Genomic DNA, 56,037 nt, shown 5'->3' with positions numbered 1-56,037 from the left:
ACAGACCCCTATCGCCCAGCAGTTGGCCCAGTCCCTCGGTACCGATTACAGCCCCGACGAGGTGTTGCTGCCGTACCAGAAGATTTGGATTGCCGACGAGAGCCCGCTCAAGATCGCCGAGAAGAGCCGCCGCACCGGTATCACCTGGGCGGAGGCGGCCGACGCTGCCCTGACGGCCTCCAAGGCCAAGACGGCCGGCGGCTGCCATCACTTCTATGTGGGCAGCAACAAAGAGATGGCCCGTGAATTTATCGACGCCGTGGCCATGTGGGCCAAGGCGTACAACAAGGCGGCCGGCGAGATCCAGGAGGAGGTGTTCACCGACGACGAGGACAAGGCGATCCTCACCTTCGTGGTCTATTTCGCCTCGGGCTTCAAGGTGCAGGCGCTCTCCAGCAACCCCTCCAACCTGCGGGGGATGCAGGGCAATGTCACCATCGACGAGGCGGCCTTCCACGACCGGCTGGCCGAGGTGCTCAAGGCTGCGATGGCGCTGACCATGTGGGGGGCCAAGGTGCGGCTTATCAGCACCCACAACGGCGTCGATAACCTGTTCAACCAGCTGATAAATGACAGCCGGGCGGGCCGTAAAGAGTATTCCATCCATACCATCAGCCTGGACGACGCCTGCCGCCAAGGGCTCTATCGCCGCATCTGCCAGGTTAAGGGCACGCCCTGGACGCCGGAGGCCGAGGAGAGCTGGAAGGCCGGGCTACTCAAGGCCACCGCCACCGAAGAGGATGCGCTGGAGGAGTATTTCTGCGTGCCCAAGCAGAGCAGCGGCGTCTATATCAAGCGCACCCTGATCGAGCGGGCCATGCAGCCGGATATCCCCATCCTGCGCTTCACTTCCCCTGCGGACTTCGAGCTGCAAAGCGAGGAGACCCGCAAGGCGGTGGCGGAGCTCTGGTGCGAGGAGAATCTCAAGCCCTGCCTGGAGGCGCTCGATCGCAATTGCCGCCACGTGCTCGGCGAGGACTTCGCCCGCAAAGGGGATCTCTCGGTGTTCGTCCCGCTCGCCATCGCGCCCAATCTGCGCAAACGGGCGCCCTTCGCGGTGGAACTGGTCAATGCCCCCTATGAGACCCAGCGCCAGATCCTGTTCACCCTGCTCTCGGGGCTGCATCGCTTCACGGCGGCCGCCTTCGATGCTACCGGCAACGGCGGCTATCTGGCGGAGGCGGCCCGGCTGCGCTGGGGCGCCGGGATGATCGAGTGCGTGATGCTCAATGACCCCTGGTATCGGGAGTGGATGCCCAAGCTCAAGGCCGAGTTTGAGGATGGCAACCTCATCATCCCGCGCCATGCGGACGTGCAGGACGATCTGGGCAAGATCCAGGTCATCAACGGGGTGCCCAAGATCGACAAGGGCAAGAACACCGGCCAAGGCGGCCAGCAGCGCCACGGCGATTTTGCCGTGGCCCTGGCCATGGCGGTGCGGGCCAGCTGGATGGAGGGGGGCGCCATCGAGTTCACCCCCTTACCTGGTAAACACGGGAGCGACCGCAACGACGACTATCACCCATCCCTCGGGACGAGGGATCTGATCAAAAGTGAAAGAGGGGATTGGTAATGGCCGGACTCATCGACATTCATGGCAACGCGCTGCGCCTGCAATCGGCGCCGCAGACCGAGAACGACGCCAAGCTGGCCCAGCTGCGCCGTCACTACAGCGAACACCCCACGGTGGGGCTCACCCCGGGCAAGGCAGCGGCAGCGCTGAAAGAGGCGGAGGAGGGAAGCCTCATTGCCCAGTGCGAGCTGGCCGAAGACATGGAGGAGAAGGACGCCCACCTGCAGAGCGAGCTCGGCAAACGGCGCCGGTCCCTGCTCGGGGTGAGCTGGACCATAGAGCCGCCCCGCAATGCGACCCCCGCCGAGCAGCGCGACTGCGAGATGATCCGCGAGCTGCTGGAGGACTTCACCTGGTTGGATGACGTCCTCTTTGACGCCACCGATGCGGTGCTCAAGGGGTTCAGTGCCCAGGAGTTCAGCGGCTGGGAGATGGTGGAGGGGTTGCAGCTCCCCAAGGGCATCGTCTGGCGCGATCCCGCCTGGTTCCAGACACACCCGGATGACTGGAACCAGTTGCGACTGCGGGACGGAAGCCGGGAGGGGGCGGCCCTCAACCCGTTCGGCTGGGTGGTCCACAAGGCCAAGTCAAAGTCCGGCTATCTCGCCCGCACCGGCCTTATCCGCACCCTGGTCTGGCCCTTCCTGTTCAAGAACTACAGCGTGCGCGACTTGGCCGAGTTTCTGGAGATCTACGGCCTGCCGGTGCGCCTGGGCAAATACCCGGAAGGGGCGACCGAGAAGGAGAAGGCGACCCTGCTGCAGGCGGTACTCTCCATCGGTCATAACGCCGGCGGCATCATCCCCCGGGGGATGGAGATCGAGTTCCAGAACGCGGCGAACGGCCAGGCCGACCCCTTTGTGATGATGATGGACTGGTGCGAACGCTCCATGAGCAAGGCCATCCTGGGGGGCACCTTGACCAGTCAGGCCGACGGCAAGAGCTCGACCAATGCGCTCGGCAACGTCCACAACGAGGTGCGCCAGGAGGTGCGGGATGCAGACCTGCGCCAGCTCGCAGCGACCCTGACCCGGGATCTGGTCTATCCGCTGTTTGCCCTGAACGGCAAGAGCTTCCAGGGGCCGCGCCGCTGCCCGCGGCTGGAGTTCGACGTGACCGAGCCGGAGGACATGCGCGATCTGGCTTATCCGCTGCGGGCCCTGGTGGGGATGGGGATGCAGATCCCGGCGCAGTGGGTGCGAGACAAGCTGCAGATCCCGGCACCCAAGGAAGGGGAAGAGGTACTGATCATCGTCGATAAGCAGGCCGGGGCCGGGGAGGCGGCCCTGACGGCGCAGGGATTGGCGGCGCTGGCGGCAAAGCACCCTGTCCATGGAGATAACAACGATGCCCAGCTGGCCCGCTTGCAGGCGGAGGTCGCCCCCTTGCTCGCCGGCATGACCGATGCCGTCCAGGCACTGGTGATGCAGGCCACCACCCTGGAGGAGATCCGGGATGGCTTGCTGGCGCTGGAACCCAACCTCAGTCATGACGAGCTGGGTGCCCTGCTGGCTCAGGCCATTGCCGCCAGCGAACTGCTCGGCATGCTGGAGATGGAGGAAGGCAACTGATGCCCGTTCGTTACGGCAGTCTGCCGTTCGAGGAGGCGATCGCCTTCTTTCGCCAGAAGCTGAATATGCCGAGCGAGCGCTGGGCCGATGTGTGGCGCGATGCCCATAACCGCGCCTTTATGGTGGCGGGGGCGACCAAGACGGACTTGCTGGCGGACCTGCGCGGGGCGGTGGACAAGGCGATCAGCGAGGGGCAATCCCTCGGTGCGTTCCAGAAGGCGTTCAAGGAAGTAGTGGCTAGCCACGGCTGGGAGCACACCGGCCCGGCGTCGTGGCGCTCTCGCGTCATTTTCGAGACCAACCTGCGCCAGAGCTACAACGCCGGGCGGGATGACCAGATTGAGCGCATCAAGCACAAGCGCCCCTATGCGCTCTACCGCCACGGCGGCTCCGAGCACCCCAGGGAGCTGCATCTCAAGTGGAACAACCTGGTGCTGCCGGTGGACCATCCCTGGTGGGAGACCCACAGCCCCAGCAACGGCTTTGGCTGCAAGTGCAAGAAGTTCCTGCTCTCCGAGGCGGATCTCAAGCGGCGGGGGTTGACGGTGGGCCAGGCACCGGATGACGGCGAGTATGAGTGGGTGGACAAGGCGACCGGGGAGATACACAGGATCCCCCGTGGCATAGACCCGGGTTTTGACTACCGGCCGCAGACGCCGGCCGCCCTGACTGAGGCGGTGGCCAAGCGGGAGGCGGCGAAACCTGCGCTGGCCGAGCGTCTGCCGGAACGCCTGGTAGATAGCGCCTTCTCGACGGCCAAGGGGGTGACGGCGCAGGGGGTCAGCGATTTGCTGGCCCAGCTACCCGCCCCCCAGCGCGAGCCCTTGGCGGCCTTCCTCAAGGCGCACCCAATCAAGACCCTGTTTATCAAGCAGACCGAGATGGGCAAGGGGGCTGCGGGGCTCAAGGTCGCGCCGGCCATTGCCGAGTACCTGGGCGCAGACCCTTACTTGGTGCGGGCCTTCTATCACTCGCGCCGTGCCAGCGCGACCAATGGCTTTACGGCTAAAAACTGGGGCCATCTGGTTATCAAGGTCAAGGCGGGTGATACACTCAAAGCGGTGAATATGCAGGCGGTGCAAGCGGCGGCGGCCGAGGTGGTGACCGATGCCCATGCCAACACCGGGCCCCGTCAGTGGCGGCCAAGGGGCACCAGCGGCGAGTCACTGCGCCGTCACTGGAGCATCTCCGCCAACGTCGGCGGCAAGCAGGGAGAATCAGCCCAGCGGCTCTCAACCTGGTTGCACGAACTCGGTCACCAGGTTCACTTCTGGGCCGGGGAGCCTGACCTGACGGGAGTGGGGCTGCTGACGGAGTATGCCAGCAAGACCAGGATGGAAGCCGCCGCCGAGGCGTTTGCCGCCTGGGTCTTGGCGAGGGATGCCATGGTGGCGCATTTCCCCGAACTGGCCAAACGGGTGGAGGCCATGCTGGCCCAGGCCACGACCGCCAGCCGCAAAGGAGAGAAAGGATGACCCTGTTGGAGCAAGCCAGCGCCCTGCTAGCAGAAAATGGCCCCTTTACCCTGGCACAGGCCAAGGCGCTGGATGCCTTGTGCGAACAAGCCCGGGGCGAAGAGGCGGATATGTTGGGGGATCTCTGGGAGGCCGCTATGTTGTCGGCCGATGAGGAGGCCCTGCACTTTATGACCACCTTCGAGGATGAGGCCTGATGGCGGGCAGCTTTATCGCCATCAGCCACCACGGGGTGGCCGATGCCCATGAGCTGCTGGTCCGACTCTATCAGCGCACCGGCGATTTGAGCGAACCCCTGGCGGATATCGGCGAGGGGCTGGCGCTCACCCACCGGGATCGCTGGGATGCGCAGGAGACCCCGGAAGGGGAGCCCTGGGCCCCCCTCTCGGACAAGTACCGCGCCCGCAAGCCGCGCCATGCCGACGAGGTGCTGCGCCTCAACGACGATCTGCGCGACACCCTCCACTATCAGGCTGACCCCCAGGCCCTCTACTTCGGCACTCCGCTTGAATACGGCGCCGCCCACCAGTTTGGCCGTCCCGAGATCAATCTGCCCGAGCGCCCCTATCTGGGGCTGTCAGAAGCAGACCAGCAGAGCGTGCTGGAGACGCTGGAAGGCTATCTGACGGCGGACGCGCCCTAAGTCTCTGGGCGCGTCTGTGAGAGCCAGACCGCCACACTGGTATGTCTGGCCCCGTCTCACCGCAGGGAAAAGGCGTTTAAACACCATTAAACAGCCGTCGTTCGCTTACCTTTGGCTTTGCGAATCACACCCTCAGGAAACCAAGCCCCTTTATTGAGCCGTTTCTGTACCTTTTGCCGATACTCGGTCGGGGTCATTATTTTGGAGCTCTTGTGACGAGTCTGGTTGCAATGTTTACAGGCGGCGACAATGTTATGGCTCTTGTCAGAACCGCCTTCACTTTTGGGGTGCAGGTGTTCGCCAGTGCATTGCAGCATACTAGCCTCCGCTTTTGTCAGCCCATGTTGGTTGATAAAGGCCGTTGGGGATGACTCCCACATGGGAAGTCCACAGTAGAAGCAGTGAAAGGATTGACGAACGGCTGCCTGGTGGCGATGTTTGGCGATGTTGCCCATGGTAGTGACCTCAATAAATCTGGTATTGAAGTCCGTAACGGTATCGATTGAGTTATGGCCGGACGGACTTCGGTTTAAGTTGAAGTCCCGTCCCTTACAAATCCGTAGTGGCGGGCACTGACCAGACGTTTCTAGGCAGCCTTACACCGCTCCCTTGAAGGTATAGCGGCACTCAATTTGTAGCCGTAATCGGGGTGTATGTAAAGTAGTCACCAGCTTGTCATGCAGGCTCCAATATCCCCGCAAGAACATTCGTGCTTTTGCCGTTTAATCTAGATCTGCACTAACCCACCATAAACCCCACCTCAAGCTCCTCTCCCTGACACTGGCGCAGTGATTTTTTGCTGTGACCAGCCGGAGTGAGAGTGATGCCCCCATCTGCGATTGCCGTGGCCATCTTGAATGCCAGACCCACCACCCTGGGGCTGGCCGTGCTCGATGCGCAGCTTACCCAGCAGGATGACGGTTGGTATCAACTGCTGCCGGTCGGTCCGTTCAAGGCCAGGGATGGCCGGCCCTTCGATGTGCCTGGTGGCCACTGGCAGCTCGACAAGACCATCGCCACTACCCTGATCAACCGGGCCAAGGCGCTCGGCCAAGACATCCTCATCGACTACGACCACCAGACCCTCAATGTCGAAAAGACGGGCAAGGAAGCCCCGGCGGCCGGTTGGTACAACGGCGACGAAATCGAGTGGCGCGAGGGGGAAGGACTCTTTATCAAACCCCGCTGGACCGAGCGGGCCGCCGCCCTGGTCGCGGCCAAAGAGTATCGCTTCCTCTCTGCCGTCTTCCCTTATGACGCCCAGGGCCGCCCCCTGGAGCTGCGCATGACCGCCATCACCAACGATCCCGGGGTGGTGGGTATGCAGGCGCTGGCGGCCTTGAGTGCACAACTGATTCAACCCGGCCAGCCGGCCACCCTCACCAAGGAGAACTCCATGAATGAACTGCTGAAAAAGCTGCTGGCCAAGCTCGGTATCGAGCTGACCGGTGACCCGACCGACGAGCAACTGCAGAAGGCGCTCACCGAGCTCGATAGCCTGCAGGCCAGCGCCAAGAAGGCGCCGGAGCTGGAGGCCGCGCTCTCGGCCGAGAAAACCGCTCTGGCCGCCCTCAAGGCACAGATGACGTCAGTACAACAAGGAGCCCAGGTTGACCTGGCGCAATTCGTGCCGGTGGCGACCTACAACGCCCTGGTCACCCAGGTGGCGGCCCTGACCGCCCAGGTGGACACCACCGATGCCGCGACCCTCATCAAGGAGGCCCGCACCGCAGGCAAGGTGGTGGCGGCCGAAGAGGAGTACCTGACCGCCTACGCCGCCCAGAAGGGGGTGGCCGCCCTCAAGGCCCTGCTGGACCCGCGCCCGGCCATAGCCGCGCTCACGGCTAGCCAGACCGCCGCCGTCACCCTGCCGGAGAAAAAGGGGGAGGCCGTGCTCTCGGCCGAAGACAAGTACGCCGCCGACCAGCTCGGCATCAGCCACGAGGACTTTGCGAAGGCCAAGGCCTGAGCAAGCCCTCGTTTCACGCGAAGGCAGTTCCGTATAACCAGAGAAGGAATAGACCATGGCCATGATTACCCCCGCGCTGCTGCAGTCCCTCTTCACCGGCTTCAAGAAGAACTTTGAAGACGCCAAGAGCGAGGCGCCGACCCAGTACACCAAGATCGCCACCGTGATCAAATCGACCACCAAGTCCAACACCTATGGCTGGCTCGGCAAGTTCCCGAGCTTGCGCAAGTGGGTCGGGGATCGGGTGATTGAGTCGATGAAGACCCACGGTTACCAGATCGTCAACGAAGACTTCGAAGCCACCGTGGCCGTCGATCGCAACGATATCGCGGACGACGAGCTGGGCATCTATGCCCCGCTGTTCGCCGAGATGGGGCGCTCGGCCGGGGTACATCCCGACGAGCTCTGTTTCGGTTTGCTGGGAGCCGGTTTCACCACACCCTGCTACGACGCCCAGTATTTCTTCGATACCGATCACCCGGTCTATCCCAAGGTCGATGGCACCGGCACCCCGGCGCTGGTTGCCAACCTGGTGGTGGATGGCGCCTATACCGGCGAGCCCTGGTTCCTGCTCGATACCAGCCGCGCCCTCAAGCCGATCATCTTCCAGGATCGCAAGTCCCCCGAGCTTATCGCCATGACCAAGGTTGACGACGAGGCGGTGTTCACCCGCAAGGAGTTCCGTTACGGGGTGGACTGTCGCGATGCCGCCGGTTTCGGCTTCTGGCAACTGGCGTTCGCCAACAAACGGGCCCTGACCCCCGACAACCTGTGGGATGCCTTCAGCCGGATGCGGGAGTTCCAGGCGGACGGTGGCCGCAAGCTCGGCATCAAGCCGACCTTGCTGGTGGTGCCGGCTTCCCTGGAAAAGCTGGCGACCCAGATGCTGGAGCGCGAGCTCTCCGAGAGCTCCAGCAACGAGCTCAAGGGCAAGCTGGAGCTGGTGGTGGCTGACTACCTGTAAGCGACACCGAGCTGTTTAACGGCGGGGTTAAGCGAGCGCAGTGTGGGCGTTTAACCCCCGTTTAAACCGGATCCTGGATTGAACGAGACAGAGGGAAACATGAGATGGAACACGAGATGGAACAGGCTATTCGAGTCGGCATTACATCGACGGTTCGCCAAGTCTATTTTCGCGCGGGCCTGGCGATTGCACCTGGCAAGTCTGAGCTGGTTGTGTCGCCTGTGCAGTGCGAGACCCTGGAGGCCGATCCGCGCCTGGTGGTCACTCGCCTGCTGCTTGAAGGCGTCACCCTTGCGCCGGCTGATGCACCGCAGACGGACCGGGATCTGGACGCAGCAGTGGGCGGCCTGACCGGCTCGGGTTACCTGGCGGGCGTCGCCACTTTGGATGGCAAAGTCACCCCGTTGGCCGAGATGAAGGTCGATGAGCTGCGCGCCCTGGCCGTGGAGATGGCGATCCCGGGCGCCGCCAGCATGAAGAAGGCCGAGCTGGCGGCTGCCATTGCGGCGATTGAGGTGCAATACCCGGTCAAGGACGAGGCTGGCGTCACCACTGAGTCGCCTGCCGACCCCGTGGCCGAGGGCGCCTGATATGTACGCCAGCGTCAACGACATGGTGACCCGCTTTGGCGAGGCGGAGCTGTTGCGCCTCGCCATGACCCCGGCCGGCGAGCTGGATAGCGCGGCCATCACCATCGCACTGCAGGACGCCGGAGCCTTGATCGACGGCTACCTGGCGGGGCGCTACCCGCTGCCGCTGGCTCATGTCCCGAGCGCCCTGGTGCCTATCTGCGCCGACATTGCCCGCCACCGCCTCTATGGCGAGCAGGCGCCGGAGCAGATTGCCAAGCGCAATGAGGCGGCCCTGGCCTTCCTCAAGTCGGTGGGCAAGGGGGAGCTGGCGCTGGGGCTGGCGGCCGATGGCGAGCAGGTGGAAAGCCAGAACCTGGCCCAGCTGCAGTCCGATGGTCGGGTGTTTGGCCGGGGCAGTGGGGGCTTCCTATGAACGGGCCCACGCCTGAACTCGACTACCTGGCGGCGGGGGAGCGGCTGCGTGAGCTGTTGCTGCCCTTGAAAGGGCAGGGGCTCAAGGAGGTGTTTGTGGCCACCGATCTGGAGGCGGTGGCCAACCTGGGGCAGCACACCCCGGCCATTCATGTGATTTACCAGGGGGAACGAGAGAACGATACCAGCCAAAGCGGGCGGCAAAGCGCGTTCGATCAGGTTTGGCTGCTGGTGTTGGTGCACCGTGCCACTCCCAAGGAGGCCAGCGCCGGGGTGTGGTTGGGGCGCATGTTGCAGGCCGTGGCCGGTCGGGCCTGCGGTGACAGTACCTTTCGGCGTGAAAGCGCACCGGTCAAGCCGAGTTACAAGGGTGGGGTGGTCTATCTGCCCCTTGCCTTCAAGACGACAGTGAAATTCAAGGGAGAACGGTCATGAGCGAAACACTGCACCTGGAAGGGGATCTCTATATCGAGACCTTCACCAACAACGTCTCGAACGGGGTTATTGGCCCGGTGGACGTCAACAGCCTGGAAGTCAAACCGGACAGCGATAAGATCAGCATCCCGAGCAAGCGCAAGGGCAAGCTGGGTCAGGCGCGAGATACCTATTTCGTGCCAAAGCCCGCCACGGTCACCATCAAGACCAGCGAGATCCCGCCGGTGCTGCTGGCAGCCGCCTTTATGGGGCTGGAGAGCCCCATCAACCAGGGGGCGGGGACGCTGACCGAGGTGCCGCTGACCCTGCCCGCCCATCCGAAATGGTTGTCGCTCGGCAAGACCAATCTCTCGGCCACCGGCCTGGTGGTGAAGGAGGGCGTCACCTCTTTGGTGCTCGGCACCGACTTCGAGATCAACTATGCCCTGGGGCTGCTGCGGGCCACTAAGGCGGGGGCGGTGGCAGATGGCGGCCCCGTGACCGTCAGCGCCAGCTACAACGCCATCACCGGTACCCGCATCGCCGGCAACGTGCAGCCAGAGGTGAAGGCGAAGCTGACCCTGGATGGGCGCAGTGTGATCGGTGGGGAGTCCATCATCCTGACGGTGCCCCGTGCCAGCCTGACCCCCAAGAAGGCGGTGGATTTCCTCAGCGACAAGCCCATCGAGATCGAGCTGGAAGGGGAACTGCTTGCCCTGGATGGTGAGACTGCGCCTTTCTATGTGGATCGGCCGGAGACGGTGTAAGGGGTGGACAGCAGAACGGCGGGGAGACCTGCCGTTTTGTGAAAAACCCTAGCCTCTTTCAAAACGCTGCTCAATTAAAGTCATTTGTGTCGCTATGGAAGCTGCTTTTGCTCGATGGGACTTTTTTTCTTCGTGAGCGAAGTGAACACACAAAAGACCAGTTATCCCACATACAGCAAATACAGCCCAAGCAACAATAATGTTTGTTTTATCTGCTTCTGGTATAGCCCCTGTTAAAATAGATATTACAGTTGCTAAGGCGGCACCTAGTAGTAAAGAGCCTACGGTTTGGATTAACCATGGCTCTGTGGTTAACTCTCCTATTTGGTTTTTGAGAACATCCCACTCATTACATGGGATCGGAAATGCTTTGTCGTTCTTAGGTCGAAGAACCTCAAAGCCTTGCGACATTTTGAATCCAGTTTCAGTGTCCATCATTTCTTCTCCTGAGTAGGGGAAGGTGATTCTGGCTTTACTACACCGGCGATTATTGCGTTAACAAGAACAGTGTTACCGCAGTTTCCACATGAGACCGGTATGACGGGGATAAGGGGGCCCCCCATCACAAGATTACCACTGTGAAACTCCATAAGTTGAAACGTATTGTCCGGAACATTCCATGGACCTTTGCCGCACATTGGGCAACCTTTGCCACCCCATTTTTCAGAAAGAAAGTCAATTACTTTTTGTGAGTGTAATTTAGACACTATGTTTCCTCAGAGAAGAGATATGAACATCTAGAATTTTGGAACTCTGATTTTACGTCGTTTAATTGCGTACATGCTAGTAATGCAGGTGTGATTAGCTCATCACAATCGAACGTTCACAAGATTCTTGCGATATATTTATCAGTAATACACCATAAATCCGCATATCTTCCCATTTCCTTACTATGGGGCATCTCCTACTTGTTCGGGAATGCCCATGTCCACCTCTTCCACCCTCAAACTCGCGCTGGAGCTGGCGGCCAAGGTCACCGGCCGCGAGGACCTGGCTGCGCTGGCGGGTGAGGTGCAGGAGCTGGGCCCTATCTCAGACGAGACGGCCGCCGAGACCGAGCGGCTGGCGCAGACGCTGGAAACCCTGAGCCAGCAGCAGGAACTGATCGCGCAGTTCAACCAATCCGCCGAGGCCCTGACTCAGCTTGAGCAGGCCAGCGTACTGTCCCGCGACAAGCTGGCACAATTACGGGCCGAGCAGCAGACCAGTGCTGGTCAGGCCCGTGTGCTCACCGACCAGGAACGGCTGCTGGCATCCGAGGTCAAGCAGCTGGAGCGCCAGCTGATTTCCCAATCCGCCGCCCATACCCGCCTGCACGTCGGGCTCACCCAAGCCGGGCTCGATACCCGCAACCTTGCCCAGGAACAGCAACGCCTGCAGCGGGAGCTGCGCGAGAGTGCGGCCCAGACCGAACGGCTGGGGCGTTCCCTGGTGCAGGGAGCGCAAGGCGCTGGCGGCTTCCAGGGGGCCATCGGTAGCCTGACCGGCCGCCTGGTGGCCATGGCCGGTACCTGGTTCGGGATCCAGACCCTTACCACCCAGCTGATGGCCATGTTCCAGACCGGCGATCAGGCCGAACGCCTCAGCGTTCAGCTCAAGGCGGTGATGGGCTCCATTGAAGGAGGCCAGCAGGCCAGCGCCTGGATCCAGGACTTTGCCAAGAACACCCCGCTGCAGCTTGACGAGGTGACCCAGGTCTTCGTGCGTCTGAAAGCCTTTGGCATCGACCCCATGAATGGTGCCATGCAGGGCATCGTCGATCAGGCGTTCAAACTGGGCGGCGGATTTGAGGAGGTGCAGGGTATCTCCCTGGCGCTGGGCCAGGCCTGGGCCAAGCAGAAACTGCAGGGGGAGGAGATCCTGCAGCTTATCGAGCGCGGTGTGCCGGTGTGGCAACTGCTGGAGCAGGTCACCGGCAAGAATACCGCCGAACTGCAGAAGCTCTCGGAAGCGGGAAAACTCGGCCGGGACACCATCCAGGCCCTGATGAACGAGATCGCCGCCCAGTCGAGCGGGGCAGCGGCCAACAACATGATCCTGCTCTCGGGGCTTATCTCCAACGCCCAGGACAACCTGGCCAAGTTCTACCGCATGGTGGCGGAGAACGGGGCGCTGACCTGGCTCAAGAACCAACTGGCCAGCCTCAACCGTGAGTTCGACCAGATGGCCCAGGATGGCCGCCTGCAGGCGTGGGCCCAGCGCCTCTCCGACGGCATCGTCGGGCTTGGGGAGTCCATCAAGGCCTTCATCCAGACCGTCTATGCCTGGCGCGATACTTTGCTGGTGATGGCTCAGGCCTGGTATGGCCTGAAAATCGCGGGCTGGATTGCCGATCTGCGCGGCCTCTACGGCCAGTTCATCGCCCTGCCTGCGGCGACGGCCACGGCAGCAGGGGGCATGACCACGGCAGGCACGGCAGCGGCCGGGGCGGCGATCGGCGTGCGGGCGCTGGGCATGGCCATCAGGGCTGTGCTGGCTGCCGTGACGGTGGAATCCATCATCCAGATCACCCAGTTCGCCAACGCACTGCGCCAGCTGGTGCTGGCGGAGTTGGCGCTGCGAGAGGCGCAGGCCCAGCGCTCGCAAACCCAGGCCCAGCTCAATGGCCAACTGGCAGCCCTCTCTGCCGAGCTGGGGTTGGCCATCACCAGCGTGGCAGACCTCGATCGCCTGGTCGCCGAAGGCAAGGTGCATTACGACGAGGCCACCGGCAGCTGGCGAGCAGGGGCCGCCGCCGTTAAGGCGTTGGGCGATGAAGCCAAGCAGACCCGCGACTATCTTGCCGAAATCAACACGGTGGCCAAGCAGACGGCGGCGGATGGTCCGGCAAAGCTGGCCAAGGCATTTGATGAGCTGGGGCTGGACTTCGAGCGGGCTAATGGTCGTATCGGCGCCAGTTTCCAGAATACGCTCGGCGCCCTGGATACCCTGGTGCAATACACCGGATCCAGTTCGGCAGCCTGTGAAGAAGCCCTGGCGGCGGCGTTCAACCAGGCGAAGAACAAGGCCGAGATCGATGCGGTGATCGAGCGTATGCAGGCAATGGCCAAGCAGGGCCAGCTCACCGGGGATGGCATCACCCGCTCGATGGCCATCGCTGCCGACGCCATGAGCAAGGTGAAGGGGGGCAGCGGCGATGCCAAACAGGCGGTGGCGGCGATCGGCGATGGTTTCGACACGGCGGCCGCCAAGGCCAAGAGTGCCACCGATGCCATGCGCTCCGGCCTTCGCGGCGTACAGAAAGAGGCAGAGCAGACCGGTAATGCTGTGGCCTCTGCAGGTGGTGGGGGCGGTGCCGGTGGGGGCCGAGGGGACGTGACCCGCACCGTGGGCGCCGGCTCGTTCTTCTACAAGACCGTGGACATCAACAACCTGCGCGGCAATGCCGATGCCCTGGCCAACACCCTCGCAGGCGTGGAAGAGGAGCTGGCCCGCTACAGCCAGAAGGTCAGGGACATCCCTGCCTATAGCGAGTGGAGCAAGTGGTACGCAGAGAAGTTCCAGAAGGAGATGGAGGCCATGCGCACCAAGCTCCAGCAGGAACTGAGCAAAGCCCAGGCCAAGGAATCTGAGAAGGCTCAGGCCAGTCAAGCCGGGCCATCCCCGTCCCAGTATTCGTCGCCCATCAACACCCCCAGCACCAACGTGCCGGCGGCCCAACCCCTCCAGCCCATCGTGATCCAGCTGGGTGAGCGTTCGGCCCGGATCGACGTGGCGCCGTCCCAGGTGGTGGGGCTGCTGGATATCTTGAAGCGCTACCAAGAGGGGCAGACATGAACAGCATCAACGGCGTTGCCCTGGATGACGAGTTGGTCTGGATCGATGAATGGGCCTGGACCCCCATGCTCCAGAGCGTGGATTACGCCGTGACCGGCGACTTGATTGCCCAGCACGGTTTGAAGGTAGGCGGCCGCCCCGTCACCTTGACCGGCCGGATCCGATACGCCGGGCTGGCGGCGGTGTATCAGCTGCTGAGCGACCCGACACCGATGACGCTCTCGCTGTTCGGGCGTGAGTCTCAGGTCATCTTCCGCCATGCAGATGGGCCCATCCAGGCCATTCCCGATTACGAGGTAGCCAATCCGGCCGAGTTTCCCGAGCTGGGATACACCCTCACCCTGCGTTTAACAGAGGTTTAAACATGCCCATCACAGCAAAAGATATCGTCATCTACGAGTCGGCCAGGCTGACGGATGAAGACAACGGCGGTGGGTTGCCGACCGGCCGCCTGGTGATCGATGGGCAGGTCAACAACCTGTTCCCAGACACCAGTCGCCTGGACCGCACCCAGGGCCGGGTCAATATCCGCAAGATCTTCGGCGGGGTGGCGGTGGATACCCAGGAGGTGTACCTGGGCTCCCATTTCATGGTGAGCAAGGATGCCGCCGACAGTCGCGTCAACATGATTGCCTTTGCTGGCACCCCGACCGACACCCGCGCAGAGGTTAAGAACGCCATCGAGAGTTACCTGGTGCCCGGCATCAGTGCCCGCATGTACCTGCTCGGCGACCAGTACAAGGGGCAGAGGATGATCCTCGCGTTTCAGGAGGTCTCCGCCCCCGAGCCCGAACTGGGCGGCACCCTGCTGCTGCGTGGGGTGGACCCTGACACCAAGGCCGCCTATGAGCAGTACGTCAAAATTGCCGAGTATGAGGCCCACGAGCAGACCTTCACCTACGAGCACGGTGGTGAGTTCAAGACCCTGGTACGGCGGGTTTGCACCCTCAATATCACGGCCCGGCTCGCCTTTACCTTCTATGGCGGCGCCCCGTATCCAACCGGCTCGACCACCTCCAACGGCAATCAGGTGGCCGACATCCTCACCACCACGGTGGCGGATGCGGCACGCTACTACGGGGTCGCTGCGTTGGCGCGGCCAGCCTTGCCGGGGGATCTGCAGGTGCGGGTCAACTCGGTTTACAAGCCGATCGTGCCGAGCGCCTATGGCGAGAACCTGCTGACCGACCGCTCTGCCGCCACCGATCTGGCGATCATGCAACCCTCGGGCAATGCCGTGACTCGCCCCCTCCAGTTCGCCTTGGTGGCGGGCAGCCAGTCTCGCAGCTATCTGGAGCGGGTGCCCAAGCGCGGCTCCCTGCAACTCACGATCGATGGGGGCGTGTTCAAGGACAATGGCAGCGGGGAGCTGAAGTTCCAAAGCGGCAACAACAACTTCAGCAAGCTGACCGTGAACTTCGAAACCGGCCAGATCGACGTCTGGCGCAATGCGGGCAGCTTTACCGCTTCGGCCACCGCCAGCTACACCCCGGCGGTGCGGATCCTGGGCAACCTCATCAGCGCGAGCCGGGAGGTGACCCCGGCCACCCGCACCTTTAACTGGACGTTCGACTTCTCCGCCGCCATCCCCATGCCGGGCACGGTGCGGGTCTTGTATCGGGCGCTGGGCAAGTGGCAGCAGCTCGAAGACAACGGCAGCGGCCAGCTGGTGGGGCAGGGCTCTGGCACTCAGAACTTTGTGACCGGCTCCCTGGCCGTCACCACTGCCGCCCTGCCGGATGCCGAGAGCGAGATCATCGTCCAGTACCAGCCCGCTCAAGGGATAGCGGTCGAGTTGCTGCTGGGCAGCAAGACAGTCGGCAAGCACCAGCGCCTGGAGTTGCCGGACGGCATCCTGCCGGGCTCGCTGCAGGTCAGCTGGGTCAATGGCAGTACCGGATACAGCCTCACCAGCAACGAGCAGGGGGAATTGTCCGGCAGTGGCAGCGGCACCGTGCTCGATGTGGATGGGCTGATTGAGTTCACGCCACTCGTGTTGCCCAGCGATGGACTTTATACCCTGACCTACACACCGGATATCCGTCTGCTTGGGGAGGTGGTGATCCCGGGAGCAGGAAACCAGAGTGCCAACGGGTCGGTGGGGCAGGCGTTCAAGCCGTACAGCTTCCTGCTGCGCTATGCGGTGCGCCGCTTCAATTACGCCGGGCGCTTCCATGCCCAGGGGGATGGCTACTACACCACCCAGGTGATCGATATCCGTGACGATGGGGCGGGAAACCTCATGCGTGGTAGCGAGAATGTGGGGGTGATCAACTATCAGACTGGGGGGTTTTCCTTCACCTGGTCACAGGGCTATAGCTACAAGTACGAATGCTATGTTGGCCAGAACTGGACGGTCAGCACCGTCAACCTGTTTGAGGAGATGGTGGGCCCAGGCAGCTGGCAAGCGCTGGGAACGGGAACTGGAACTACCCCCATCACCAAGCAGGTCAATGCGCCGGAGCTCGATTTCTTGCTGGGTAAGCCCAACATTCTGACCGGTTCGCTCTGGTTTACCGATGGCAGCACTCACTATATCGAGCGAGATGGCATCCTCTGGAAAAACCCGGATTCCCGTACCGGGGCCGGTAGTCGGGTTGGCCGGGTGGATCTGGGAATAGGACGGGTGGTGCTCTCCGATCTCAGCGGCTTCACCGGCAACCTCACGCTGCTCTCTTGTGCCCGCGTGGTGACGGCGGCATTTGCCAATGCGCTGACCTTCCGCACCCCCGGCAGCCCGCTCAAGCAAGCCAATTTCCAGCTAATCGCGGTGGCCTATGACGGCTCCCTGGTGAATGCCAGCGCCGATGCTCAGGGGGATCTGGTGGGAGATGGCGTGACAGGGACGGTGAACACCAACACCGGGGTGGTGAAAGCAACTTTTGCCAAGCCGATCTTGGCGAGCTCTGCCCGCTACAACACCGTGTTGCTGACCGCCTTGCCGCTGGATGCCGCCCGCATCGGGCTGGATCCGGTGCGCCTGCCCGCCGATGGCAAGGTACCCATCTACCAGGATGGCGACACCCTGGTGCTCTCCCACACTGTCTCCCAAGCGGTGGGGGTGCCAGCTGGTGGCGCCGTGCTCGACGCCGGGCGCGACTATGTGGCCGACCTCTACCTGGTGGGTGCCAATGGCAAGCGCCTTGCGCCCACCCAATACACCGAGGATCGGGACAGCGGTCTGCTGACCCTGAAAGCAGGCTACAGCCTGGTTGATGACACCGGTGCGGCGGTGACTGCGCCGCTCACCTTCGTCAACCGCATCGAGCACATGAGCCTGGTGCTGGACGTGCAGATCTCCGGCGACCTGACCCTGGCCGACCCGCTGGTACACGACTATCCGGCCGGGGAGACCATGGTCAGCTCCTGTCTGCAGTTTGGCGACCGCTTTGCCAGTTGGGCCAACAACTTCGTCCAGCAGAGCTGGAACAGCGCCAGCCCGAACTGGGGCAGTGCGCCCGTAGGCGGGGCCATCAGCGCCAACTACAACTGGGCGGATCACCCGGTGCAGGTAACCGACCGGGGGGCGGTGGATGAGCAGTGGGCGCTGGTTTTCACCAGTACCACCACCTACAACGTCATCGGCAAGACGCGGGGGCTGATCGCCTCCGGTAACTTGACCACGGATCTGGCGCCCCTCAACCCCAACACCGGCACGCCTTTCTTTGTGCTGGAGGCGGCGGGTTTCTCCAGCGGCTGGGCCAACAACAACGTGGTGCGCTTCGATACCAGTTCGGCGCTAGCCCCAATCTGGTTGCTGCGCTGCATCAGCGTCGGCCGCGCCACCCACCCGGACGACCGCTTCGAGGTCTTCCAGCGCGGTGATGCCGATTAAGCGGCCACCGACAATGAGCAACGACGAGGATCCGCGCCATGCAGCGACTATCAGGTAGTGTCAATGACCAGGGCGTGCTGCTCGCTGATGCCGTGGTGCTGGCCCTGCCGCGTTTTGCCGGGGTGATCCCCGGCTCATCCCCGCCCAGGGTGGGGCGCTGGGTGCTTGCCCATACCCACACCGACGGGGCGGGGGCATGGCAGCTAGATTGCGACTATTCAGGCCCGGTCATCGTGATGTGCTGGGATACCACAGGACGACAGTTGGCCCCCATGGTGCTGGGGCCGGTGGAGGCATAGATGGCAGTCAACGATTACTTGAAAGGGACGGGGACGGTCGGGGACCCTTATGTCATTCATAACCTGGCGGCCGCCATACAGTTTTTCAACGTGGATATTTACACTGTCGGCGTTTATGCAGAGTTGATTGTTGACCTGGACTTGAGTGCCAACACTTTTAACCTGAACACTACGACCCGAGCAACATTAAATGGGAATGGTTACACCCTGACTGGATTAAAGCACTTTACGCATAACTATCAGGGTGCAACCTTCAAAAAGGTGAATTTTGTCAATGTCTTTTGGCTGAATTCGGCGGGCCAGCAGAACTCCTCCTCAGCAACGATCATATTTGAAGATGTGATCTTCAATGGAGGTACCTTGGCGTGCTATAGCGGCAGGATGCAATTTAAACGCGCCATATTGATGGGAGTCGCTTGGAAGTATCTTCAGACCGGGGCGGCGTTTGTTGCTACAGATAGTTTCACCATGCCGCCGTCAAGTGTCCCGTCTCCTCAGGGTTTTATCGACCTGCGATCCGTAGCTGATCCCTTCAACTCCAATCGTTTCACCATGCTGCCAGCCGGTCTGTGGGTCGTTGATGGTGCCAGCGAGCCACGTCTGCTTAAGCAAGATGTTGTCGGCTTGACGCAAGGCTACCTTGTGAAAGGAGTGATCAAGGTGGGCGGGATTGCCAAGACACGTTTCGTGCGCGCTCTGAGTCTGGTCGACTTTGCGCGTATCAATGATGGAGTGGCCGCTGCTGATGGCAGTTTCAGCCTGAAGTGCGGTTTGTATAGCGATGTTGTGATGGTAGCCACCTACGAACCCTATGGCGCACTGCTGGTCGCCAGCAAGGCGTATGTGCTGGGTGACATTATCCATCCGGCGACCCCCAATGGTTTTCGCTACCTCTGCACCAAGGCGGGCAACAGCGGCACCAGCTTGCCACCAGAACCCTGGTCAACCACGGCTACCCTGACGGTCGGGGCTGCCATCTTCACGCCAGACCCCATTTATCAACCTCAAATCCACGGCCCCATCAAACCGGTGTTGTGCGACCTCATCACCGGCCTGCCGGTTTAAGGAGCGGTGATGGCGACCTCTTACCAGCTGACTGTACCTGGCCTGACCGTCAACTTTGATGCACTGGCCTCCTATGTCGTGCCTGCGTGGGATCAGCTTGCCTTCGATGTCCCCGACTGGTTGGAGCGTACCATTACCGGCCGGGTAGCCGGGGTGGTCACGGTGCGCAATATCGGCCGCGCCCGCGAAGTGCTGGTGCTGAGCGCAGAGCCGGTCGATGGCCAGTACCAGGTGCTGGCCGAGGTGACCAGCGGCGGTGATGGGGACTTTGCGGCCGAGTGGTTGAGCTACCAGGGCAAGGTGTTGGTGGTAGGTCTCTCGCAGTATGGTGAAATCTGGCAAGCCGAACGCATCTATCAGGTGGGGGAGGTGGTGAGCCCGAGCGTCTGGAACGGCTTTATGTACGTCTGCGAGCAACCCGGCACGGCGGGCAGCGGGGAGCCGGTCTGGCCACTCGCCGAAGAGGCTGCCGTGTTTGTCGGTAGCGCCGTGTTTCGGGCTCGGCAATATCTGCCCATCGTGGCCCATGGGCCGCTGCAACCCGAGATCGAGGTGAGCTGATGTATCTGCCACCCGCTGCCACTGCCATTACGCTCGCCATTGCCTCGCGCCGCCTAGTGAAGATCCCCGCCCCGGCGGCCATCGACTTTTATCTGGGGGGATCGCTGCGCCCACCCATGGCCCCGTCGCTCCGCACTGCGGTAGCCAGCGGTTGGCAGGGGATGGCCCAGGTGAGGGATAGCCAGCTGACCCTGACACGTGGCCTGCTGCACGCAACCGACCAAGGTGACGCGCTGCCCTTTGGCCAAGCGAGCCCGCTGGGGCAGCCACTGGCAGCCCCGCTGACCCAGGCGCGGGCGGTTGATCTGACCCAAGCAGGCCGCTGGGTACTGGCCACCCGGCAAGACAGCCGCCTCTGGCAGGGCTTGGCGATGAGCGCGGCCCGTGATCAGCTACCCATGCGCAGCGCCTGGCAGCAGGCCGCCCAGCGGCTGGATCTGGCCCGCACCGGCCCCTGGCAGCAACCGCCCGCCCGCGACCAGGCCACCGCCACCCGCTGGCATATCACCGATCTTCGCCATCGCCCCTGGGAGCTGCGTTGGGACGGGCTGCCGCCGTTGCTGACCCGGTTACCTGCCCGCGACCAGCTCGATTTTGCCCTGACCGCTGCCTCGGGCGAGTGGCAGGCGATGAGCCTGGTGTTTTCACTGGCCGAGCCCCAGCCCGATCGCGCCGTGGCTCCCCGCGACCAGGGACACGGCCTGCCCGCTGGCTATGCCCGCCTGGCCGACCAGGCCGACGCGCTGCCATGGGGAGCGGGCGCCAAACCGCTCGACCCGGGCTGGGGGCTTGAACATGGCGACGACTCTGGCGGCGAGATTGGCGATCGCGAGCCTCCCATTAATCCTCAACCGGCGCCCTACATCATCATGAACGAGATCAGTTGCGTTGCCGTCAATGGCAGTGAGCGCGTGCCGCTCGCCCTGTTCAACCCGAGCCTGAAACTCGATATCGACAGCTTTGTGTGGGAGCTCTCCGGCGAGCTGCGGGGCAAGACCAATCTGCCCTATGTGAAGCCGACCGCCACCGGGCCGCGCCATATCGAGCTGACCATCAATGGCTGGACCTGGCTGTTTGCGGTGCAGGGCTACCGGGTCAACCGTGCCCTGGGGAGTGAGGTCTATCCCTTCACGGCCCGCTCGCGCACCCAGTTCCTCGACGGCCCCTGGGCGTCCCTGGTCGATGTGACCCTGCCCAATGAGATGACCGCCTGGCAGCTCGCCGAGGAGCTGCTGACGCCGCTGGGCTTTGCCATCGAGCGCCCCGCCCATGGCGAGTGGGTTCAGACCCCTGACTGGTCGCTGGCGCCAGGCTCTATCAGCGAACGGATGGCCCCCAAGGAGCTGCTGGCCAGGCTGGCCAAGGCGGCGGGGGCCGTGCTGGTGCCTCACATGAGCGAAGACAAGGTGCTGGTGCAGCCCCGTTACCTGGTGAGTCCGTGGCAGTGGGCCACGGCGCCGGATTCGGCCTTTAGCCACCTCATCCCCGAGGCGATGATCCCGGAAGAATCGAGCGAGTCGGCATCGAGCCCTCGCCTGGAGCGGGTGCTGATCGCCGGCACCACCCACGGGGTGGTCACCGAGGTGGTGCGCCCCGGCACGGCGGGCAGCCAGAGCGGCGAGGATATCAGCGACGTGCTGGCACAGACCCACCCGGTCAATGCCGAGCGGGGTCGCAACCTGATTGCCGACTCGGGCGAACAGGAGATGGTGACCCTGCGCCTGCCGCTGATGCGGCCGGGGCAGGCCCCCGGGCTGGTGATACCCGGCCAGCTGGTGAAGGTGCTGCGGGCAGATGGCAGCCATACCAGGGCCCTGTGCATCAGCAATGCGCTGGCGCCTTCTGGCATCAGCTCGGTGTGGCAGAACGTCACCTTGGAAGTGCATTTGGACATGGAGGCATAGATGGCGAGCAACAACCCGTGGAAGAAGTTTGAGGCCATGCTGCCGAGCACGGTGCGGGTGAGGGGCAAGGTGCTATTGGTCGATACCCTGCGCGGTACCAGCCTCATCGAGCAGGTGGGCGGGGCCACCCTGCGGGTGTTTGGCACCGGTGCCGCCGTGGGTCGTTGGGTACTGGTTGAGAATGGTGCAATTGTGACCCAGCTCCCCGATCTACCCTTCGCGAGGGTGGAGATGTAGCTGGGGAGTCTGGCACCAGACTGCCGTTAAACGCCACCATTTAACCCGGGCAAGGGTTTATCAAACTGGGTGAATCAGATGCGTTGAGTTTGATAAATGTAGCGAGCTCACCGTTTATCGTTTTCCCCATAAATGTTTTTCATTTTTCGCGGCGGGCTACAGGTTTTTCATCTTTCACGGCGGGTTACACATGGCCCTGGATGTCGCCATGATGGGGGGTCATCAAGTCGTATGCGGTACCTGCATACAGCGTCAAGGGGATGACGCGGGGTCAATGGTATCTGATTGGCAACTTTATGGACTCGATCACGGACCGAAAAACCGGGGCCAGACGGGGATTGACAAGGGCGCTTGCCTCTTGTTCTGTGTAAAAACGTTTTTCAAGAAATTCATCAGGTTAGCAAACGTTTTGCCGGTTTTTTACCGCCTCGGATGCGTGGAAGTGTGAAGCGCGTCAAGGAATTGGAAAGCGCTTTCGACCATAGTTGGCGCCTTCCCCGATGGAGGGAAACAGGCTCGAAAATACCATAAAGAATCACCTTAACTGCGCTCGGCTGCGAGGCGGCGGGATGCAACCAGGAGTCCACTATGTCTGATGTATTTCACTTGGGTTTGAAGAAAGCGGATCTGCAAGGCGCCACCCTGGCGATCGTTCCCGGTGACCCCGAGCGCGTGAAGCGCATCGCAGAGCTGTTGGATAACCCTGTGCACCTGGCCAGCCATCGTGAGTTCACTACCTGGCGCGGCGAGATGGACGGCAAGGCCGTGATCATCTGCTCCACCGGCATCGGCGGCCCGTCCACCTCCATCGCGGTGGAAGAGCTGGCCCAACTGGGTATCCGCACCTTCCTGCGCATCGGCACCACAGGCGCCATCCAGCCGCACCTGAACGTGGGCGACGTCATCGTCACCACAGGCTCAGTGCGTCTCGACGGTGCCAGCCTGCACTTCGCGCCCATGGAATTCCCGGCCGTGGCCGACTTCGACTGCACTACCGCGCTGGTCAACACCGCCAAGGAGCTTGGCTCCACTCTGCACGTGGGTGTGACTGCCTCTTCCGACACCTTCTACCCGGGTCAGGAGCGTTACGATACCGTATCCGGCCGCGTCGTGAGCCGTTTCCAGGGTTCCATGAAAGAGTGGCAAGCCATGGGCGTGCTGAACTACGAGATGGAGTCTGCCACCCTGCTGACCATGTGCTCCAGCCAGGGCCTGCGCGCCGGCATGGTAGCCGGTGTCATCGTGAACCGTACCCAGCAGGAAATCCCGAACGCCGAAACCATGGCAAGAACCGAATCTGATGCCATCAAGATCGTGCTGGGCGCCGCCCGCAAGCTGATCTGATAGCACCACCACGAGTGGGGGGTGGGGGCCGTTGCGAAAGCGCGGCCCCTATCTTTATCCGCCGTTTACCGCTTTGCCCCTCTTCTGCTTGCCTGCCCCTTTATTCCCTGTTCCTCATTACCCCTGTTGCCCCGTCATGGCGGCCAGCACCTGTTCAAAGGGTGCCTCACAGCGGATCTGCATCGGCTCGCCGCTCACCGGATGCACGAAATCCAGCGCGCTGGCATGCAGCATCAGCCGTGGCGCCTGCTCACAACCCGGCAGCTCCAGACCGCCGTAGAGATCGCAGCCGAGTATGGGGTGACCCAGCAGCTGGCTGTGGATGCGCAGCTGATGGGTGCGGCCTGTCTCCGGCACCAGGCTGACCCGGGTCAATGGCAAGGGCTCGCCCCTCGCACCCTCGCGCATCAGTCGCTCCACCACCCGATAGCGGGAGCGGGCGGGCTTGCCGCTGGTGCAGATCTTCATCAGCGGGAAGATCGCCGGATCCTTGGCGATGGGCGCCTCGATCACCCCCTCATCGTCCGCCAGATGGCCGCACAGCAGGGCGTCATAGGCCTTGCTCACCGCCCGCTGGCTGAACTGCTGGCACAGCATCCCGTTGATGCCCTTGTCTCTGGCCACCACCATGAGGCCTGAGGTGCCAAAGTCGAGGCGGTGCACCAGGGTGCAGCCGGGGTAATCCTGCACCAGCCGATGGTGGACGGAGTCGAGGTTCTGCGGGTTCTTGCCAGAGAGGCTGAGCAGGCCGCTCGGCTTGTTGATGAGCAGCAGGTGTTCATCCTCGAACAGGACCTCTATTTGGGCATTGCAAGGGGGGGCGATAAAGGTATCGACGATAACAGACATGGGGCGCACGGGCTGGAAACGGGGGGCAATCATACTCCAAGCGGTGGTGCGGGGCGAATCGGCGTGAGCTGGCCAGGTCCTGCCTGGGGTGCCTGGTGGCAAGTGATTGATAATGCAGGACGATGCAGTTTTGTGACCCCTTCCCGAGTTCATTCGGCGCTGGCTTGCTAAGGTATGGCTCCCTGTCATGTCGTAAGGAGCCTCTCCATGGCGTTGCCCGTTATTCTCGATTGCGATCCCGGCCACGATGATGCCATCGCCCTCATCCTGGCGCTGGCGAGCCCGGAACTCAAGGTGCTGGCGGTGACCACCAGCGCGGGCAACCAGACCCCGGACAAGACCCTCAACAACGCCCTGCGCATCCTCACCCTGCTCGGTCGTCACGACATTCCGGTAGCGGCGGGGGCGCCCAAGCCGCTGATGCGCGAGCTGATCATCGCCGACAACGTCCACGGGGAGTCGGGTCTGGACGGCCCCACACTGCCGGATCCCGCCTTTGCGCCCCAGGCCATGACGGGCCTCGAATTGATGGCCAAGTGCCTGCGCGAGAGCCCGGAGCCGGTCACCCTGGTGCCGACCGGTCCCCTCACCAATATCGCCCTGCTGCTGGCGGCCCACCCCGAGTTGAAATCCAGGATTGGCCGCATCGTCTTGATGGGCGGCGCGGCGGGGGCGGGCAACTGGACCCCGGCGGCGGAATTCAATATTTATGTGGACCCGGAAGCGGCCGATATGGTGTTCAGCGCCGGCATTCCCATCACCCTGTGCGGGCTGGATGTGACCCACCAGGCTCAGGTGATGGACGAGGATATAGCGCGGGTGCGTGCCATCCCCAACCCGGTGGCCCAGTGCGTGGCGGACCTGCTCGATTTCTTCATGATCTACCATCGGGATCCCAAGTGGGGATTTGCTGGCGCGCCGCTCCATGACCCCTGTACCATCGCCTGGTTGCTGGCGCCGTCGCTCTTTCATGGGCAGGATTGCTGGGTCGGCATAGAGACCCAGGGCAGGCATACGGTTGGGATGACGGTGGTGGATCGCTACGGGCTCACCGGCAAACCGGCCAATGCGCGGGTGTTGCTGGGGCTGGACAGGGTCGGCTTCATCGATCTGCTGGTGGGGCGCCTAAGGGCATTTGACTAAGTTCTTCGACATCGGATAAGGGGTTGTGCATGTGGAAAGGGACGTTGGCACTGCTGACATGTATGCAATTGACGGCCTGTGCCACCCCCTTCGAGAGGATGTGGCAGGGGCTGGCGACCTGCGATCTGGACGATCTCTACCTGGACAGCGAGAGCGGTGAGCCGTCCCACCCGCTGCTCAAGACCTTCACCCCCGACAAGACGTCAGACGGCTTCGCCTGGTACAAGACCCACCAGGAGCTTCATGGCCTGCCCATCACGGGCTTTCTGATCCCGGCTTCGACCTTCGAGGTGCACGCCCTGTTTGTGGATACCCCCATCGCCAATGCGCGCAGGCTGACCCACAACGCCTACGGCAGCGAGTTTGCGGATGAACAGAAACACGACAGGGGGGAGGCTCCCCTGCTGCTGCGTGATCCTGGCAACCCCAAGCGCTCCATCATCGACTGCACCCGGGGGGAGTCGGCGGAGCCGCTGCCGGAAGAGCCCTTCCCGGAGTAGGAAAGGGCATCCTGATGACCATGAGAGAGGGGAGCCACGGGCTCCCCTCTCTTTTTATCTGTTGCCAGATCGTCCTCAGGGATAACCCAGGGTCTGCTTGATGGCGGGGAGCTGGGACGCTATCCAGGCGGGGTTGATGGGCCCCCAGTCGCTGATGCGGTAGTGACCCTGCAGGTGGCGGGCCCCCTCGGTCTGCTCGAAGGCGCAGCTGATGTCCAGCTCAGCCAGGGCCGTCAGGGTATCCTGGGCGGTGCGCCTGGGCATGCCGGTGGCGGCCATGATGGCGGGCACTGTGTCCGTGCCCTGGCTGATCAGGTGGGCCACGTAGAGCCGCCGGTAGAAGCTGGAGCGGGTCTTGCTCGGTTCGCTCATATCTCGTCCTCGAGACGGTCGAAGTAGCGCCAGGTCGCGATGGCGGCCTTGCCCATCACCAGCGCCCAGATACCGAACCAGAACCAGCGGAAGAAGCTCCAGGTGGAGGCATCGGGCTCTGTGCTCTCAATCTTGGTGACGTTGGGGAAGAGGGAGAACATGTTCACCCGCCAGCCGTAGGAGGTGATGATGGCCAGGCGCTTCTCGAACTCCATGGACTTGGCCTTGGCCTGGACGTCGGCGGCGTTGAACTTGAAGTAGAAGGGCCAGCCCCAGCCGGTGTCTTCGTTGCGGAACACCCGGATCTTCTCGCCGGGACGCTCTGTGTAGATGTAATAGACGTCGGTGATGGGGCCGTCGGCCGGGTTCTTCTGGCTGATGGGACCATCCTTGTCGGTGCGCTTCACCTCGACCCCGGTGATGGTGGCGATGGTGTGTTCCGGCAGATAGAAATCGAGCCAGAGCGCGGATAGCAGGGCGATGAGGCCGAGCGCGATAAAAGCGGGTTTCTTGAACTTCAGGCTCATGGTGTTCTCTGGGTGAGGGGGAATGACGTGCCTCTACCATACCCATATTTGCGGATACAGCCCAGCCCCCAATGGCGCCTTGTTGGCAAAAAGCCGTTTTAAACGGGAGGGGCAGACCCCGGGGCGGGGCCCGGAGTCTGTCAACGAGAGGGGAGTATTACAGCTGGAACTGGGCGAGCTGCCTGCGCTGCTGCTCGGCGAGCTGTGACAGTTCGTGACTGGCGGCGGCGCTCTGGCTGATGCCGGCCACGTTCTGGTTCACTATCTCGTGGATGTTGGTGATGTTGCGGCTGATGTCGGCGGTGACGCAGGATTGCTCCTCGGCGGCGGTGGCCACCTGGGCATTGGCACCATTGATCTGGTTGACCGCCTCGGTGATGCCCCCCAGCAAGTCTTGTACCTCGGCGGAGAGGCGCTGGTTGTGGCCGAGGATCTCCAGGGTCTCCTGCACGCCGCTGTTGGCGGAGAGGGACTGGCTCTGCAACTGCTCTATGATGACCTGGATCTCCTTGGTGGAGTCCTGGGTCCGCGCCGCCAGCAGGCGCACCTCGTCGGCCACCACCGCAAAGCCACGGCCGGTTTCGCCGGCGCGGGCGGCCTCGATGGCGGCGTTGAGCGCCAGCAGGTTGGTCTGCTCCGAGATGCTCTGAATCACCTCGATCACCTTGCCGATCTGCTCGGACTGGGACTTGAGCTGAGCCACCACGGTGGCGGCGTTTTCCAGGCTGCCGGTCATGCGGCCGTTGGCCTGGATGCTCTCGGCAAACAGCGCCAGCCCCTGCTCGACCCGACGGTTGGCGTCCCGCGCCAGCTCATCGGCCAGGGCGGCGTTGTGGTTGACATTGTCGGCGGTGCTGGCCAGCTCGGTGACGGCGGAAGCCACCTGCTCGGTCTCGCTGCGCTGCTGCTGGGCGTTGGCCTCGGACTGGGTCATGACGGCGGCCAGCTCGGTGGCGGCTGAGGCCACGTTGCCGCTGATGCCGGTCAGGGTCTGAATGGTGTTGCCAAGCTGGCTCAGGGTCTGGTTGATGTCTTTGGCGAGCTGGCCCAGCTCGTTATTGCCTTCTGCCCTGGCGCGCACGTTGAAGCGGCCGAGGGCGACGGCGTGCATCACCTCCTGCAACTGGCCGATGGGCTGGACGATGCGACCGGAGAGCCACCAGCCGCCGCAGAGTGCCGCGACCAGGGTGGCGGCCATCAGCAGCAGGGTCTGCAGCAGGGTGGCGTGGTAGTGGGCCTGCTCCTGGGCGATCTCCTGCTGGATCAGCTGATTGATGTGGGCAGAGAGGGTGTCGATCTGCTTGATCAACTGCTCCCCCAGCTCGCGAAAGCGCAGCCGGGATTGCTCATAGCCGGCGGGTTCTACCCCGTCCCCATGCTTTTGTGCCAGCAGTGGCAGCATGTTGCTGCGGGTGTGGCCGAGATAGGCCTGCAGGGCCGCCGCTACCTGGCCATTGTCCTGCTCGGCCCCGCTGATCACCAACCGGGACAAGAGGCCGTTGATCTCCTGCTCGGCGGCATTCAGCGTGACGGGCAGCTCGGCGAAGCGGGCCTTATCGTAGAGACCGTAGATGGCGTTGGTGCGCAGCCGGTAGGTGGCGTGGATCAGCGCGGCGATGTCGTCCTTGTGACGGGTGACGCTGGCGGTGGTGTTGTTCATGTCCCTGATGGCGCCGTCGATCTCCTGCTTGCTGACCACGGCCATGAGCAGCATCAGCAGGCTGGCTAGCAGTAGCGGAATGAGAACTTGCAGACGAATGGACAGATTATTCAAAGACATGAAAGATCCTGACTCGAAAGAGGAGTAAGGCCGCATCTTACACAGGTGCGACAATCCTTGTCACAGGGTTTTTAATGCTGAATTCTTGCTGAACGCAAAGGTTTTTCTTGTGTTAAAAGAGTGTGATAGGCAAGATCGTCTGCTTGTTACCTGGAGGTGTAGTGTGTCCCACTGGATTGATCCCGCCATCTTGGCACTCTTTGTTCCCACGTTCTTCTTTGTCTCCGTGACCCCCGGCATGTGCATGACCCTGGCGATGACCCTGGGCATGAGCCTGGGGGTGCGTCGCACCCTGCACATGATGTGGGGGGAGCTCATCGGCGTCGGCCTGGTCTCCGTGCTGTCGGTGGTCGGGGTGGCGGCCGTCATGCTCAACTATCCAGCCCTGTTCTCGGCCTTCAAGTACGTGGGCGGTGCCTATCTGGTCTGGCTCGGCATCCAGATGTGGCAGGCCAAGGGCAAGATGGCGATTCCGGCTGATCTCTCGGCCGGGCAGGAAACCAGGCCGCTCGGGCTGGCGCTGCAGGGTTTCGTCACCGCCATCGCCAATCCCAAGGGCTGGGCCTTCATGGTCTCCCTGCTGCCCCCCTTCATCAATGCGGCCAAACCGATGGCGCCACAGATCAGCGCCCTGGTGGTGCTCATCCTCCTCATCGAGTTCTCCTGCCTGCTGCTTTACGCGAGCGGTGGCCGCACCCTGCGCCACTTCCTCGCCAGGAGCGGCAACGTCACTCTGATGAACCGGATCGCGGGCTCGCTCATGCTGTTTGTCGGCGTCTGGCTGGCCTTCGGCTGAGTGCCATCGCTGACGTGCAGCAATAAGGTAAAAATGCCACCGGTCGGTGGCATTTTTCATGAGTGCAGGTTGGGGATCAGCGAGGCTTGAAGCGCTCGACCCAGGGATTGGCGGTCAGGCCGTGGAGGATGACGCTCAGGATGATGGTGCAGAGCACGGTGGCGATGATGGGGCGCTGGCCGATGAGCGCCGGCTGGTTTTGCAGTACCATCACCGCGAAGACGATGCTGGCAAGGCCCCGCGGCCCGAACCAGCCGATAAAGAGCTTGAGCTCCGGCTTGAGGCCGGTACCGATGAGGCTGAGCCAGACCGGTACCATCCGCAGCAGGGTCAGGCTGGCAACGGCATAGAGCCAGTATTGCCACTGCATCAGCTCGGGCAACGTGGGGAGCAGAGTGGCACCAAAGACCATCCAGATCACCACGGAGAGCAGATCCCCGTACCCCTCGCAGCTGTCCATGTAGGCGTGCTTGTGTTCCCCCAGCCTGCGACCGATCAAGAGGCCGCCCACGAAGGCGGCGATGAAGCCGCTGCCCCCCAAGGTCTGGGCCAGGGCAAAGCAGAGCAGGGCCAGTCCCGGCATGGTGAGCTGGCGCCAGAGTGGCAACTGCCAGCCGTTCAGGTAGGAGGCCTTGAGCAGCCGGATGGTGAGGCTGGTCAGCACGAAGGCGACCAGCAGACCTATGCCTATCTCCTCCAGCATCAGGGTGATGGCCAGCGTGGCTGTGCCCGCATGTTGTTCGGTGGGGGCGATGAGGGCGAGCAGCAGGAGCAGCACGGGCACACAGATGCCGTCGTTGAGGCCGCTCTCCTGATTGAGCCCTTCGCGCACCGGCGCAGGCACCACCGGGTTGCTCACCACGGCTTTGCCCAGCGCCGCATCGGTGGGGGCGAGAATGGTGGAGAGGATGGCCATCTCCAGTAGCGGCAAGTCGGGGAAGAGCCAGTGGCCGAACAGGGCCCCACAGACCAGGGTGAGGGGCAGACCGATGAGCAGCAGCCGGATAGGCAGTTGCCGGTTGGCCTGCAACACCTGCCAGTTGGTGTTGGCGGCGTCGTTGAACAGCACGATGACCAGCGAGAGCTCGGCCAGCAGCTTGATCCCTTCGCTGTTGATGGAGAGGGAGAGCAGCCCAACGCCGCCCTGCCCCAGCAGCCAGCCCACCAGCATGAACAGCAGCGGGCCGTTGACAAGACGGGATTCAAACCGCCCGGCAATCAGGCTGTAGATCAGCAAGAAGGCGGCGATCACCGCCAGATTCTGGTAAATCAGGGATGCATCCATACCCTCTCCTCAACACATAAGGGGGTCAGTCGGTCAGGCAGTCCGGATCGAACACGTATTCCCCCGCCAGCCAGCGCAGGATCTCGCCCACGCAGGCCTGATCCTGGAACGGCAGGTAACGGCTCTTGAGGTGGATGATCTGCTCCGGGGTGAGCTGGGCCAGGCCGATATCCTGGAACAGCGGCAGATCGGCCTGGATCATGGCGGAGATCTGCGGTCCGCAGGTGGCGTTGAGGGAGGCGTGCAGCGCCTTGTCCGGGTCGTACTGGCGGCCGAGTCGATAACTCATGGGCAGGGTGGCGAGCGGCAGCACCGAGAGCGCCGCCTGCTTCATGGGGTTGACCGCGTGACCGGCGGTCAGCTCCGCCAGTTCGGCGGGGCGGTTCTCGAAGGCACGCAGGTGCAGGAAGCTGCTCGCCTTGCTGCCGTCGTTGACCGGGTAGTTGTCCCACAGTAACGGCTTGCGGTGCAGCCAGTCGGCGGCCTGTTTGAGGTGTGCGGCCGGGTACTCGGTGGAGCAGACCCGGGGGCCGGTCCAGAAGATGTCAAAACGCTTGTCCAGCCCCTGGCCCAGATCGGTCAGATAGTGGGGCGGCATGGCGCCGAACACCTTCTCCAGCACCGGGTCCGTCGAGTAGTAGCTGGGGCAGAAGATGAGACGGCTGGCGCCGGTGTGAGCGGCGATGTCGTGGGCGATGGTGAGCTGCCAGTGGGCGAGATCCGGGGTATCCCCCTTCATGTCGTCAAACAGCACCGCCAATATGTCGGGCTTGAGCGCCTCCTCGATGAGGCGCACCTTCTCGAGCAGGGCCGGGCGCTTGTGGGCATAGTCGTGATGGGCGCCCATGGGGCTCAGGCCCACCCCGAAGGCGAGGCCGTTATCGCGGCACTGCTGGGCCAGCTGGCTCAGGTGGGCGAGCTGTTCCTTTGGCCAGGGCTCGGCCCAGTGCTTGCGCAGATAGCCGTCTTCCTTGGGGGCATAGAGGTAGAAGCCATAACCATGGCGGGGCAGCCACTGGGCGTAGCGGGCGCGTGCCTCCCAGCTCCAGCCCTTGCCGAAGAAGCCCTCGATCAGCCCCAGTCGGGGCGAGGGAGGATACAGACCAGACAGCAGGGTTTGATAAGGCATGGGTCACTCCCTTCTCGCCGGGCGCCGGTTCACCGTCTTGTCGTGAATTGGCGCCGAGTATGTGTATTGAACAGGGTCCGGTTGGCGTCCTAGACCGGATCTTCTTCCAGGAAGCGCACCCCTATCTTGCGAGGCTCGCCCTCTTCCATCTCCGCCACCGTCCAGAGCAGGCCCTGCCAGGCGACGTGGTCACCCACCACCAGATTATCGCCCAACTGATGGGCAATGAAATCGCCGAGAGTCTGATCCGCCACCTCGCTCACATCCAGTCCGTACAGCGGGGCGAGATCCACCAGCCTGGCGGTGGCCTCCAGCAGGAAGTCACCGAAGAAGCGTGGGCCGAGATCCTGTTCCGGCGCCTGGCTGAACAGTTGGCCGAGGGCGGGGAGATCGCGCTCGTGGCCGATGACGCAGAGGATGTCGTCCGACTGCAGGCAGGTACTGCCCGATGGGTGCAGCAGCTCCCGGCCGCGGAACAGGGCGCAGATGCGGGTGCCTTCCGGCATGCGCAGCTCCCGCAGCGGCGAGCCGATGCACCACTTCTCGGCGCTCAGGCGATAGACGAAGGTCTCCCACTGGCTGTCGAGATCGATCTCGAGCCCGGAGCGATTGATGGGTGACGGTGGTGCCGGGACCTCCACCCGTGCCAGCCGGGAGGCCAGCGGCAGCGAGCTGCCCTGCAGGATGAGGGAGACCAGCACCACGAAGAAGGCGACATTGAAGTAGAGCTGGGCGTTGGGCAGCCCCGCCATCATGGGGAAGACCGCCAGTATGATGGGCACGGCGCCGCGCAAGCCGACCCAGGAGATGAACCAGCGCTCCCGGGGGGCGAAGTTCTTGAACGGCAGCAGCCCGATCCACACCGACACCGGGCGGGCAAACAGGATCATCCACATGGCCAGCGCCAGCGCCGGCACGGCGATGGGTAGCAGCTTGTGGGGGGAGGCGAGCAGCCCCAGCACCAGGAACATGCCGATCTGGCTGAGCCAGGTCAGACCGTCCAGCACCGACAAGGTGGTGCTGCGGCTGCGCAGGGATAGGTTGCCAAGCAAGAGGCCGGTGAGGTAGATGGCGAGGATGCCGCTGCCCCCCACCGCCGTGGTGAGGGCGAAGATCAGCAGGCCGCCGCTGACGGTGAGCAGGGGGTAGAGCCCGGGGGCCAGGCGGGCCGTGTTGATGAGTTTCCACAGCAGCCAGCCCCCACAGAGGCCGATGCCGGCGCCGAGGCCAAACTGCTTGACGAGTTGCAGCAGCAGGAAGCTGGCGTCCAGCCCCTGCTGGGCGGTGGCCAGCACCTCGATCAGGGTGACGGTGAGAAACACCGCCATGGGATCGTTGCTGCCCGACTCTATCTCCAGGGTGGCGCTGACCCGCTCGTTGAGGCTGCGTCCGCCGAGCAGGGAGAACACCGCCGCCGCATCGGTGGAGCCGACGATGGCGCCGATCAGCATCCCCTGCATCAGGTTGAGATCAAACAGCCAGGCGGCGGCGAGCCCCGTGAGGCCGGTGGTGATGGCCACCCCGACGGTGGCGAGCGACAGGGCGGGCCAGAGCGCCACCCGAAACGAGGAGACCCGGGTGCGCATGCCGCCGTCCAGCAGGATGATGGCCAGCGCCAGGTTGCCCACCAGGTAGGCGACCGAGTAGTCGGCGAAGTGGATGCCGCCGGGGCCATCCTCACCGGCCAGCATGCCGACGGCGAGGAAGATGACCAGGATGGGGATGCCGACCCGGGACGAGAGCGTGCTCAACAGGACACTGGCTCCCACCAACAAGGCACCGATAAAAAAGAAACTGTTGATGGTGGTGGCATCCAATGGCGAACTCCTTATTGCGGTCGGCAAAACAGGCACATTATATGCAGATTGCCCCCCTTTGTGTGGCTTAATTGTGCATCGATTTGCAGTTTTTTACGGTTGTTGTGCCGTTTTTAAGCAGTTGTCGCAGGGCGGAAGGGGGGCAAAAAAGAGGGGGGAATGAGTGGCAATCGATGTCATTTTTCAGGGGACGGGCATCGCGTCGTCAGCAGGTGGAAACCGACCCCGGCAAGGGGCCAGAATAGGGTCGCGGGAGCGCCATAGTGCTCCTGCGGGGGAGGTCAGTCGTCCTCGTCGTCCTTGACTTCCCGGATCTTGTCCCTGTATTTCGGCAACTGCTTTTCGAGCTGTTTCATGTCCTTGATGGCATTGAGAAACAGCCCGAGCAAAAACAGCAGCGGCAGGCCTATCCATAACCACAGACTCATCAGATTCTCCTTTCGGTGTGACCGGCGGTGACATAGCGGGCCAGGATCTCGTCGAGATGGGCCAGTATGCACGCCTTGCCTTCAATATCCGCCTGTTGCAGGCAAAGCGCCAGCGCATCCGGATCCAGCCGCTGTTCGCCGGATTCCAGTGCGAAGCTGATGTGCCAGGGCTCGTAGGCGACTCCCTGAGCCGCGTCCAGCGGTTTGGCATAGGGCAGGAAGAAGCCGAAGTCGGCCATGTGATCCCCGAGCCACTCGCCAAGGTCGGCAAACCAGCCTCCCGCCTCATATTCCCAGGGCTCCAGCGCCAGCCGGGTGCCGACGGGCAGGCAGTCGGGATCATAGATGTCGAGATCCGTGCCCCAGTGGTGGCGGCTGGTGCCCGGCAGGGCGCTCCAGCGCAGGATGGCGTGCAGCCGCTCCATATCATCGAGCTGCAGCGCATCCAGCGGCTGGTTGTCCGCATCCAGCAGGGGGCGCTCCCCGCGCCACTTGCCATTCCAGATGGCAAGCTGGCGCTCGAAGCCGCGCCAGCTGGAGGCCGCCTGCAGGTTGAACCCTTCATGGGCCGCCGCCACCTGCATGTCGTTGAAGGCCGCCGCCGTGGCGGCGGTCAGGCGATGGGGCCCGCGCCCCACCAGGATGAGGTGGCTCTCGTCGAGCCCAAGCAGTTGATCCTGGGTCATGCCAGCAAGTGCTCCAGCACCCCTTGGTACATGTCCGCCAGCAGATCCAGGTCATCCGCCTTCACGCACTCGTTCACCTTGTGGATGGTGGCGTTGACCGGGCCCAGCTCGATGACTTCAGCGCCGGTGGGAGCGATAAAGCGTCCATCGGACGTTCCCCCCGTGGTGAGCAGGGCCGGTTGCTGACCGTTGACCGCGGCCACGGCGGCAACGGTGGCCTCCAGCAAGGCGCCGGTATCGGTCAGGAAGGGCTGACCGGAGAGGGTCCACTTCAGCTCAAAGTCCAGACCGTGACGGGTCAGCAGCGCCTCGACCCGCTCGCGGATATCGAGATCGGTGAGCTCGGTACTGAAACGGAAGTTGAACTGGACGTGCAGCTCGCCCGGGATGACGTTGGAGGCGCCGGTGCCAGCCTGGATGTTGGCGATCTGGAAGCTGGTAGGGGGGAAGTAGGCGTTGCCCTGATCCCAGACCGTCGCCGCCAGTTCGGTCAATGCAGGCGCCGCCTTGTGGATGGGGTTGTCCGCCAGATGAGGGTAAGCGACGTGGCCCTGCACCCCGCGCACCAGCAGATCGCCGGTGATGGAGCCACGACGTCCGTTCTTCACCACGTCCCCCACCAGGTTGGTGGAGGAGGGCTCGCCGACGATGCACCAGCGGATCTTCTCGTTGCGCGCCTCCAGGGTATCGATGACGCGCACAGTGCCGTTGATGAAGGGCCCCTCTTCATCGGAGGTGATGAGGAAGGCGATGGAGCCCTTATGGTCCGGATGCTCGGCCACGAAGCGCTCGGTGGCCACCACCATGGCGGCCAGCGATCCCTTCATGTCGGCGGCGCCGCGGCCATAGAGCATGCCATCCTGGATGGTCGGCTCGAACGGCGGGGTGTTCCACTTCTCCAGCGGGCCGGCGGGCACCACGTCGGTGTGGCCGGCGAAGCAGAACAGCGGCCCCTCGCTGCCACGGCGGGCCCAGAGGTTGGTGGTGTCTTCAAACACCATGGGTTCGATGACGAACCCGAGGCGCTTGAGGCGCTCCGCCATCAGGGTCTGGCACCCTTCGTCCAGCGGGGTAACTGAGGGGCGGCGGATCAGATCCTTGGCCAGTGCGATGACATCCGACATCGGCGTTCCTTAAAAAATTTAACGAGAGAAGAGGGATTGGTAGTGGTCTGCCTTGAAGCCCAGGGTCAGCTCACCATCGCGGTCCAGCAGCGGGCGTTTGATCATGGCGGGGTGCTCCAGCAGCAGGGCACGGGCCTTGGTGGTGTCGAGCCCCTGTTTGGCCTCCTCCGGCAGGGCACGGAAGGTGGTACCACGGGTGTTGAGCAGGGCTTCCCAGCCCAGCTGATCCAGCCAGCCGTCCAGCCGGGCAGGCTCGAGGCCGTCGACCCTGTGGTCATGGAAGCGATAGTCGATGCCAGCCTCATCCAGCCACTTGCGGGCCTTCTTGATGGTGTCGCAGTTCTTGATGCCATAGAGGGTGGTGGCCATGGGAGATCCTATATCTGCGGGCCTGGGGCCCTGAAATCCGAACGTGAAGTCATGCAAGGGCCCGATTTTGGCATTGTGGCCCAGCCATGGCAACGCTCATGGCCGGGCTGGCTGGTTTTACCAGCTGGGAGGGGGAAGAAAGCGCGAGGGCCAGATAGCCAAAACGCGCCGATGGGCGCGTTTTGGAGGAAGGGGGGCTATCAGTGCAGTGCGGTCCATGCGTGATCGAAGACCCGGGCCCGTTCCCAGGGCGCATCCGGCAGGCTGGAGGAGAGGCCGGTGTATTTGCCCACGTCATCCACCACGATGGCGGAGAGGATCGGCAGGTCGTTTTCGGTACAGTACATGCGGATGCGTTGCAGCAGGGTGCGCAGCTCATCCTGGCACTGTTCCAGCCCGGCCTGCCTGGCCAGTTTGGAATAACGAATGGTGGTGCGTTCCTTTGCAGACTCGACGAGGATGTCCCACAGCTGGTAGTCGCAGGGTGAAGTCCCTGCGGTGGCTTGGCTTGTCATAACTCTCTCCGGTGCGAAATGATCGCTTTGTGTCGACGGGCATCTTGGCCAGTTCACCCCTGACGGGCGTTGATCCAACGCAAAAAAAGTGGAGGTTCTTGCTCAGGATGCCATGCCCGGCATTCTAGTGCGTTGGAGCTGGATTGAAGAACTGTTTTAGATGGTTTATTTGGAGTTTAATACGGATAAAATTCGGAAAAACCACTTTTTTAGATGGAAAACAAGGAGAAAGGAGAGGTCAACCACCGGGTCACGTTTCTCGATAATCTTGCCGGGAGCCTACTCTGGTACTCTTGTTTGCCTTGCTCGTGCCGATGGTCGTGGCCTGCGGTATCGTCAAGGATACCGCCCGCAAGCGGTACCGGCGCTGGATGCCGTCTGCACCATGGGGCGAGTTCCACTCGGGCGCTGTATGCCTGCTGCTGAAGAGCATCGAGCCATGCATCGACCTGCTGCAGAGGGGGCTGATCAGGCTGTTGAAATAAGCTGGCGTCTTGCTTGCTTCGTGGGAAACGGGTCCAACCCGATCAAGACGGGAGGCATTGCCTCCCGTTTTTTATCTCGCTTTTCGTTTGCCCTTGAATGAGCTGGCCAGATGGCTTGGCGCCGTTACCCTTGCGGCTCGGCCAGATAGGCCAGATGATCCTGCCGTGCCACCTGCCAGCCATCGAGGTGCAGCGGGGCGGCAAAGCCCGGGCCGTCGGTCACCATGGTGTGGTACTCCCCCTGCTCGCCGCAGGCATCGAAGCCCTCGCGCTCGGCCAGTTGCTGCAACTCGGTCAGGGTGGCCGCATCCAGCACTCGCCCGGCCCATTCCGGCGCCAGCACCCGGGTATCGACGCAGGAGAGGTGGGCGATGATGCCGCGGGCCAGCATATCCGCCAGCAAGGCTTGGCGAGATTGCTGCCAGAGCGGGGTGTGGACGGTGAGCCCAAGCGGCTGGCAACGCTCACGGATCCAGTTTGGCGCGCCCCCCACGCTGTCGATATCGCCAGTCAACACACCATCGAGGGCCCACTCCTGCTGCAAGCGGCTCAGCGCAGTCTCATAGCTCTGCTCGAACGGCGCCTCTATGGTGACCAGCAGATGGGGCAGCCCGAGGGCCGCCGCCTGACGGCGCACCAGCGGCAAGGGGTGAGCGAGAAAACGGGGCGCAGGGGGAGCAAAGGTGGCCAGTGCCACCACCTGATGGCCTGCATTGCGGGCATGACAGAGCGCCAGCATGGCATCTTTGCCACCGCTCCAGAGCAGGATGACACGAGACATGGATAAGATTCCGATGGTGAAAGACTGTGCATGCTACCCAGCGGCGGGGGCGCAGGTAAAGTCATAGTGTCTGGAAATGGCGGCTGGAAATAGCCGCAGGAAATTGTTGGGGAACAGGGCGGGGGAGAAAAAAGCAGGCCCCCGAAGCGGGGGCCTGTCTGTCAATGGCGTGCTAAACGCGACTGCGATTACAACAGAATGGTGGTCAGCAGATACCCCAGGGCGCAGGAGCTGCTGACCCCGATCAGCCCCGGAATGATGAAGCTGTGGTTGATGATGAACTTGCCGATACGGGTGGTACCTGAGCGGTCGAAACCGATACAGGCCAGATCGCTCGGGTAGGTCGGCAGCACGAAGTAGCCGTAGCTCGCCGGCAGGAAGGCGATCAGCAATTTCGGCTCCACCCCCAGTGCCAGACCCATGGGGGCGATGGCGGTCAGGGCGGCGGCCTGGCTGTTGACCAGCTTGGAGATGAGGAACAGGACCAGGGCGTAGGTCCAGGGCTGGGCCTGTACCACGTGAGCCAGGGTCTCTTTGAGCAGCGGCATGTGGGCCTGGAAGAAGGTCTCACTCATCCATGCAACCCCGAACACGGAGAAGATGGCGACCATGCCGGCCTTGAAGACGGCACCGTTGGCGATCTCGCCTGGCTTGACCTTGCAGCGCATCAGGATGATGGCTCCGGCGATCAGCATCATCATCTGGATCACCAGGTTCATGGAGAGCGGGCCGGTCTTGTCCTTGATGGTGAATACCGGACGCAGACCTTCGTTGGCACCGAGCAATACCACGGCGGCGATGGCGGCGAAGAAGATCCAGGTAGACCAGTAGGCCTCTTTCGGGAACTTGGTGTTGAGCAGGGTTTCACCACCGCCATAGACGAAGGTGCGCTGCTGCGGATCCTTGATCTTGGCCTGGAACTCCTCGTCCTTGTCCAGGTCCTTGCCGCGGCGCAGGCTCCACAGGGCCGCCATCATCACACCGGTCAGGGAGGAGGGGATGGCGATCATCAGGATGTCGAGCAGGCCATAGGCCTGACCTATGCCGTGACCGGCCGCCAGGATGGAGACCATGGAGACCACGGCGACCGACACCGGCGAGGCGCAGATCGCCATCTGGGAGGCAACGGATGCCACGGCCATGGGGCGCTCGGGACGGATGTTCTTCTGCAACGCGATGTCAGCGATGATGGGGAACATGGTGTAGACCACGTGGCCGGTACCGCACAGGAAGGTGAGGGTCCAGGTGGTCAGGGGCGCCAGGATAGTGATGTATTGGGGGTGACGGCGCAGCAGGCGCTCGGCCACCTGCATCATCAGGTTGAGGCCGCCGGCGGTCTGCAGGGTGGCGGCGCAGCCGATCACCGCCAGTATGGTCAGCATCACCTGCACCGGTGGTTCGCCCGGCACCAGGCCGAACACGAAAGTCAGCAGGAACAGACCTATACCACTGATGAGACCCAGTCCCATGCCCCCAAAGCGGGTACCCAGCAGCAAACAGCCGAGCACCACCAAAAATTCCATCAAGATCATTCCATTACCTCGTGTGATTGAATCCATGTCCGCACTGGCCCAGGGGCCCGGGAGCATCTGTCATTATTTGCCCCTAAAGGGTTAGTGGATATTCTGTCACCCCTAAAGAGGTAAAAAATTGAGGTGGTTCAATAACCGACCCTTTTCCGATTTAAGTGCATAAAAACTACGGTTCAGCCCTTGAACAGGGGGCCGCTTCCTGGCGCACACCAGATAAATGACGGGAAAGATGGGGGAGAGCACAGGGTTGGGAATGCAAAATGCGGGAAGAACACGTGCGGGAAGAGCGAGGCGGGCATAAAAAAAGCCGACCCCGGGGGTCGGCTTTTGCACGGTGCGAGTGGGCGGGTCGCCTTAGAACTCGGCGGTGCGCGGGGTACGCGGGAAGGGGATGACGTCGCGCACGTTGCCCATGCCGGTCACATAGACCACCAGACGCTCGAAGCCCAGACCGAAGCCGGAGTGCGGCACTGTGCCGTAGCGACGCAGGTCGCGATACCACCAGTAATCTTCCTTGTTCAGGCCCATTTCGGCCAGACGGGCATCCAGCACCTCGAGACGCTCCTCACGCTGGGAGCCACCGATGATCTCGCCGATCCCCGGGGCCAGCACGTCCATGGCGGCGACGGTCTTGCCGTCGTCGTTGAGGCGCATGTAGAAGGCCTTGATGTCTTTCGGGTAGTTCTTCACCACCACAGGAGACTTGAAGTGCTCCTCGGCCAGATAGCGCTCGTGCTCGGAGGAGAGATCGATGCCCCAGGAGACCGGGAACTCGAACTTCTTGCCGCAGTTCTTCAGCACTTCGATGGCGTCGGTGTAGTCGATCTGGGCGAAGTCGGAGGCGACGAAGCGCTCCAGACGGTCGATGGCGTCCTTGTCGATGTGCTGGGTGAAGAACTCCAGATCGTCGCGGCGCTCGGTCAGCACGGCATTGAAGACGTACTTCAGCATGGCTTCGGCCAGGGCGGCGTTATCTTCCAGATCGGCGAAGGCGATTTCCGGCTCCACCATCCAGAACTCGGCCAGATGGCGACTGGTGTTGGAGTTTTCGGCGCGGAAGGTCGGGCCAAAGGTGTAGACCTTGGACAGGGCGCAGGCATAGGTCTCGACGTTGAGCTGACCGGAGACGGTCAGGAAGGTCTCCTTGCCGAAGAAGTCCTTGTCGTAATCCACCTTGCCTTCGGGCGTGCGCGGCAGGTTTTCCATGTCCAGGGTGGAGACGCGGAACATCTCGCCAGCGCCTTCGGTGTCGGAGGCGGTGATGAGGGGCGCGGCGATCCACAGATAGCCTTCTTCATGGAAGAAGCGGTGAATGGCCTGGGCCAGGCAGTTGCGCACCCGGGTCACGGCGCCGACCACGTTGGTACGGGCACGCAGGTGACCCTGCTCGCGCAGGTATTCGATGCTGTGGCGCTTGGCAGACATGGGGTAGGTGTCCGGATCTTCGACCCAGCCCACTACCTTGACGTCGGAGGCCTGCAGCTCGAAGGCCTGGCCGCTGCCCTGGGAAGCCACGACCACACCGGTCACTTCCACGGAGCAGGCGGTGGTCAGACGCAGCACTTCATTCTCGTAATTGGCCAGGGTATTGGGAACGACGGCCTGTACCGGATGGAAACAGGAGCCATCGGATATGGCCAAAAATGAGATCCCCGCCTTGGAATCACGGCGAGTCCGGATCCACCCTTTCACTGTCTGGGTGGTGCCAACCGCATACTTACCGGTCAGCACATCTACTACGGATGCGTGCGTCATCGAAATATTGTCTCCAGCTTGTTCTTGCAGCGCTATTTGCAACACTAGGGGTCTGGCCCGGGCATGAGTGGCCCACCATGGCAGACTAAGCCGTCAATCTTACCCGCGCGGGTTTGATAAACAAGCAAAAATGTCGGACCCTTGCGGGGTTTTTCCCATGAATCTTGCGTGGATCCGGTCGGTTGGGCAGGGGGTGAGAGTGAAGGAACGCAGACGGGGGCCGGATGGCTGGATACGGGTACTCCAGGGGCTGGTGATCCTCTGCTGGAGCGGCTTTATCGTCCTGCTCTCCCTTTACCACTTCGCCAGGCCGCAAACGGCCTACGGTTTTCTGGTCTATGGTGGGGTCAAGGTGCGCCAGGAGTGGGATCCCACCCTCACCCCCTGGCTGGTGCACGGGCTCTGGGGTTGCTGCCTGCTGACCCTGGTGGTGCTGATGCTGGAGCGCAGGTGCAGCCGACGGCAAGAGGATGCGCTGCACGTCAATCTGTTCATCCTGCTGCTGATCCTGGCCGCCAGCCTGCTGCTTTACTATCTGGCGTGATCCGCCGGTTTCTCGTCCTGTGACGAGAGCACTGAAGCGCAGACGCAGAGGATGCGCGACACATCAATCTGTTCAGCATGTTGCTGATCCTGGTCGCCAGCCTGCGGTGTTACTACCTGGCGTGATCCGTCGGCTTCTCGTCCTGTGACGAGGGGGCGGGGCGCTTGCCGAGCTGGCGCTCCACGCTGTCGAGCATCTGGTTGTAGGCGAGGGCCACCCGGCCTATCTCGTCCCCTTCATCGCCCTCCAGCCGGTGACCGAAGTCGTGCAGATCGGTGGCTTCTTCCATGGAGCGGGTCAGCTGGTTGAGGGGGCGGACTATCCAGGTACGGATGACCCAGAGGGTGAGCAGCAGCCCCAGCCCGAAGATGAGGGTGAGACTGAGCGCCGAGGTGAGAATGTTCTGCTCGACCCGGGTAAAGAGGGTGTCGAGGGAGTAGTCAAAGCGCACCGCCCCCAGCACGGTGTTCTCCGGTACCTGGTGACAGCTGGTGCAGTCGGTACCGCGAAAATCCTTACTGGCCAGCAGCGGGCGGGTCACCACCAGTTTGCTGTGGATGCCGTCGTGCACCACCTCCAGACTGCCCTTGCCCGTCAGAGCCAGGGCATCGAATCTGTCCTTGGGGGCCTCGCTGTCACGACCCGCTCCGTACTGCTTGTTGACCGCCGCCCCGCGCACTATGCGGGCATCTTCCACGTGGGCGTGATCGAGAAACTTGGCGCGCAGGGTGTCGCGGGCGTCCATCTTGCCGGTCAGCATCAGCATGTTGAGGCCGTCGAAATAGGCTTCGCTCTGCTCGCGGCTCTGCTCCTTGATGAGGGTCAGGATGAGGTCCCGCTCGCGCACCGCCTGATAGGCCGCAGAGAACACCAGTACCATGGAGAAGATGAAGAGCAGGAAGAAATTGATCTTGGCAGTGATGGAGAGGCGCATGGGAAAGGTACATCTGTTGGGTAAAACCCGCGCAGTCTACTCTCCTCGCCAGCCGGGTTTTGGTGTCTCGCTCACATTCTGATGAAAAAGAGTCAAAAGGCCCTGCATTCTCATGCAGAGCCTATTCATCGAGGCTCAGAATTCACCGCTGGCGATGGCCTCATGGATGGCATGGGTCAGCACCCGCAGCTCTTCGGGGGTGATGACGAAGGGGGGCATCAGGTAGATGAGCTTGCCAAACGGACGGATCCAGGCCCCAAGCGAGACGAACTTGCGCTGGATGCGCGCCACGTCCACCCGCTCCTTCATCTCGACCACCCCGATGGCGCCGAGTACCCGCACGTCCGCCACCGCCGGGTGCAGGGTCAGCTGTACCAGTTCGGTTTTGAGTTGATGCTCGATGGCCCGCACCCGTTCCTGCCACGGCGAGGCCAGCAGCAGATCGATGGAGGCGTTGGCTACCGCACATGCCAATGGGTTGCCCATAAAGGTGGGGCCGTGCATAAAGACCCCCGCTTCCCCGTCACAGATGGTACGGGCGACCTGCTCCGTGGTGAGGGTGGCCGAGAGCGTCAGGTAGCCGCCGGTGAGCGCCTTGCCCAGGCACATGATGTCGGGGCTGATCCCTGCCCAGTCGCAGGCAAACAGCTGACCGGTGCGGCCAAAGCCGGTGGCGATCTCGTCGGCGATGAGCAGCAGGCCGAACTCGTCGCACAGGGCGCGCACCCACTGCAGGTAGCGGGGATGATAGAAACGCATGCCGCCAGCCCCCTGCACGATGGGTTCGAGCACGATGGCGGCTATATCTTCGTGGCGATCGGCAACCAGCTCCGCTAGCTCCACGACGCAGCTCTCGTCCCACTGGGCGTGGAAGCGACAGCTGGGCGCTTCGACAAAATGGTGCTCGGGCAGGAAGCCCTTGTAGAGCTCGTGCATGCCGCCATCCGGATCGCAGACGCTCATGGCGCCGAAGGTGTCACCGTGATAGCCGCCCCGCAGGGAGACGAACTTGGCGCGGGGCGTTCCCCTGGCGTGCCAGTACTGCTGGGCCATCTTGAGTGCCACCTCCACCGCCACCGACCCCGAATCTGCCAGAAACACTCGATCCAGCCCGGCCGGGGTGATCTCCACCAGTTTGCGACAGAGCGCCACCGCCGGGGCATGGGTCAACCCGCCAAACATCACGTGGGACATCTTGCCGAGCTGGGCAGTCGCCGCTGCGTCCAGTTCCGGCACCTGATAACCGTGGACGCAGGCCCACCAGGAGCTCATGCCATCCACCAGTTCACGGCCGTCGCTGAGGGTGAGGGTCACCCCCTTGGCGCTGGCCACTTCATAGCAGGGCAGGGGATGGGTGAGGGAGGTGTAGGGGTGCCAGACGTGGTGCAGGTCGAATTCTTGATTGGTCATTTTGTGTTCTGTTGTCAATTGATTTGATCTGGTCGGTGTTGACAGTCTACGCGTGCTCTCTACACTAGCCAACAATTTCAGCCACTTGGCGCCACGCCTCGCAACGAGCGGGCAGGCCGATGGCGGGTTCTGCGGTTCTTCATCCCAAGGGGGTGGCGCAGGATCCCACTTATAACAACCGGAAGCCATGTATGAATGCTCTCACCCTGGGCGGCCACGCCCTTCGTCACGACTGGACCCTCGCCGAGGTCCAGGCCCTGTTTGCCCTGCCATTCAACGATCTGCTGTTCCAGGCCCAGACGGTGCACCGCGCCCATTTCGACCCGAACGAGGTGCAGGTGAGCACCCTGCTCTCCATCAAGACCGGCGCCTGCCCGGAGGATTGCAAGTATTGCCCCCAGAGCGCCCGCTATCACACCGGGCTCGAGACCGAGCGGCTGATGGAAGTGGAGAAAGTGCTGGAGCGTGCCCGTGAGGCCAAGGCCAACGGCTCGTCGCGCTTCTGCATGGGGGCCGCCTGGCGCAACCCCAAAGAGAGAGACATGCCCTATATCCTGCGCATGGTCGAGGAGGTGCGCGGGCTGGGGATGGAGACCTGCATGACCTTGGGGATGCTGACCGCGGATCAGGCGGCGCGTCTGGGCGCTGCCGGGCTTGATTACTACAACCACAACCTCGACACCTCGCCGGAGTTCTACGGCGACATCATCACCACCCGCACCTATCAGGACCGCCTGGACACCCTGGAGCACGTGCGCGGCGCCGGCATGAAGGTCTGCTCCGGCGGCATCGTCGGCATGGGGGAGCAGGCAAAGGATCGGGCGGGCCTCTTGATGGCGCTGGCCAACCTGCCCCGCCACCCGGAGAGCGTGCCCATCAACATGCTGGTCAAGGTGAAGGGGACGCCCATGGAAAACCAGGAGAATCTGGACCCGTTCGAGTTTATCCGAACCATAGCGGTGGCGCGCATCATGATGCCCGCCTCCCATGTGCGCCTCTCCGCCGGGCGGGAGAAGATGAACGAGCAGATGCAGGCCATGTGCTTTATGGCGGGGGCCAACTCCATCTTCTATGGCTGCAAGCTGCTGACCACCCCGAACCCGGACGAGAACAGCGACATGCAGCTGTTCAAGCGCCTCGGCATCCGCCCCGCCCAGCGGGCCCAGAAGCCGGATCAGGTTCAAGAAGAGGAGCTGCTGGCCGAGGTGAGTCGCCAGAGCGAGCCGACCGAGATCTTCTACGATGCCACCCGTCCCCGCGCAGGTGCCGTCCGTCCATGACTTCCCCTGTTGTCACCGGTCCCTTTGCACTGGGGGTGGCCCTGGCCGAACGTGATCAGGCCGCCCTGCTGCGCCGACGCACCCCTGTGGATGTGGCGAGCGGCGGGCGGATCCGGATCGGGGGGCGCGACTACCTCAACCTCTCTGCCAACGACTACCTGGGGCTCGCCGATCATCCCGCCATCAAGGCCGCCTTCAAGGAAGGGATCGACCGCTATGGCGCGGGCGCCGGCGCCTCGCCCCTGGTGACAGGCTACAGCCGTGCCCACCAAGAGCTGGAAGAGACGCTGGCCGACTGGTTGGGGGTGGAGGCGGTGCTGCTGTTCAACTGCGGCTTTTCCGCCAATCAGGCGGTGCTCAAGGCCCTGCTCGGCAAGGAGCATCTGCTGTGGCAGGACAAACTCAACCACGCCTCCCTGCAGGAGATGGGCAGCCAGCTGCCCTGCAAGATGAAGCGCTTTGGCCACAACGACATGGCTGCGCTCGCACGTCAGCTTGAGCCAAACAGGGGCCTGATCGTCTCGGAGGGGGTCTTCAGCATGGACGGGGATCAGGGCCCCTGGCGCGAGCTCGCAACGCTCGCTGCACAGAGCGACAACTGGCTGATGATCGACGATGCCCACGGCCTCGGCGTGCTGGGGCCGCAAGGGCGCGGCACCCTGACGGCGCAAGGGGTTGCTCCTGCCAGCGTACACATTCATATGGGCACCTTCGGCAAGGCGCTCGGGGTGGCCGGGGCCTTCGTGGGCGGCAGCCGCGAGCTGGTGGATTATCTGGTGAACTTCGCCCGCCACTATGTCTACAGCACCCATATGCCCGCCGCCCAGGCCTGCGCGGTGAGCAAGAGTATCGAGCTGGTGCGCGCCGCCGACGAAGCCCGCGCGCACCTCGCTCGCCTTATCGCCCGCTTTCGACAGGGGGCACAGGCGCAGGGCTGGACGCTGGGTGCAAGCAACACCCCCATCCAGCCGCTGCTGGTGGGGGGGAGCAGTGCCGCCTTGCAACTGGCCGAGCGGTTGCGGGAGCGCGGTGTCTGGGTCAGCGCCATTCGCCCGCCCACTGTGCCGGTCGGCACGGCGCGCCTTCGCATCACTCTCTGCGCCGCCCACGGCGAAGATGACGTGGATCGCCTGCTCGAGGCCCTGGGCCCCTGCCCATCCAGTGATCAGAGAGGAGGCGCCCATGCTGCATGAGCGTTTCCAGCAGGTCGACAAGGCCCAGCTCGCCCGCCGCTTCGGGGCCGCCGCCCGTCATTACGACGCCCATGCCCGCTTCCAGCAGGAGGTGGGGCAGGCGCTGCTGGCGCGCATGGGCGAAGGGAGTATGAAAGAGATGCGCCCGGGGGCCGGGCTGGATCTGGGTTGCGGCACCGGCTTCTTCCTGCCCGCGCTGGCGGGTCGTTGCCAGCAGTTGCACGGGCTGGATCTCGCCCCCGGCATGCTGGCTCAGGCCGCCCTGCGTGGCAGTGGCGCCCGGCTGGTATGCGGCGATGCGGAGGCGCTGCCCTTCGCGGATCAGAGCCTGGACTGGGTCTTCTCCAGCCTGGCGCTGCAGTGGTGCGAGCGCCCGGCCCAGGCGTTTGCCGAGATCCACCGGGTGCTCAAACCCGGCGGCCAGCTGTTGTTCTCGACTCTGCTGGCCGGGTCGCTTTGGCAGTTGCGTGAGGCCTGGGGCGACGTCGACGGGCATGCCCACGTCAACCGCTTCCTCGCCCTGCCCCAGTTGCAGCAGGCCATTGGTGCCGCGGGTTTTCAAGCGCCTGAGCTGACCTCTGTCACCTGGTCTCTTGCCTATCTGGAGCTCAACGACTTGCTGCGGGATCTCAAGGGCATAGGGGCCAGCCAGGTCAATGACGACAGGGCCGCGGGGCTGGGCAACCGCCAGCGTCTGAGGCGTCTCGGAGAAGCCTATGAGCGCCACCGCCAGCCCGACGGCCTGCTGGCCGCCAGCTACGAGGTCTGTCTCGGGCGCCTGGTTCGACGTTGATAGCCATTCAAAGGCAGTAACAATCCCTGCTATTCACCATTGATACCAGGGCGCAACCGGCGCCCTGAACTGCGCTGAGGAATCATCATGGCGACATCCTATTTCATCACGGGCACCGACACCGACGTGGGCAAGACCCTGGTCGCCCGTACCCTGCTGCAGGCGTTCGCCGCCCGGGGCATAGTCTGCGCCGGCTACAAGCCGATCTCCGCCGGCTGTGCCCGCACCCCCGAGGGGCTTCGCAACCTCGATGCTCAGCAACTGCAAGCGGCCGCCAGCCTCCCGCTGCCCATCGACTCGGTCAACCCCTACGCCTTCGAACCCCCCATAGCCCCCCACATAGCCGCGCAGGAGGTGGGGGCGAGCATTCCCCTGGCGGGCCTGTCTGCCGGGTTGCGGGAGATTGAGCGGGCGGGGGCTGAACTGGTGATCGTCGAGGGGGCGGGGGGCTGGTTTTTGCCGCTGGATCACCAGCATCTGCTGTCTGACTGGGTAGCCCAGGAACGGCTGCCGGTGATCCTGGTGGTGGGGGCCAAGCTGGGTTGCCTCAATCATGCCCTGCTCACCTGCGCCGCCATCCGCCATCAGGGGCTGACCCTGGCCGGCTGGGTGGTGAATCGGGTGGATCCGCACATGAGTCGCTACCAGGAGAACCTGGCCACCTTGAAAGCCATGTTGCCGGCCCCATTTCTGGGGGAGATCCCCTTCGTAGACCAGCCGCTCGAGGCGGATCTGCGCGAGTGTCTCGACATCTCGTCCCTGCTCTGAGGCCCAACATTCAGCAAACATTCATCGAGTCTGTCTATGATCGGGGGCAGGTGTGGTATCGGGTCGATTGTGAACTGGCCCGAACCATGCATCCATATCTCACAAGGAGTCAATATGAAGCGAATTATGCTATTCCTGGTGACCAACCTGGCCGTCATGCTGGTGCTGGGGGTGGTACTCAATATCCTGTTCTCGGTTCTGGGGATCAACAAGTCCAGCATTTCCGGTCTGTTGGTGTTCTGTGCCGTGTTCGGTTTTGGGGGTTCCTTTATCTCCTTGCTGATGTCCAAGTGGATGGCCAAGCGCAGCTATGGCGTCCAGGTCATCGAGCAGCCCCGCAACGAGACAGAGCACTGGCTGGTGAGCACAGTCGCTCGTCAGGCCCGTGAGGCTGGCATCAAGATGCCGGAAGTGGGGATCTACGACTCCCCCGAGATGAACGCCTTCGCCACCGGTGCCCGTCGTGACGACTCCCTCGTCGCCGTGTCGTCCGGCCTGCTCTACAGCATGAGCCGCGACGAGGCGGAAGCCGTGCTGGCCCACGAGGTGAGCCACGTGGCCAACGGTGACATGGTGACCCTGACCCTGATCCAGGGGGTGGTGAACACCTTCGTGATGTTCTTCGCCCGCATCGTGGCCGGTGTCATCAGCAACTTCTTCAGCTCCAACAACGACGAGGAGAGCAGCAGCTCTGGTGGCTTTGCCTACATGATCACCGTGTTCGTGCTGGAGATGCTGTTCGGGGTGCTGGCCTCCATGATCGTCATGTGGTTCAGCCGTCAGCGTGAGTTCCGCGCCGACGCCGGTGCCGCCAAGCTGGCCGGTCGCGACAAGATGATAGCCGCCCTGCAGCGCCTTGCCCGCGGTGCCGAGCCGCAGATGGAAGGCACCATGATGGCCTTCGGCATCAACGGCAAGCGCTCCATGAGCGAGCTGTTCATGAGCCACCCGCCCATCGAACAGCGCATCTCCGCCCTGCGTGGCTGATTGCCGGATGGGATAAGAAAACGGCTGCCTCAGGGCAGCCGTTTTGCTTTGTGGTGGTGATGGCGGCAATCTATGGCGGCGCCATCCTCTTATTTGATCACCAGATCGGAGAGGGGCACGGCGCAGCAGGTGAGGATCTTGCCCGCAGCCCGCTCGGCGGCTGTGATGGCCGGAGCGTCCGGGTGATCCACCTCGCCCGAGATCAGCGTCTGTTTGCAACTGCCGCAGATGCCGGCGCGGCAGCTCCAGGGCAGCTCCACCCCCTGCTTGTGGGCCTGATCCAGCACAGTGCCCTGATTGTTGCCAGCGAAGGTCTGCTCGCCGATGCGCAGTTGCACCGCCTTGTGGGGACGGGCCACCGAGAGGATGGCCCCGCCAAAGCTCTCCTGGCGGATGCGCTCGGCGACGACCCCCTGCTCCTGCAGCAACCTGACCGCCTCGCTCATGAAGCCGTGGGGGCCGCACAGGAAGATCTCCCGCGCCAGCAGATCCCTGACCTGCTCGAGGTGCCCCTTGCCAAGGCGACCGCTCATGCCCTGCCAGTGGTCGTCAGGCTGACTCAGGATCAGGGTCAGTTGCATGCCAGCCTGACTCATGGCGTGCAGCTCGGCGGCGGCCGCAATGTCGGCCTCGCTGCGGCACAGGTGCATAAAGTGAACATCTCCCAGCTCCCCGCGCAGCGCCAGGGTGCGGGCAATGGACAGCATGGGGGTGACGCCTGAGCCCGCCGAGAGCAGCAGCAGCTTGCGCTCAGACCCCAAGTGAAACTCGCCGGCCGGGGGGGCGGCCAGCAGGTGATCGCCCACGCGCAGATCATGGTGAAGCCAGGGGGAGATACGGCCATCGGCCAGCTTCTTGACGCTGATGCCGTAGCGCTCTGGTCTCTCCGGGGTGGAGCTCAGGGTGTAGCGGCGTTGTTGCCGTTCCCCCTTGATGTCGAGGCTGATGGGCAGGTGCTGGCCCGGCAGATAGTCGGGCAGCGGCTCGCCGTCGGCGGCCTCGAACCAGAAGGTCTCCAGATCCCGCGCCAGCGGCTCGCGGGCGACGCAGACCAGCTCCCGCTTCTTCGGCGCCGCATTGGGGTAGACGGGGGGGCGGACGGTTTCCAGCACCTCGATTTCGCTCCCTGCCTCAATCCAGCCCTCGTTCAGCGCCACCAGATTCTGGCCGAAATAGACCTCTCCATCCTCGCCACGGCGGTAGCGGGTGAGGGTGGCGAGCGGCTCTTTCAGCGCGTTGAAGCGATCCGTGCCCGCCTCCACCGTGGTCATGATGCAGCGGCTGCACGGCTTGGCCACCAGAAACTCCACCTCGCCGATGCGGATCCGCTTCCAGCCATCCTCCTCGAAGGGGAGGGTGCCGCTTGCCACCAGATTGGTGCGAAACTGGCTCATCTGGTGCAGGGCATCGGATCTCAGGTTGAGATCATCCAGCGAACTCTGGCTTATCAGCAGCAGGGGATAACCGTCGGCAAAGCTGACCCGGGTGCCGGTCTTCTCCCGAAAGCGGTCAGAGGTTTCGCCGAGCCAGAGCAGGCGAACCGGCTCCCCCGCCACCCGGCTGAGCCACTCATCGGCCTGGGACTGGGTGTGCAGGGCATGGAAGCTGTCGCCCCAGACGCCTGTGGCCTGGGGGGCGCGGCTGAAGTCCGCTTCCTGCAGCCTGAGCTGCGCCATTCCGGGGTAACGCAGTTGCAGGCCGCCCTCCACCGGGGTTGCCGTCACCAGTTGCAGCTGGGGATGGGTGCGAGCCGTGATGAAGCTGCCGTCCGGCTTGACCACCATGTAGCGGCGATCCCCCAGCAGCCCCTCCTGGGTCACCAGGGCACGGGTCAGCGGCATGCCCGCCGTCGATTTGATGGGGTAGAGATGTATGCTGGCGAGGCTGGGCATGTCAGGGTCCTTGTGCTGTGGCGATTCCGTGAAGAGGGCAAGATAACGATTCCTGCCCCGTGCGGCAATCCTCTCTTGCCCCCCATCATGGGGGGCAGGCGAGGAGGCGCCTGATCGGTGCAGGTCAACGGCGCCATGTGATCGGGGTCGTATCCCGGGGGAAACGCCTCATAAAGCGCAACATTTATTGATCCTGATCCACCATGTCGTACAAAAAACGGCCCATCATCGAGCCAGCTTCCAGTTTCTGACGCTTTCGCTTCTTCCCTCTCCGGCCACCGTCCGCTTCGGCTACACGGTATCAAGCGCCATCGGAGCGGGCCTGTTACCCAACAAGAAGAAAGCAATGTATGAGCAAACAACTGGATATGACCCCACAGCCGGATCTCTCCCAGAAAACGGGAACAGGCCCGGTCCGCACCCGGCTGCCCGTCTGGCAACCGGCCCTGCCACCCTGCAATCACGCCTGCCCGGCTGGCGAGAACATCCAGGCCTGGCTTGCCCTGGCCGAAGCGGGCCGCTTCGAGGCGGCCTGGCAAACCCTCATCGAAGATAACCCGCTGCCTGCGGTCCATGGCCGGGTCTGTTATCACCCCTGCGAGAGCGCCTGCAACCGGGCTCAGGTGGACGAGGCCGTCTCCATTCACGCCATCGAACGCTTCCTCGGCGACGAGGCGCTGGCTCGGGGCTGGCAGCCTGCGCCAGCGGCGCCCGCCAGTGGCAAGAAGGTACTGATCGTCGGCGCCGGCCCGTCCGGTCTCTCCTGCGCCTGGCACCTCAACCGGCTCGGCCATCGGGTGGAGATCCGCGAGGCGGGGCCGCTCGCCGGCGGCATGCTGCGTTTCGGCATTCCCGCTTACCGCCTGCCCCGCGAGATGCTGGACAGGGAGGTGGCCCGCATCGTCGCCGCCGGGGTGACGCTGACTCTCAACCACAAGGTGGAAGACGTGCTCAAGGCGCGCGACGAGGGGGGCTTTGACGCCGTCTTTATGGCCATCGGCGCTCATCTGGCCAAGCGGGTCGACATTCCGGCCCGCGAGGCGGGCAAGATCCTTGATGCAGTGAGCTTCCTCGAGCAGGCCAGCCTGGCGGAGGAGCAGGGCTTGCCGCCACCCAAGCTGGGACGGCGGGTGGCCATCTACGGTGGCGGCAATACCGCCATGGACGCGGCCCGCACCGCCCGCCGCCTCGGGGTCGAGGAGGCGATGATCATCTACCGCCGCGACCGGGATCATATGCCGGCCCACGCCTTCGAAGCCGACGAGGCCGAAGAGGAGGGGATCAAGATCAACTGGCTGCGCACCATCCGCCAGCTCGACAGCACCAGCATTGAAGTGGAGGTGATGGCGCTGGATGCCGAGGGCAAGCCGGTGCCCACCGGCAAGTTTGAAACCCTCGAAGCGGACTCCCTGATCCTGGCGCTCGGTCAGGAGGTAGACTTGAGCGTGCTGGAGAGCATTCCCGGCGCGCGGGTCAACAAGGGGGGAGTGGTGCAGGTGGCGGACAACCTGATGACGGATGTGCCTGGTCTCTTTGCAGGCGGCGACATGGTGCCCTCCGAGCGCACAGTCACCATCGCCACCGGCCACGGCAAGAAGGCGGCGCGCCATATGGATGCCTGGCTGCGCGGTCGCCACTACCACAAACCGCTTTCCTATCCATTAGTGGGGCCCGAGCAGTTGCAGCTCTGGTTCCAGACCCATGCCCCGGCCAGCAGTCAGCCGGTCAAACCGGCGTGGGCGCGGGATGACTTTGGCGAGATCATCGGCGGGCTGGATGAGGTGGCCGCCCGTTACGAGGCGGCGCGCTGCTACTCCTGCGGCAACTGCTTCGAGTGCGACGGCTGCTACGGCAGTTGCCCCGAGCAGGCCATCGCCAAGCTGGGGCCGGGCAAGGGCTATCAGGTGGATGCGGCACTCTGCACCGGCTGCGGCGCCTGCCATGACCAGTGTCCCTGCCACGCCATCGAGTTGCGCCAACCGGAGATATCCCAATAAAACATGAACTGATCATGGTCGATGGCAACGAAGCCGCGGCCCGGGTGGCGTATCAGCTGAGCGAGGTGTGTGCCATTTACCCCATCACCCCGAGCTCGACCATGGCTGAACTGGCCGACGCCTGGGCGGATGAGAAGCAGACCAACCTGTGGGGCAATATTCCCACAGTCGTGGAGATGCAGAGCGAAGGGGGTGCGGCCGGCACGGTGCACGGCGCCCTGCAGGCGGGGGCGCTCGCCACCACCTTCACCGCCAGTCAGGGGCTGATGCTGATGCTGCCCAACATGTACAAGATCGCCGGGGAATTGACCGCTGCCGTGTTCCATGTGGCGGCCCGCTCGTTGGCGGCGCAGGGGCTGTCGATTTTCGGCGACCATCAGGATGTGATGGCGGCGCGCAGCACAGGTTTTGCCATGCTCGCCTCCGGCTCGGTGCAGGAGGCGCAGGACTTGGCCTTGGTTGCCCACAGCGTCACCCTGCAGTGCCGGGTGCCCTTTATCCACTTCTTCGACGGGTTCCGTACCTCCCACGAGGTGAACAAGATCACCGCCCTGCATCGGGACGAGATCCGGGCCCTTATCGACAACGATTGGGTGCGTGCCCACCGTGCCCGGGCGCTGAACCCGGATCATCCGGTGATGCGCGGCACAGCACAGAACCCCGACACCTATTTCCAGTCCCGCGAGAGCGTCAACCCCTTCTATGAGGCGGTGCCGGCGCGGGTGCAGCAGTGCATGGAGAGCCTCGGCAAGCTGACCGGTCGCCACTACCATCTGGTGGAGTACCACGGCGCCAGCGACGCGACCGACGTGATCGTGCTGATGGGCTCGGGGGCCGCTACCGCCCGCACTACCGTGGATTGGCTCAACCGGCAGGATCGCAAGACCGGGGTGCTGGTCATTCGCCTCTATCGCCCCTTCCCGGTGCAGGCGCTGCTCAATGCGCTGCCCACCAGCGTGCGCCGGCTGGCGGTGCTGGATCGCACCAAGGAGCCGGGCGCCGGCGGCGAGCCGCTGCTGCTGGATGTGCAGAGCGCTCTTATCGATGGTTTGCAGCGCGGTCTTATCAAGCGCCTGCCGTGGCTCAGTGGCGGCCGCTACGGCTTGTCTTCCAAAGAGTTCACCCCCGCCATGTGCGCGGCGGTGTTCGAGGAGCTCTCCTCCGATGCGCCGCGCCCGCGCTTTACCGTGGGGATAGTGGATGATGTGTCGGGCCTCAGTCTGGCCTGGCATCCCATCGGTGATCTGGAGCCTGCCAGCCGGGTGCGGGCGCTCTTCTTCGGTCTTGGTGCCGATGGCACGGTCGGCGCCAACAAGAACAGCATCAAGATCATCGGCGAGCTGGAGGGGTTCCACGCCCAGGGCTACTTCGTCTACGACTCCAAGAAGTCGGGCTCGCGCACCGTCTCCCACCTGCGCTTTGGCCCCGAACCAATCGACGCCCCCTGGCTCATCGAGCAGGCGAGCTTTATCGGCTGCCACCAGTGGGGTTTTGTCGAATCGGTGGACTTGCTGGAGCACGCCGCCGAAGGGGCGACCCTGCTGCTCAATGCCCCCTATGAGGCTGACAAGGTGTGGGGCCAGCTGCCCGAGCGGCTGCGCGCCCGTATTCGCGCCCTCAATATCCAGCTCTACTGCATCGATGGCGATCGAGTAGCAGAGCAAAACGGCATGGGCAATCGCATCAACACCATCATGCAGACCTGCTTCTTTGCACTGGCCGGGGTGTTGCCGCGGGACGAGGCCATTGCGCTGATCAAGGAGAGCATCGAGAAGAGCTATGCCCGCAAGGGGCCCGAGGTGGTGGCGCGCAACTTCGCGGCGGTGGACGATACCCTGGCTCACCTCTGCAAGGTGGTGATCCCGGCCGGTGACGAGCCGATCAGCGACTATCCGCTGCCACTGGCACCCGGCGGCAGCGAGTTTGTCCAGCGGGTCACCGGCGAGATGTTGGCGGGGCGCGGCGATCTGATCCCTGTCTCCATGCTGCCGGTGGATGGCACTTACCCCACAGCTACCAGCCGCTTCGAGAAGCGGGATATCGCCCGCGAGATCCCGATTTGGCATTCGGATATCTGCATCCAGTGCGGCAACTGCGTCTTTGTCTGCCCCCACGCGGCGCTGCGAGCCAAGTTCTACCATCAGGACTGGCTGGCAACCGCGCCCGAGGCGGCTCAGTCGGTGCCCGTCACCGCCAGGGGTTTCCCCGACAGCCGCTACACCCTGCAGCTCTATCCGGAGGATTGCACCGGCTGCGGCCAGTGTGTGCAGGCCTGTCCGGTGCGGGTTGAGGCGGATGAGGAACACGAGGGCGAGCGGGCCATCACCATGATGGACAAGGCGCCGCACCTGGCTGGTCAGAAGCAGGCGCTGCGCTGGTTCGAGAGCCTGCCCTGGCCTGCCCGCGAGCGGGTGGATTTCTCCACCGTGCGCGGTGCCCAGTTCCTGGAACCCCTGTTCGAGTTCTCCGGTGCCTGCGCCGGCTGTGGCGAGACTCCTTACCTCAAGCTGCTGACCCAGCTGTTTGGCGATCGCATGCTGGTGGCTAACGCCACCGGTTGCTCCTCCATCTACGGCGGCAACCTGCCGACCACGCCGTGGGCCAAGAACGGCGAAGGGAAGGGGCCGGCCTGGTCGAACTCACTGTTCGAGGACAACGCCGAGTTTGGCTTTGGTTTTCGTCTCACCGCCGATCAGCATCACGGTCAGGCGGTGGCGGCCCTCGAAGCGATGAAAGGGGAGCTGGGGGAAGCGTTGGTCGAGTCGCTTATTAGCGCCCCGCAGCGGCTGGAGTCGGAGATCCGCGCCCAGCGCACCCGGGTCGCACAAGTGCGCGAGCGGCTGGAAGAGGTGAAATCCGGCAAGGCCCGCGAGCTGCTATCGCTTATCGATCAGTTGGTGCGCCGCTCGGTCTGGATAGTGGGCGGCGATGGCTGGGCCTATGACATCGGCTCGGCGGGGCTCG

Annotated in this window: 52 protein-coding genes (2 of these 52 only partly in view); 32 read left to right on the top strand and 20 right to left on the bottom strand. The window is 63.3% G+C overall.

Annotated elements, in window-relative coordinates; genetic code table 11:
• The 5 genes in view from KW824_RS04285 to KW824_RS04265 are tightly spaced (each overlapping or abutting the next) and all read left to right on the top strand, a layout consistent with a single transcriptional unit that may run on beyond the window.
• Positions 1-1,573 carry the 3' portion of a terminase large subunit domain-containing protein gene (locus KW824_RS04285; RefSeq protein WP_218409004.1) on the top strand. Its footprint begins 14 nt before the window's first position, so the window shows 1,573 of its 1,587 coding nt (coding positions 15-1,587); the start codon falls outside the window, past its left edge; the stop codon is at positions 1,571-1,573.
• Complete coding sequence (locus tag KW824_RS04280; RefSeq protein ID WP_218409003.1) at positions 1,573-3,144, top strand: DUF935 domain-containing protein; 1,572 nt, start codon at positions 1,573-1,575, stop codon at positions 3,142-3,144. Before KW824_RS04285 ends, KW824_RS04280 begins: the two co-directional genes overlap by 1 nt.
• Positions 3,144-4,619, top strand: a complete 1,476-nt coding sequence (locus tag KW824_RS04275) for a phage minor head protein (protein ID WP_218409002.1) — start codon at positions 3,144-3,146, stop codon at positions 4,617-4,619. The genes KW824_RS04280 and KW824_RS04275 overlap by 1 nt, the downstream gene beginning before the upstream one ends.
• Positions 4,616-4,816, top strand: coding sequence for a hypothetical protein (locus KW824_RS04270; RefSeq protein WP_218409001.1), 201 nt, complete (start codon positions 4,616-4,618; stop codon positions 4,814-4,816). Before KW824_RS04275 ends, KW824_RS04270 begins: the two co-directional genes overlap by 4 nt.
• Positions 4,816-5,262: a phage virion morphogenesis protein gene (locus KW824_RS04265; RefSeq protein WP_218409000.1), complete on the top strand. Its 447-nt coding sequence runs from the start codon at positions 4,816-4,818 to the stop codon at positions 5,260-5,262. The genes KW824_RS04270 and KW824_RS04265 overlap by 1 nt, the downstream gene beginning before the upstream one ends.
• Before the next feature lie 86 nt (positions 5,263-5,348).
• Here the strand turns inward: KW824_RS04265 and KW824_RS20950 are convergent, their stop codons facing one another.
• On the bottom strand, positions 5,349-5,579 hold the full coding sequence (locus KW824_RS20950; RefSeq protein WP_256351277.1) for an HNH endonuclease: 231 nt from the start codon (positions 5,577-5,579) through the stop codon (positions 5,349-5,351).
• 506 nt (positions 5,580-6,085) lie between these two features.
• On the opposite strand from KW824_RS20950, the gene KW824_RS04255 reads away from it, so the two are divergent.
• The 6 genes from KW824_RS04255 to KW824_RS04230 all read left to right on the top strand — a co-directional run bounded on the left by KW824_RS04255 (position 6,086) and on the right by KW824_RS04230 (position 10,380).
• On the top strand, positions 6,086-7,231 hold the full coding sequence (locus KW824_RS04255; RefSeq protein ID WP_218408998.1) for a phage protease: 1,146 nt from the start codon (positions 6,086-6,088) through the stop codon (positions 7,229-7,231).
• A gap of 55 nt (positions 7,232-7,286) precedes the next feature.
• Complete coding sequence (locus KW824_RS04250) at positions 7,287-8,195, top strand: Mu-like prophage major head subunit gpT family protein (RefSeq protein ID WP_216987525.1); 909 nt, start codon at positions 7,287-7,289, stop codon at positions 8,193-8,195.
• A 104-nt stretch (positions 8,196-8,299) separates the two neighbouring features.
• Positions 8,300-8,785 carry a Rho termination factor N-terminal domain-containing protein gene (locus KW824_RS04245; protein WP_218408997.1) on the top strand — a complete coding sequence of 162 codons (486 nt, stop codon included), beginning with the start codon at positions 8,300-8,302 and terminating at the stop codon, positions 8,783-8,785.
• A gap of 1 nt (position 8,786) precedes the next feature.
• A complete protein-coding gene (locus KW824_RS04240; RefSeq protein ID WP_180907219.1) occupies positions 8,787-9,200 on the top strand; it encodes a gp436 family protein in 414 nt (137 codons plus the stop codon).
• Entirely contained in the window at positions 9,197-9,634 is a 438-nt protein-coding gene (locus tag KW824_RS04235; RefSeq protein WP_218408996.1) for a hypothetical protein, read from the top strand. The genes KW824_RS04240 and KW824_RS04235 overlap by 4 nt, the downstream gene beginning before the upstream one ends.
• The gene (locus KW824_RS04230; protein ID WP_218408995.1) at positions 9,631-10,380 is read left to right on the top strand and encodes a hypothetical protein; all 750 of its coding nucleotides are present in this window, start codon (positions 9,631-9,633) and stop codon (positions 10,378-10,380) included. The genes KW824_RS04235 and KW824_RS04230 overlap by 4 nt, the downstream gene beginning before the upstream one ends.
• Before the next feature lie 48 nt (positions 10,381-10,428).
• Here KW824_RS04230 and KW824_RS04225 read toward each other — a convergent pair whose 3' ends face one another.
• A complete protein-coding gene (locus KW824_RS04225) occupies positions 10,429-10,818 on the bottom strand; it encodes a hypothetical protein (protein ID WP_218408994.1) in 390 nt (129 codons plus the stop codon).
• A 486-nt stretch (positions 10,819-11,304) separates the two neighbouring features.
• On the opposite strand from KW824_RS04225, the gene KW824_RS04220 reads away from it, so the two are divergent.
• The 9 genes from KW824_RS04220 (at position 11,305) to udp (ending at position 23,402) form a co-directional block, all read left to right on the top strand.
• A complete protein-coding gene (locus KW824_RS04220) occupies positions 11,305-14,157 on the top strand; it encodes a tape measure protein (RefSeq protein ID WP_218408993.1) in 2,853 nt (950 codons plus the stop codon).
• Positions 14,154-14,519 (top strand): hypothetical protein, encoded by a 366-nt coding sequence (locus tag KW824_RS04215; RefSeq protein WP_180898552.1) that lies wholly within the window; start codon positions 14,154-14,156, stop codon positions 14,517-14,519. The genes KW824_RS04220 and KW824_RS04215 overlap by 4 nt, the downstream gene beginning before the upstream one ends.
• Before the next feature lie 2 nt (positions 14,520-14,521).
• A complete protein-coding gene (locus KW824_RS04210; RefSeq protein ID WP_218408992.1) occupies positions 14,522-17,992 on the top strand; it encodes a hypothetical protein in 3,471 nt (1,156 codons plus the stop codon).
• Between the two features lie 38 nt (positions 17,993-18,030).
• Complete coding sequence (locus KW824_RS04205) at positions 18,031-18,291, top strand: hypothetical protein (RefSeq protein ID WP_218408991.1); 261 nt, start codon at positions 18,031-18,033, stop codon at positions 18,289-18,291.
• Complete coding sequence (locus KW824_RS04200; protein ID WP_218408990.1) at positions 18,292-19,356, top strand: hypothetical protein; 1,065 nt, start codon at positions 18,292-18,294, stop codon at positions 19,354-19,356.
• Between the two features lie 9 nt (positions 19,357-19,365).
• Positions 19,366-19,917 carry a hypothetical protein gene (locus KW824_RS04195; RefSeq protein WP_218408989.1) on the top strand — a complete coding sequence of 184 codons (552 nt, stop codon included), beginning with the start codon at positions 19,366-19,368 and terminating at the stop codon, positions 19,915-19,917.
• A complete protein-coding gene (locus KW824_RS04190) occupies positions 19,917-21,821 on the top strand; it encodes a hypothetical protein (RefSeq protein ID WP_218408988.1) in 1,905 nt (634 codons plus the stop codon). Before KW824_RS04195 ends, KW824_RS04190 begins: the two co-directional genes overlap by 1 nt.
• Complete coding sequence (locus KW824_RS04185; protein ID WP_218408987.1) at positions 21,822-22,058, top strand: hypothetical protein; 237 nt, start codon at positions 21,822-21,824, stop codon at positions 22,056-22,058. It begins immediately after the preceding gene.
• 588 nt (positions 22,059-22,646) lie between these two features.
• Entirely contained in the window at positions 22,647-23,402 is a 756-nt protein-coding gene (gene udp, locus KW824_RS04180; protein WP_025326293.1) for a uridine phosphorylase, read from the top strand.
• Positions 23,403-23,519: 117 nt separating this feature from the next.
• Here udp and KW824_RS04175 read toward each other — a convergent pair whose 3' ends face one another.
• Positions 23,520-24,284 (bottom strand): RluA family pseudouridine synthase, encoded by a 765-nt coding sequence (locus KW824_RS04175; protein WP_218408986.1) that lies wholly within the window; start codon positions 24,282-24,284, stop codon positions 23,520-23,522.
• Positions 24,285-24,458: 174 nt separating this feature from the next.
• Here KW824_RS04175 and rihA point away from each other — a divergent pair, with 174 nt between their 5' ends.
• Together rihA and KW824_RS04165 are read left to right on the top strand one after the other, a co-directional pair.
• Positions 24,459-25,394, top strand: coding sequence for a pyrimidine-specific ribonucleoside hydrolase RihA (rihA, locus tag KW824_RS04170; protein ID WP_218408985.1), 936 nt, complete (start codon positions 24,459-24,461; stop codon positions 25,392-25,394).
• A 29-nt stretch (positions 25,395-25,423) separates the two neighbouring features.
• On the top strand, positions 25,424-25,894 hold the full coding sequence (locus KW824_RS04165) for a hypothetical protein (RefSeq protein WP_041206165.1): 471 nt from the start codon (positions 25,424-25,426) through the stop codon (positions 25,892-25,894).
• A gap of 75 nt (positions 25,895-25,969) precedes the next feature.
• Here KW824_RS04165 and KW824_RS04160 read toward each other — a convergent pair whose 3' ends face one another.
• The 3 genes from KW824_RS04160 to KW824_RS04150 all read right to left on the bottom strand — a co-directional run bounded on the left by KW824_RS04160 (position 25,970) and on the right by KW824_RS04150 (position 28,573).
• Entirely contained in the window at positions 25,970-26,266 is a 297-nt protein-coding gene (locus KW824_RS04160) for a helix-turn-helix domain-containing protein (RefSeq protein WP_043131652.1), read from the bottom strand.
• Positions 26,263-26,793 carry a DUF1523 family protein gene (locus KW824_RS04155; protein WP_043131650.1) on the bottom strand — a complete coding sequence of 177 codons (531 nt, stop codon included), beginning with the start codon at positions 26,791-26,793 and terminating at the stop codon, positions 26,263-26,265. Before KW824_RS04155 ends, KW824_RS04160 begins: the two co-directional genes overlap by 4 nt.
• A 157-nt stretch (positions 26,794-26,950) precedes the next feature.
• Positions 26,951-28,573 carry a methyl-accepting chemotaxis protein gene (locus tag KW824_RS04150; RefSeq protein WP_218408984.1) on the bottom strand — a complete coding sequence of 541 codons (1,623 nt, stop codon included), beginning with the start codon at positions 28,571-28,573 and terminating at the stop codon, positions 26,951-26,953.
• 163 nt (positions 28,574-28,736) lie between these two features.
• On the opposite strand from KW824_RS04150, the gene KW824_RS04145 reads away from it, so the two are divergent.
• Complete coding sequence (locus KW824_RS04145) at positions 28,737-29,369, top strand: LysE family translocator (RefSeq protein WP_005325766.1); 633 nt, start codon at positions 28,737-28,739, stop codon at positions 29,367-29,369.
• A gap of 76 nt (positions 29,370-29,445) precedes the next feature.
• On the opposite strand, the gene KW824_RS04140 is transcribed toward KW824_RS04145, so the two are convergent.
• The 8 genes from KW824_RS04140 to KW824_RS04105 form a co-directional block, all read right to left on the bottom strand.
• Positions 29,446-30,654, bottom strand: coding sequence for a sodium:proton antiporter (locus KW824_RS04140; protein ID WP_043131647.1), 1,209 nt, complete (start codon positions 30,652-30,654; stop codon positions 29,446-29,448).
• Between the two features lie 25 nt (positions 30,655-30,679).
• Positions 30,680-31,783 carry a beta-N-acetylglucosaminidase domain-containing protein gene (locus KW824_RS04135; protein WP_218408983.1) on the bottom strand — a complete coding sequence of 368 codons (1,104 nt, stop codon included), beginning with the start codon at positions 31,781-31,783 and terminating at the stop codon, positions 30,680-30,682.
• Positions 31,784-31,872: 89 nt separating this feature from the next.
• Positions 31,873-33,600 carry a potassium/proton antiporter gene (locus KW824_RS04130; RefSeq protein ID WP_218408982.1) on the bottom strand — a complete coding sequence of 576 codons (1,728 nt, stop codon included), beginning with the start codon at positions 33,598-33,600 and terminating at the stop codon, positions 31,873-31,875.
• A gap of 281 nt (positions 33,601-33,881) precedes the next feature.
• Entirely contained in the window at positions 33,882-34,028 is a 147-nt protein-coding gene (locus tag KW824_RS04125; RefSeq protein WP_005325762.1) for a hypothetical protein, read from the bottom strand.
• A complete protein-coding gene (locus tag KW824_RS04120) occupies positions 34,028-34,714 on the bottom strand; it encodes a M15 family metallopeptidase (protein ID WP_218408981.1) in 687 nt (228 codons plus the stop codon). The genes KW824_RS04125 and KW824_RS04120 overlap by 1 nt, the downstream gene beginning before the upstream one ends.
• On the bottom strand, positions 34,711-35,838 hold the full coding sequence (gene dapE, locus KW824_RS04115) for a succinyl-diaminopimelate desuccinylase (RefSeq protein WP_218408980.1): 1,128 nt from the start codon (positions 35,836-35,838) through the stop codon (positions 34,711-34,713). Before dapE ends, KW824_RS04120 begins: the two co-directional genes overlap by 4 nt.
• 18 nt (positions 35,839-35,856) lie before the next feature.
• The gene (locus tag KW824_RS04110; RefSeq protein WP_005325758.1) at positions 35,857-36,207 is read right to left on the bottom strand and encodes an ArsC family reductase; all 351 of its coding nucleotides are present in this window, start codon (positions 36,205-36,207) and stop codon (positions 35,857-35,859) included.
• 200 nt (positions 36,208-36,407) lie between these two features.
• On the bottom strand, positions 36,408-36,722 hold the full coding sequence (locus KW824_RS04105) for a hypothetical protein (protein WP_042648987.1): 315 nt from the start codon (positions 36,720-36,722) through the stop codon (positions 36,408-36,410).
• Between the two features lie 293 nt (positions 36,723-37,015).
• Here KW824_RS04105 and KW824_RS04100 point away from each other — a divergent pair, with 293 nt between their 5' ends.
• Positions 37,016-37,207 (top strand): hypothetical protein, encoded by a 192-nt coding sequence (locus tag KW824_RS04100; protein ID WP_218408979.1) that lies wholly within the window; start codon positions 37,016-37,018, stop codon positions 37,205-37,207.
• 124 nt (positions 37,208-37,331) lie between these two features.
• Here the strand turns inward: KW824_RS04100 and KW824_RS04095 are convergent, their stop codons facing one another.
• The 3 genes from KW824_RS04095 to asnS all read right to left on the bottom strand — a co-directional run bounded on the left by KW824_RS04095 (position 37,332) and on the right by asnS (position 41,275).
• Complete coding sequence (locus KW824_RS04095) at positions 37,332-37,988, bottom strand: hypothetical protein (protein ID WP_043131635.1); 657 nt, start codon at positions 37,986-37,988, stop codon at positions 37,332-37,334.
• A 188-nt stretch (positions 37,989-38,176) separates the two neighbouring features.
• Positions 38,177-39,520, bottom strand: coding sequence for an anaerobic C4-dicarboxylate transporter (locus tag KW824_RS04090; RefSeq protein ID WP_139751520.1), 1,344 nt, complete (start codon positions 39,518-39,520; stop codon positions 38,177-38,179).
• A 354-nt stretch (positions 39,521-39,874) separates the two neighbouring features.
• Positions 39,875-41,275 (bottom strand): asparagine--tRNA ligase, encoded by a 1,401-nt coding sequence (gene asnS / locus KW824_RS04085; RefSeq protein WP_041206162.1) that lies wholly within the window; start codon positions 41,273-41,275, stop codon positions 39,875-39,877.
• A 199-nt stretch (positions 41,276-41,474) separates the two neighbouring features.
• Here asnS and KW824_RS04080 point away from each other — a divergent pair, with 199 nt between their 5' ends.
• Positions 41,475-41,819, top strand: coding sequence for a hypothetical protein (locus tag KW824_RS04080; RefSeq protein ID WP_218408978.1), 345 nt, complete (start codon positions 41,475-41,477; stop codon positions 41,817-41,819).
• A gap of 112 nt (positions 41,820-41,931) precedes the next feature.
• On the opposite strand, the gene KW824_RS04075 is transcribed toward KW824_RS04080, so the two are convergent.
• A complete protein-coding gene (locus tag KW824_RS04075; RefSeq protein ID WP_043131628.1) occupies positions 41,932-42,753 on the bottom strand; it encodes a HAMP domain-containing protein in 822 nt (273 codons plus the stop codon).
• 135 nt (positions 42,754-42,888) lie between these two features.
• Positions 42,889-44,163: an adenosylmethionine--8-amino-7-oxononanoate transaminase gene (bioA, locus tag KW824_RS04070; protein ID WP_218408977.1), complete on the bottom strand. Its 1,275-nt coding sequence runs from the start codon at positions 44,161-44,163 to the stop codon at positions 42,889-42,891.
• Between the two features lie 191 nt (positions 44,164-44,354).
• Between bioA and bioB the strand changes: the two genes are divergently transcribed.
• The 5 genes from bioB to htpX all read left to right on the top strand — a co-directional run bounded on the left by bioB (position 44,355) and on the right by htpX (position 49,184).
• A complete protein-coding gene (gene bioB / locus KW824_RS04065; RefSeq protein WP_218408976.1) occupies positions 44,355-45,443 on the top strand; it encodes a biotin synthase BioB in 1,089 nt (362 codons plus the stop codon).
• Positions 45,440-46,636 carry an 8-amino-7-oxononanoate synthase gene (gene bioF / locus KW824_RS04060; RefSeq protein WP_218408975.1) on the top strand — a complete coding sequence of 399 codons (1,197 nt, stop codon included), beginning with the start codon at positions 45,440-45,442 and terminating at the stop codon, positions 46,634-46,636. The genes bioB and bioF overlap by 4 nt, the downstream gene beginning before the upstream one ends.
• Positions 46,626-47,429 (top strand): malonyl-ACP O-methyltransferase BioC, encoded by an 804-nt coding sequence (bioC, locus tag KW824_RS04055; RefSeq protein ID WP_218408974.1) that lies wholly within the window; start codon positions 46,626-46,628, stop codon positions 47,427-47,429. The genes bioF and bioC overlap by 11 nt, the downstream gene beginning before the upstream one ends.
• Positions 47,430-47,516: 87 nt before the next feature.
• Complete coding sequence (gene bioD / locus KW824_RS04050; RefSeq protein WP_218408973.1) at positions 47,517-48,197, top strand: dethiobiotin synthase; 681 nt, start codon at positions 47,517-47,519, stop codon at positions 48,195-48,197.
• A 114-nt stretch (positions 48,198-48,311) separates the two neighbouring features.
• Positions 48,312-49,184 (top strand): protease HtpX, encoded by an 873-nt coding sequence (gene htpX / locus KW824_RS04045; RefSeq protein WP_218408972.1) that lies wholly within the window; start codon positions 48,312-48,314, stop codon positions 49,182-49,184.
• An 89-nt stretch (positions 49,185-49,273) separates the two neighbouring features.
• On the opposite strand, the gene KW824_RS04040 is transcribed toward htpX, so the two are convergent.
• Positions 49,274-51,076 (bottom strand): hybrid-cluster NAD(P)-dependent oxidoreductase, encoded by a 1,803-nt coding sequence (locus tag KW824_RS04040; protein WP_218408971.1) that lies wholly within the window; start codon positions 51,074-51,076, stop codon positions 49,274-49,276.
• 350 nt (positions 51,077-51,426) lie between these two features.
• On the opposite strand from KW824_RS04040, the gene KW824_RS04035 reads away from it, so the two are divergent.
• Positions 51,427-53,073: an NAD(P)-binding protein gene (locus KW824_RS04035; RefSeq protein WP_218408970.1), complete on the top strand. Its 1,647-nt coding sequence runs from the start codon at positions 51,427-51,429 to the stop codon at positions 53,071-53,073.
• Positions 53,070-56,037, top strand: partial view of a pyruvate:ferredoxin (flavodoxin) oxidoreductase gene (gene nifJ / locus KW824_RS04030; protein WP_218409092.1) — the 5' portion only. It continues 608 nt past the right edge of the window; 2,968 of the gene's 3,576 nt are visible here — the first part of the coding sequence; it begins with the start codon at positions 53,070-53,072; its stop codon lies beyond the right edge, outside the window. The genes KW824_RS04035 and nifJ overlap by 4 nt, the downstream gene beginning before the upstream one ends.

It is taken from the genome of Aeromonas sp. sif0611 (assembly GCF_019218845.1).
GTDB lineage: Bacteria > Pseudomonadota > Gammaproteobacteria > Enterobacterales > Aeromonadaceae > Aeromonas > Aeromonas media.
The sequence above is the reverse complement of the archived record's forward strand: the minus strand, read 5'-3'. Positions and strand labels throughout refer to the sequence as shown.

Excerpts from the sequence above, each read along its gene's own strand:
- KW824_RS04280 (WP_218409003.1), top strand. The coding sequence starts at position 1,573 with ATGGCCGGACTCATCGACATTCATGGCAACGCGCTGCGCCTGCAATCG.
- KW824_RS04275 (WP_218409002.1), top strand. The coding sequence starts at position 3,144 with ATGCCCGTTCGTTACGGCAGTCTGCCGTTCGAGGAGGCGATCGCCTTC.
- KW824_RS04270 (WP_218409001.1), top strand. The coding sequence starts at position 4,616 with ATGACCCTGTTGGAGCAAGCCAGCGCCCTGCTAGCAGAAAATGGCCCC.
- KW824_RS04265 (WP_218409000.1), top strand. The coding sequence starts at position 4,816 with ATGGCGGGCAGCTTTATCGCCATCAGCCACCACGGGGTGGCCGATGCC.
- KW824_RS20950 (WP_256351277.1), bottom strand. The coding sequence starts at position 5,579 with ATGCTGCAATGCACTGGCGAACACCTGCACCCCAAAAGTGAAGGCGGT.
- KW824_RS04255 (WP_218408998.1), top strand. The coding sequence starts at position 6,086 with ATGCCCCCATCTGCGATTGCCGTGGCCATCTTGAATGCCAGACCCACC.
- KW824_RS04250 (WP_216987525.1), top strand. The coding sequence starts at position 7,287 with ATGGCCATGATTACCCCCGCGCTGCTGCAGTCCCTCTTCACCGGCTTC.
- KW824_RS04245 (WP_218408997.1), top strand. The coding sequence starts at position 8,300 with ATGGAACACGAGATGGAACAGGCTATTCGAGTCGGCATTACATCGACG.
- KW824_RS04240 (WP_180907219.1), top strand. The coding sequence starts at position 8,787 with ATGTACGCCAGCGTCAACGACATGGTGACCCGCTTTGGCGAGGCGGAG.
- KW824_RS04235 (WP_218408996.1), top strand. The coding sequence starts at position 9,197 with ATGAACGGGCCCACGCCTGAACTCGACTACCTGGCGGCGGGGGAGCGG.
- KW824_RS04230 (WP_218408995.1), top strand. The coding sequence starts at position 9,631 with ATGAGCGAAACACTGCACCTGGAAGGGGATCTCTATATCGAGACCTTC.
- KW824_RS04225 (WP_218408994.1), bottom strand. The coding sequence starts at position 10,818 with ATGATGGACACTGAAACTGGATTCAAAATGTCGCAAGGCTTTGAGGTT.
- KW824_RS04220 (WP_218408993.1), top strand. The coding sequence starts at position 11,305 with ATGTCCACCTCTTCCACCCTCAAACTCGCGCTGGAGCTGGCGGCCAAG.
- KW824_RS04215 (WP_180898552.1), top strand. The coding sequence starts at position 14,154 with ATGAACAGCATCAACGGCGTTGCCCTGGATGACGAGTTGGTCTGGATC.
- KW824_RS04210 (WP_218408992.1), top strand. The coding sequence starts at position 14,522 with ATGCCCATCACAGCAAAAGATATCGTCATCTACGAGTCGGCCAGGCTG.
- KW824_RS04205 (WP_218408991.1), top strand. The coding sequence starts at position 18,031 with ATGCAGCGACTATCAGGTAGTGTCAATGACCAGGGCGTGCTGCTCGCT.
- KW824_RS04200 (WP_218408990.1), top strand. The coding sequence starts at position 18,292 with ATGGCAGTCAACGATTACTTGAAAGGGACGGGGACGGTCGGGGACCCT.
- KW824_RS04195 (WP_218408989.1), top strand. The coding sequence starts at position 19,366 with ATGGCGACCTCTTACCAGCTGACTGTACCTGGCCTGACCGTCAACTTT.
- KW824_RS04190 (WP_218408988.1), top strand. The coding sequence starts at position 19,917 with ATGTATCTGCCACCCGCTGCCACTGCCATTACGCTCGCCATTGCCTCG.
- KW824_RS04185 (WP_218408987.1), top strand. The coding sequence starts at position 21,822 with ATGGCGAGCAACAACCCGTGGAAGAAGTTTGAGGCCATGCTGCCGAGC.
- udp (WP_025326293.1), top strand. The coding sequence starts at position 22,647 with ATGTCTGATGTATTTCACTTGGGTTTGAAGAAAGCGGATCTGCAAGGC.
- KW824_RS04175 (WP_218408986.1), bottom strand. The coding sequence starts at position 24,284 with ATGATTGCCCCCCGTTTCCAGCCCGTGCGCCCCATGTCTGTTATCGTC.
- rihA (WP_218408985.1), top strand. The coding sequence starts at position 24,459 with ATGGCGTTGCCCGTTATTCTCGATTGCGATCCCGGCCACGATGATGCC.
- KW824_RS04165 (WP_041206165.1), top strand. The coding sequence starts at position 25,424 with ATGTGGAAAGGGACGTTGGCACTGCTGACATGTATGCAATTGACGGCC.
- KW824_RS04160 (WP_043131652.1), bottom strand. The coding sequence starts at position 26,266 with ATGAGCGAACCGAGCAAGACCCGCTCCAGCTTCTACCGGCGGCTCTAC.
- KW824_RS04155 (WP_043131650.1), bottom strand. The coding sequence starts at position 26,793 with ATGAGCCTGAAGTTCAAGAAACCCGCTTTTATCGCGCTCGGCCTCATC.
- KW824_RS04150 (WP_218408984.1), bottom strand. The coding sequence starts at position 28,573 with ATGTCTTTGAATAATCTGTCCATTCGTCTGCAAGTTCTCATTCCGCTA.
- KW824_RS04140 (WP_043131647.1), bottom strand. The coding sequence starts at position 30,654 with ATGGATGCATCCCTGATTTACCAGAATCTGGCGGTGATCGCCGCCTTC.
- KW824_RS04135 (WP_218408983.1), bottom strand. The coding sequence starts at position 31,783 with ATGCCTTATCAAACCCTGCTGTCTGGTCTGTATCCTCCCTCGCCCCGA.
- KW824_RS04125 (WP_005325762.1), bottom strand. The coding sequence starts at position 34,028 with ATGAGTCTGTGGTTATGGATAGGCCTGCCGCTGCTGTTTTTGCTCGGG.
- KW824_RS04120 (WP_218408981.1), bottom strand. The coding sequence starts at position 34,714 with ATGACCCAGGATCAACTGCTTGGGCTCGACGAGAGCCACCTCATCCTG.
- dapE (WP_218408980.1), bottom strand. The coding sequence starts at position 35,838 with ATGTCGGATGTCATCGCACTGGCCAAGGATCTGATCCGCCGCCCCTCA.
- KW824_RS04110 (WP_005325758.1), bottom strand. The coding sequence starts at position 36,207 with ATGGCCACCACCCTCTATGGCATCAAGAACTGCGACACCATCAAGAAG.
- KW824_RS04105 (WP_042648987.1), bottom strand. The coding sequence starts at position 36,722 with ATGACAAGCCAAGCCACCGCAGGGACTTCACCCTGCGACTACCAGCTG.
- KW824_RS04095 (WP_043131635.1), bottom strand. The coding sequence starts at position 37,988 with ATGTCTCGTGTCATCCTGCTCTGGAGCGGTGGCAAAGATGCCATGCTG.
- KW824_RS04090 (WP_139751520.1), bottom strand. The coding sequence starts at position 39,520 with ATGATCTTGATGGAATTTTTGGTGGTGCTCGGCTGTTTGCTGCTGGGT.
- asnS (WP_041206162.1), bottom strand. The coding sequence starts at position 41,275 with ATGACGCACGCATCCGTAGTAGATGTGCTGACCGGTAAGTATGCGGTT.
- KW824_RS04075 (WP_043131628.1), bottom strand. The coding sequence starts at position 42,753 with ATGCGCCTCTCCATCACTGCCAAGATCAATTTCTTCCTGCTCTTCATC.
- bioA (WP_218408977.1), bottom strand. The coding sequence starts at position 44,163 with ATGACCAATCAAGAATTCGACCTGCACCACGTCTGGCACCCCTACACC.
- bioB (WP_218408976.1), top strand. The coding sequence starts at position 44,355 with ATGAATGCTCTCACCCTGGGCGGCCACGCCCTTCGTCACGACTGGACC.
- bioF (WP_218408975.1), top strand. The coding sequence starts at position 45,440 with ATGACTTCCCCTGTTGTCACCGGTCCCTTTGCACTGGGGGTGGCCCTG.
- bioC (WP_218408974.1), top strand. The coding sequence starts at position 46,626 with ATGCTGCATGAGCGTTTCCAGCAGGTCGACAAGGCCCAGCTCGCCCGC.
- bioD (WP_218408973.1), top strand. The coding sequence starts at position 47,517 with ATGGCGACATCCTATTTCATCACGGGCACCGACACCGACGTGGGCAAG.
- htpX (WP_218408972.1), top strand. The coding sequence starts at position 48,312 with ATGAAGCGAATTATGCTATTCCTGGTGACCAACCTGGCCGTCATGCTG.
- KW824_RS04040 (WP_218408971.1), bottom strand. The coding sequence starts at position 51,076 with ATGCCCAGCCTCGCCAGCATACATCTCTACCCCATCAAATCGACGGCG.
- KW824_RS04035 (WP_218408970.1), top strand. The coding sequence starts at position 51,427 with ATGAGCAAACAACTGGATATGACCCCACAGCCGGATCTCTCCCAGAAA.